The following is a 56,900-nucleotide window of genomic DNA, read 5'->3' as shown; positions in this document are numbered from 1 at the left end:
GCAGCGCCATCCAGCAGAATCTCGCGCTCGTCTTCGACACGTTTCCGGTGCTGAAGGAGCGACGTAGTCAGCTCGCTGGCACCATGTCCGGCGGGCAGCAGCAGATGCTGGCGATTGCGCGCGCGCTGATGTCGTCGCCGCGGCTGCTCTTGATCGACGAGCCGTCTGTCGGGCTGTCGCCGCTGTTGGTATCGCAGACCATTGCCAAGATCGGCGAGCTCAAGCAGCGTGTTGGGTTGACGGTGCTGATGGCGGAGCAGAATTTCAACCAGGCGATCCGGATCGCCGACCGCGGCTACATCATCGTCCACGGCGAGATCGCGGTAGCTGCGCAGTCGGTCGATGAATTGAAGGCCAACGATATCGTCAAGCGGCTCTATCTCGGCGGCGTTGCGTGACGCCGCCGCGCCATAGCCATACGATTATTGTGCGCGATTATTGTGCGCCCCTGAGCGTGCAGGCGGTCGAGCAGGTCGTCATGACGCCACGCTCGCAGGCGATGCATACCGCGACGCACTGCTTTTTGTCCTTGGGATTGTACTGGCTGTAAAGCTTGCGTGCGCAATTGTCGATCGAGCCCGTCACGTCAGCATTGCTGCTGCTCTCGGGCGTGCACGACGCCAGTGCCGCTGCCGACAGCACGATGGCAATGATGCTGCGCATGTTGCTCGCTCCACCGAGGGAGCCGTCGCTCAAACAGCTTGGCGACGGCCGAGGCCCTCGCAGAAATCATCCCCTCAGGATGGCGCGATTGAGTTAAGCGAATGTTACGAGGCGCTGGTTCCGTGCCCACTTCTACCCGCCGCATGTGACTGCACACGGCGATGTGCAGCGCAGCAAAGGGAGCCGCTGAGCGGCTTGCACCTTCATGCGGCTGCTCTCGTCGGGCCCGCTACTTCTTCAGGTTCATGAACGGTTCGAACGCCTCCTTGCCCGAACCGAAACGCTCGTAGATAGACGCGGATTTGCTCATCAGCTCGTAGGCCTGGTCCTGGTCCGCGCCGGCGCCATCTTTCTGGAAAGTCGACACGAATAGGATCGCCGTCAGGTAGTTTCCGAAAGCAGCCTGCTCCGCGGCGAACAGATTCTTGAGGCGCGCATCGCGGGAAAAGAACTCGGACAGCGTCTTCTTGATGCCGTCGTCCTGCGCCGACAGCGATTGCAGAGACCACATCGCCGTCCCCAATGTCATGACCCGAAGGAATTTCGACTTGTCCGCTTTGCAATCGTATTTGGCGCAGGCGACCTTGCTCGTGACACTGTCGCGTCCTTTCGGCGCGAGACCGGGACCGAATTTGCTCATCATGAATCCGACGCGCAAGCCGTCACTGGCCATGCCGTCGTCGGCGCTGGAATAATTGTCGAGAATTCGCCGGATATGCGCCGTGTTGCCGGATGCCATATAAGCGCCGATCAGCAAGTCATTGTCGGCCGGCGTGGAGGACGGTGTTACGGCGTCCAGCGGCGGCATCCGCGCCGCCCGCAGTCTGTCCGACAGGCCGGAAAGACTGTTGGCGGCGGCAAACTTCTGCGCCTCGTCGGGCAGGCCCGCCCTGTAGAGGCTGATGATATCGACCGACTTCACGTAATCCGAGGACTCGGCCTTGAGAAGGCGTTCGCGCTCCTGCGGAGAACTCCTGAACAGTTCGCCGAGGAAGCCGATGATGGTGTTGGGATCGGCCCGCCCGCTTGTGGCCGTTTGCCGGAGCTGCGCCAGCGTGTCGTCGATACAGACCGGCGATTTGCTGCGGTAGTAGCTCGCCATGCATCCGTCGCCGGCCGCGAAAGCGACGCCGGGGCTTAGCGATGAGATCATCAGGGCGATCGCTGCGCCTGCGTTTTTCAGCCGCGTGGAGCGAGCTGCAATTGAATTTCGGCTCATGGTCACCGGCGCGGCTGTAAGAGCATCACGTTTTGGTTGTGCACTCTATCAGCCGCACCTCGAGTTCGACAATGGCCGTCGTATCGCCTCGCCGGCCTTTACCGTGCCGGCGCGGTTACCGCACCAGCACGTTCCTGAACTGCCAGGGATCCGAGGCGTCGATGTCTTCCGGGAACAGCCCCGGCCGGTCCGACAGCGGTGTCCAATCGGTGTAGTAGCCCTTTACCGGGCCGAGATAGGGCATCTGGATTTCGAGGCAGCGGCGGAAGTCCATTTCGTCGGCCTCGACGATCCCAGCGGTGGGATTCTCCAGCGCCCACACCATACCGGCCAGCACGGCGGATGACACCTGCATGCCGGTCGCGTTCTGGTAAGGCGCGACGAGGCGGGTCTCCTCGATCGAGAGTTGCGAGCCGTACCAATAGGCGTTCTTGCTGTGGCCGTAGAGGAGCACGCCGAGCTCGTCGATGCCATCGACGACCTCGTGCTCGTCCAGAATGTGCCAGCTCGGCTGCATCTTGCCGGTCGCGCCGAAAATCTCGTGCAGCGACAGCACGGCGTCGTTGGCTGGATGGTACGCGTAGTGGCAGGTCGGGCGATAGATCACCTCGCTGCCATCGCGTAGCGTGAAATAGTCCGCAATCGAGATCGACTCGTTGTGGGTGACGAGGAAGCCGTATTGCGGCCCCGGCGTCGGGCACCATGAGCGCACGCGGGTGTTGGCGCCCGGCTGCAGCAGATAGATCGCCGCACCGCAGCCTTCGGTGTGCCGGCGGCCGTTCTCCGGTATCCATTTCTCATGGGTGCCCCAGCCGAGCTCGGCCGGCTGCATGCCTTCGGACACGAACCCTTCCACCGACCAGGTGTTGACGAACACGTTCATCGGCTTCGGATTCCTGGAGCGCTGGGTGTCGCGCTCGGCGATGTGGATGCCTTTGACGCCGAGCTTCTGCGCGAGCTGACCCCAACCCTCGCGGCTCTTCGGCTCGTTGAAGGGCGTGTTGGTATCTCGAGCGATATCGAGCAGCGCCTGCTTGACGAACCAGGATACCATGCCGGGATTGGCACCGCAGGTGGAGACGGCGGTGGTGCCGCCCGGGCTCTTGTGCTTGGCGGCGAGCAAGGTCTCGCGCAGGGCGTAGTTGGAGCGCTTTTCGGGACCGATGTTCTTGTCGAAATAGAAACCGGCCCAGGGCTCCACCACGGTATCGATGTAGAGCGCGCCGATCTCCCGGCACATGGTCATGATGTCGACCGAGGAGGTGTCGACGGAGAGGTTGACGCAGAATCCCTGGCCGCCGCCTTCGGTGAGCAGCGGGATCAGGAATTCGCGATAATTGTCGCGGGTCACGGCTTGCTTGATGAAGCGCACGCCGTGTTTCTTGGCGAGCTCGCCATCCTCATGCGGATCGATGATGACGAAGCGCGACTTGTCATAGTCGAAATGGCGCTCGATCAAGGGCAGCGTGCCCTTGCCGATCGAACCGAAGCCGATCATCACGATGGGGCCAGTGACTTTCGCGTGAATTTTTGCGAGTGCGTTCATCAGTCGGTCTCCGGAAACAGAAATTCGTGGGAATGGAGGGATCAGGCGGTGCGGCGCTTGGCGGTCACTTCGATTTCGATCTTCATCTCGGGCTTATAGAGCCCGGCGACGACGAGCAGGGTTGTGGCCGGACGGATCTCGCCAAAAACTTCGCCGCAGACCGCAAAGAAGGCGTCCGCCTCGGCAATGTCGGTGATGTAGTAGGTGGCGCGGACGATGTCGGCCATCGCAAATCCGCCCTCCTTGAGCGCCGCCTCGATATTGCCAAAGCAGTTGCGGGCCTGACTCGTGATATCGGCCGGAATCACCATGGTCGTGTAGTCGTAGCCAGTGGTGCCGGCGACAAAGGCGAAATCGCCGTCGATGACGGCGCGGCTGTAGCCGGCGGTCTTCTCGAACGGCGAGCCGGTGGAAATCAGGCGGCGGGGCATCGGAACCTCGGTCTTGGGAACGATCCTGGGGGAATAATCCGGCGGCGGGATGGGCGCGGTTTAAGGGCTTTTCCCCGGCGCGCGCAACCCCTGGCGACGTCACCGGGAATGCCGGGTGAGGTCGGAGGCCGGCGGCGCGCCGGCGGTCCAGCGACGCACGAGAATGTCCCTGACGATCATGACCGAGATCATGACCAGGAGGACGGTCGTGACGGCGCTGCGCCAGCGCGGGCGCACGGGGAGGCTCGCCGGCATGGCCTTAGGCCACGCGCGGCAGGAGCAAGGCCTTCGCCTTCCTGGCCCGCACCGCCTTTGTTTTCGGCAAACGTGCGCCGGTCGGAACGATCATGCCCCAGGCGCCGTCAAGCGCGTTTTCGCAAAGCTCGAGGCCGAGCAGGCGGTCGCGCTCGAAGGCACCCGGCAGCGACAGCTCGCCGGTCTTCGCGGCCGAGAAGCCGAAGCGGGCGTAGTACGGCGCATCGCCGAGCAGGAGTACCGCGCGATGGCCACGCGCCTTCGCCGCCGCGAGCGCGTGGTCCATCAGCGCAGCCCCGACCCCGAGCTGCCGGGAGGAAGCCTCCACCGCCAGCGGGCCGAGCATGAGCGCCGGGATGCCCCCGGCGCTGACGTGCCACAACCGCAACGTACCGACCAGCCGGCCCTTGCTCACAGCCGAAAGGCTGAGGCCTTCGGCGGGCGCGCGTCCGTCGCGCAGGCGCTGGCAGGTGCGCATATGGCGGTTGTCGCCAAAGCAGGCATCCAGCAGCGCTTCGCGCGCGATGACGTCCGAGGCCCGCTCCGCACGGATCGCGAACGGAGCGGCTTTCGGGATGAGGGCAGTGGTGGTTTTCCGCAAAGCAGCCATGGCACGTCAGTCCCCGCTCGCAACGGCGATCAAGCCGCGCAAAGCGTTGTCATTGATTGGCAATGTCAGGGGAGGGAGCCGGCGCACCGGCTCCCGACTAATCGGACCTCGAAGCGAGGCAGCTCAGATGTGGTAGGTCCTGAGCGGCGGGATGCCGTTGAACGCCACCGACGAGTAGGTCGACGTGTACGCCCCGGTGCCTTCGATCAGCAGCTTGTCGCCGATCTCGAGCGTCACCGGAAGCGGATACGGCATCTTCTCGTACAGCACGTCAGCGCTATCGCAGGTGGGTCCCGCGAGCACGCACGGCGTCATCTCCGCGCCGTCATGCGGCGTGCGGATGGCGTAGCGGATCGACTCGTCCATCGTCTCGGCCAGACCGCCGAACTTGCCGATGTCGAGATACACCCAGCGCACCTCGTCCTCGTCGCTCTTCCTGGAGATCAGGACGACTTCGGTCTCGATCACGCCGGCGTTGCCGACCATGCCGCGACCCGGCTCGATGATGGTCTCCGGGATCTGGTTGCCGAAGTGCTTGCGCAGCGCACGGAAGATCGACCGGCCGTACTGCACGACCGGAGGAACGTCCTTGAGGTACTTCGTCGGGAAGCCGCCGCCCATGTTGACCATGGACAGGTTGATCCCGCGCTCCGCGCAGTCCCGGAACACCGTCGAGGCCATCGCGAGCGCGCGGTCCCACGCCTTCACCTTGCGCTGCTGCGAGCCGACATGGAACGAGATGCCGACCGGCTCCAGCCCCAAGCGCTTGGCGAGGTCGAGCACCTCGACCGCCATCTCCGGGTCGCAGCCGAACTTGCGCGACAGCGGCCACTCGGCACCTGCGCAGTCATAAAGAATGCGGCAGAACACCTTTGCGCCGGGAGCGGCACGCGCGATCTTCTCGACTTCGGCGGCGCAGTCGACCGCGAACAGGCGAATGCCGAGCGCGAAGGCGCGCGCGATGTCGCGCTCCTTCTTGATCGTGTTGCCATAGGAGATGCGGTCCGGCGTCGCACCGGCAGCCATCGCCATTTCGATTTCGGCGACGGTCGCGGTGTCGAAGCAGGAGCCCATGGAGGCCAGCAGCGACAGCACTTCGGGCGCAGGATTGGCCTTCACCGCGTAGAACACGCGGCTGTCGGGCAGCGCCTTGGCAAAGGTCTGGTAGTTGTCGCGCACGACTTCGAGGTCGACGACGAGGCACGGCTCGGTGTCCTGGCCCTCGCTGCGGCGGTTACGCAGGAATTCCTGAATACGTTCGGTCATAGCACCCTCCAAACGGCCCAGCGACGGGTCCCGTTCAAATTTGATCTCGGACGTGAGTGCTTTGGCGTTGTCGCACGATGGAGACGCGACGAAGCCTCGAACTCAAGAACCGAATTGTGCTGCCGTGGATTGGTTGGGAATTTTCCCGCCCGCACACCTGGCAATGAAGGACAAGCCTTTTCAGTAGCCCGCGCCGGCGGTGGAATGCCGGTAGAGACCAAAAAAGCCCGATCCGTCGTTGCTTTAAGTCGCGTCCCCCGTTGAGAGCGGGGTGCGCCGGTTCGCCTCCGGCTGCCAGTCACGGTTGCAAAGGATGGAGAGACCTTCAACGGCATCTCTTGAGAGAGATGCTGGCCACTCGAGCAGGAGCGACCCTCGGTTCTTCATCCCTTGGCGGCTGTCCGGCCTCTTGTCCGGATACCTACCGACTGACACACGACCACAGGCACGTGCGAAATTGGGCAAGGCTGGAAATAAGACTTTTGATTCTGGTTCGCAAGAATTTTTTTAGGCTGGGGACAAATTTCCCCGACGTGTGCTTACGAAAGCGTTCGCAGCGCGCACGGCTCACGACAAACATGAATGGAAGTTAAGATTTTCTTGGGCAGGCGATGAACGCTTTAGCGCCTGTGCCGCAGCGCTTTCTTGAACGCGCGTCAGGCGCGCTTGAAGAACGGCTCGATGCGCTGCGCGGTGCGGATGAACGCCACCATGATCAGCACGCCGATGCCGAACAGCACCGCCTGGAGAATGTGCGCGCTGGTGTCGTCGAGGCCGAACAGGATCGCGAGCGCCCAGCCGCCGGCAAACGCCGCGCCGAACACTTCCGCGCCGATCAGGATCGCCGCCGAGATGACGGTGATGACGCTCTGCCAGGCGATCGTGCGGGAGGAGGTGGAGGCGGGCTGTGGGCTCATGAAAAAGGTCCTGTTCAAGGGGCGCAATCTCTCCGAAAAGGCCCCATCTATCAAGCGCAAAAGGCCCAAAAATGCCGCATCGCGTGCTATAGATTGCCGCATCTTCTGGAGCGTTTTCGAGCGAAATCGGTAGCGGTTTCAGCCCAAGAAAACGAGGCAAAAACGGGAATTGTGATGTCAGAAACCCTGCAGACGGCGGCCCGTTCGGAAGCTGGCGAAAACCCGCTGCTCCGGCCGTGGCAGACGCCGTTCGAGACACCGCCCTTCAGCGAGATCCAGCCGGAACATTTCCTGCCCGCCTTCGAGCAGGCCTTTGCCGATCACGCCGCCGAGATCGCGGCGATCACCCATGATCCCTCAGTGCCGGACTTCGCCAACACCATCACGGCGCTGGAGCGCTCCGGCAAGCTGCTCGCGAAGGTCTCTGCCGTGTTCTACGACTTGGTCTCGGCGCACTCCAATCCGGCGATTCTCGAGATCGACAAGGAAGTCTCCTTGCGGATGGCGCGGCACTGGAACCCGATCATGATGAACGCGGTGCTGTTCGGCCGCATCGCGCTGCTGCACGAGAACCGCGCCACGCTCGGCCTGACCAGCGAGCAGATGCGGCTCCTGGAGCGCACCTACACCAATTTCTACCGCGCCGGCGCCGGCCTCGACGAGACTGCCAAGAAGCGCCGTGCCGAGATCAACGAGCGGCTGGCCCAGCTCGGCACCGCGTTCAGCCACCATCTGCTCGGCGACGAGCAGGACTGGTTCATGGAGCTCGGCGAGGATGACCGCGACGGCCTTCCGGAGGCCTTTATCGCTGCGGCCAAGGCCGCCGCTGAAGAGCGCGGCATGGCGGGCAAGGCGATCGTGACACTGTCGCGCTCCTCGGTCGAGCCGTTCCTGAAGAGCTCCTCCCGCCGCGACCTGCGCGAGAAAGTCTTCAAGGCCTTCACCGCGCGGGGCGACAATGGCAACGCCAACGACAACAACGCCACCATCGTCGAGATCCTCGCGCTGCGCGAGGAGGCCGCCAGGATCATGGGCTTTCCGACCTACGCCGCCTACCGGCTGGAGGATTCCATGGCCAAGACGCCGGAGGCGGTGCGCAGCCTCCTGGAGCGGGTCTGGAAGCCGGCCCGGGAGCGGGCGCTCGCCGACCGCGACGCCCTGCAGGCGCTGATCGCGGAGGAGGGCGGCAACTTCGCGCTGGCGCCGTGGGATTGGCGCTACTACGCCGAAAAGCTGCGGCAGCGGCGGGCCGATTTCGACGATGCAGCTATAAAGCCCTATCTGGTGCTCGACCACATGATCGAGGCCGCCTTCGACTGCGCCACCCGCCTGTTCGGGATCACCTTCTCGGAGCGCAAGGACATCCCGGTCTGGCATCCGGATGTCCGGGTCTGGGAGGTCAAGGACGCCGCTGGCAAGCACAAGGCGCTGTTCTATGGCGATTACTTCGCCAGGCCCTCAAAGCGCTCCGGCGCCTGGATGACCTCGCTGCGCGACCAGCAGAAGCTCGACGTCGAGGTCGCGCCGCTGATCATCAATGTTTGCAACTTCGCCAAGGGCGCCGACGGCCAGCCGTCGCTGCTGTCGCCGGACGACGCGCGCACCCTGTTCCACGAGTTCGGCCACGGCCTGCACGGCATGCTGTCGAATGTGACTTATCCCTCGCTGTCGGGGACATCCGTGTTCACCGACTTTGTCGAGTTGCCCTCACAGCTCTACGAGCACTGGCAGGAGCAGCCGCAGGTGCTGCGGCAGTTCGCCAAGCACTACCAGACCGGCGAGCCGCTGCCGGACGACCTGCTGCAGCGCTTCCTCGCCGCGCGAAAATTCAACCAGGGCTTTGCCACCGTGGAGTTCGTCTCCTCGGCGCTGATCGATCTCGAATTCCATACCCAGCCGGCCGCCGCCAGCCGCGACGTGGCTGCGTTCGAAAAGGCGGAGCTGGAGAAGATCGGCATGCCCGCCGAAATCGCGCTGCGGCACCGGCCGACCCAATTCGGCCACATCTTCTCCGGCGATCATTACGCATCGGGCTACTACAGTTACATGTGGTCGGAAGTGATGGACGCCGACGCCTTCGGCGCATTCGAGGAGGCCGGCGACATCTTCGATCCCGCGGTGGCAAAACGCCTGCACGACGACATCTATTCGTCGGGCGGCTCGCGCGACCCCGAGGACGCCTATGTCGCCTTCCGCGGTCGCGAGCCGGAGGCCGACGCGCTGTTGCGCCGTCGCGGCCTGCTCGAAGCAACACCGGCGGCCTGATTAGCTGGCGCTGCTTCAACGAGTCGTCGCTGCGACGCAAGGACCTAACCCCTGATGTTCGTTGTGAAGGAAAAGCCTTTGCCACACTGCAAAAATGAGACAGCACAGCATATGGGTCCCCGCTTTCGCGGGCGCGTGTTGCGGGCACTGTTCGTATTGTTCGGCTTGATCGTCGCGTTGTCGCTCGGCACGGCCGCGGCCGAGGCCCACCCCCATGTCTGGATCACCGCCAGGAGCGAGGTGGTCTACGCGCCTGACGGCGCGATGACGGGTGTGCGCCACGCCTGGACGTTCGATGACATGTTCTCGACATACGCACTGCAGGGTGTCGCGACCAAGACCAAGGGCGTCTACACCCGTGAGGAACTGGCGCCGCTGGCACAGACCAATGTCGAGTCGCTGAAGGACTTCGCCTATTTCACCTTCGCCAAAGCCGACGGCAAGAAGGCGAAATTCAACGAGCCGGTCGACTATTACCTCGAATACAAGGACAGCGCGCTGACGCTGCATTTCGTGCTGCCGCTGAAGGCGCCGGCGACATCGAAGCAGTTGGCGCTGGAAGTATTCGATCCCTCTTACTTCATCGACTTCAAGTTCGACGACAAGGACCCGATCAAGCTGATCGGTGCGCCCGCCGCCTGCCAGATGCAATTCCAGCGGCCGAACGACGAGACCGCCAACACCCAGCGCCTGAACGAGCAGAATTTCATGAACGGCGACAATTCCAACTATGGCGTGATGTTCGCCAACAAGATCATGGTGAACTGCCCGTGAGGCGGATGCTCCCCCCAAGCTTCGCGCGAGGTATCGCAATCACGGCCGCGGTGATCGCGGCCGTTGTGGTTTTCGATGCTGCCTTGCATGCGCTGATGGCGCAGAATCCGTTCGGCGGTCCGCGGCCCGCCGCCGAGCCGCAGGTCAGCGGCGTGATCGGATGGATTTTGGCCAAGCAATCCGAATTCTACCGCGAAATGTCCGCCACAATCCGCGCGGCGAAATCGGATGGCAGCGCGGTCTGGACGCTGCTCGGAATCTCCTTTGCTTACGGCATTTTTCATGCCGCCGGCCCCGGCCACGGCAAGGCGGTGATCTCGTCCTATCTTGTCGCCAACGAGGAGACCGCACGGCGCGGCATCGTGCTGTCGTTCGCCTCGGCGTTCTTGCAGGCGCTGGTGGCGGTGGCGATCGTGGCCGTGTTCGCCTGGCTGCTGTCTTCCACTGCCAAGACGATGTGCAGCGCGGAGAAGGCGATCGAGATCGTCAGCTACGCCCTGATCGCGGCCTTGGGCGCCCGGCTGGTCTGGACCAAGGGTGGCGGTTTTATGCGCGCGTTGCAGGCGAAGCCGGCGGTAGCGATGGCGGCGGCCACGGCTCATCATCACGATCATGATCACGGCCATGCGCATCACCATCGTCATGACCCTGGCTCTCACCACGACCATGGACATGACCATGATCACGGCCATGGCCATGTTCATGACGAGCATTGCGGGCACTCGCATGGGCCGACGCCGGATCAGCTCGCCGGCCCCGGCGGCTGGCGGCGCGGTTTGGGGACGATCTTTGCCGTGGGCATGCGGCCCTGCTCGGGTGCCATTCTGGTTCTGGTATTCTCGCTGGCGCAGGGCCTGTTCCTGGCCGGCATCGCCGCGACTTTTGTGATGGGGCTCGGTACCGCGATCACGGTCGCAACCATTGCAGTGATTGCCGTATCGGCGAAAGGTCTGGCAAAACGGCTGAGCGCCGGGCGCGAGGGCGGCGGTGCGCTGATCATGCGCGGCATCGAGTTCGGCGCCGCCGGTCTGGTGCTGTTGTTCGGCCTCGGCTTGTTGTTCGGCTACCTCGCCGCCGAACGCGCGACGTGTTTGTGAGCGTAGCCCGGATGGAGCCAACGGGTCGCGCGAACGCGCGCCCGATGACAGGCTCCGCGCAATCCGGGGCCGTAGAGCGCGCGGGCCAATCATTCCCGGATTGCGCTACGCTCCATCCGGGCTACGGAAAATCGAACACCCCAAAGGTATAGCCGGGAATCCCCATGTCACGCGAGCAATTCTGGTTCTTCCACCCGTTCCGGGTGCGCTATTCCGAAATCGACGGCCAGGGCGTCGTCTTCAACGCGCATTACCTGACCTACTTCGACACCACCATCACCGAATATTTTCGCGCGCTCGGCTATGACCAATATGCCGACGCCAAGAAATCCGGCGTCGATTTCCACGTCGTCAAATCCGTCATCGAATACAAGGCGCCGGTCCGGTTCGACTGGGAGCTCGATGTCGGCGCCCGCGTCGCGCGAATCGGCAATTCGAGCCTGACCTTCGAGCTCGCGATTTTCCTCAAAGGCGGCAGTGACGCACTCGTGACCGGCGAGATCGTCTGGGTCAACACTGATCAGAAAACCCATCGCCCGGCCCCGATATCAAAGGAGATTCGCAACCTGATCGCGACGCGGGAGCGGCATCTGGGCTGAGCCGAGTCGTATCGACAATTGTAGGGCGGGCAAAGGCGCGATAGCGCCGTGCCCACCGTCTATCACCGAGCACGGTGGGCACGCTGTCGCTTTGCCCTCCCTACAGCTCCGCCAACTGATTTGCCGCGCTCGCAAGCGAAAATTCAATGCGCGGCTGCGGCCAATTGGCACGACGGGCAAATCACTTCTGATTTTCCGAAATCGTGTCAAGCCCGGCAATCAAAAATATTTCGCTTAACTTGTAGCGCAAATCATCTGCATAACTCCGCCCGTCTCACGGCAGATGAGGGGCGCTCGCGATCGTCACGAACGTGCGGTGAGATGCGGTGGACGCTGAATGCGCAAGACGTACGCGCAGGAAGCGTACGGCGAAGTCGTGTGGTCCTGGCGCCGCGGTGCTGGCGTTAAGTCCTTTGGAAGCGAAGCTTCTCGGGGGCGACGGTGGCAAAGAGCCGTTCTCCGGGGAGAGCTCGAAGTAAGCCGTAAAGCCATTGCGCAGGGCAGGCCGGGATGCTCCCGCTGTACCTGTATGCTCGTGTGCGCGTTCTTAGTGCGCAAATTGCACACGAGACCGCGGGTGCGGCGCGCACCCGGTCTTCCCTGCGCCCTCTGATTGGAGAGGGCGGGAAGTCAGTAGCAAAGCTCGGGCGCAATACGCCGCGAGATCGCGAAGCTGTATACACCGTCATTACGAGGAGCGAAGCGACGAAGCAATCCATAGATCCGTTATGCTGCGCAATGGATTGCTTCGCTTCGCTCGCAATGACGTAGTTGGGCCGCGGTGTCCTGACTGCAGCACCCTGAAGTCGAGAAGAGAATGACGGCCAACCCCACCCTAAACCGGCAAGTACCCCTTGATCGCCGGCAAAAAGAAAATCGCGATGTTGATCGCAAACCCCAGGCTCCAGAGAATCGAGCGCAGCGTTGGGCGGTTGCCGAGATAGGTGAAGACGTAGGCGATCCGCACGATCAGGAAGAGAATCGCGAGTTCGTCGATCAGGCGCTGCGGCCCGAGCCGAAATTCCGCCAGCAGCACGGCGACTGCAAAGAACGGAAAGGCCTCGATGCCGTTTTGATGCGCGCCGAGTGCGCGGGCGCGGATCGGGTCCTGGTAGAAGGCGGGATCGCGCGGCTTGGCATTGTCAAAACGGCCGTAGGCGGCCCATTTGACCGATGCGATCGTCAGCAAGTACAGCAGCACCGTTCCGAAAACGCACCATTCGGCGATCGTCATGGTTCCTCCCCGCGCACGCGCGCCCAGCCGCCATTTGGAAAGCGTAGCGAACCGGCGGTTATCTTGACAAGGATCGTGCAACGCGCGAAGCCATCGAAATCATGACCGTGGTCGCCCCCCTTGGCAACGCGACGCCTGTGCCGGCAGCCCAGCCGCAACGGATCGGCGTGCTGCTGGTCAATCTCGGTACGCCCGACACCGCTGATGCCCAGGGGGTGCGGGTCTATCTGAAGGAATTCCTCTCCGACCCCCGCGTGATCGAGGATCAGGGCCTCGTCTGGAAATTGATCCTCAACGGCATCATCCTGCGGGTGCGTCCGGCCAGAAAGGCGCGCGATTACCAGAAGATCTGGAACACCGAGAGAGGCGAATCCCCGCTCAAGACCATCACACGGTCGCAGGCCGAAAAGCTCGCGGCGGCGATCGCCGATCGCGAGCATGTCGTGGTCGACTGGGCGATGCGCTATGGCAACCCATCGATCCGCTCGCGCATCGATGTGCTGGCTGCGCAGGGCTGTGATCGCTTGCTGGTGGTGCCGCTCTATCCGCAATATTCCGCGGCGACCTCGGCAACCGTCTGCGACGAGGTGTTTCGCGCGCTCGCCGATATGCGCGCGCAGCCGACGCTGCGGGTGAGCCCGCCTTACTATGACGATCCCGGTTACATCGAAGCGCTCGCCGTCTCGATGTCAGCGCATCTGGCCAGCTTGTCGTTCCAGCCCGAACTGATCGTGGCGTCGTTTCATGGCATGCCGCAGAAATATGTCGACAAGGGCGATCCCTATTACGCCCAGTGCGTCGCAACGACGGAAAGCTTGCGCAAGCGGTTGGGCCTTGATGCCGCCAAGCTGGTCCTGACATTTCAATCGCGCTTCGGCAGCGACGAGTGGCTGCAGCCCTACACCGATAAGACCATCGAAAAATTGGCGAAAGATGGCGTGAAACGCATTGTGGTGGTGACGCCGGGCTTCTCCGCCGATTGCCTGGAGACGCTGGAGGAGATCGCGCAGGAAAACGCCGAGATTTTCAAGCATAATGGCGGCGAACAGTTTTCAGCGATTCCCTGCCTGAACGACAGCGAGCCCGGCATGGACGTCATCCGCCAACTCGTTTTGCGCGAGCTTCAAGGCTGGATTTAGCCACCTCAACAACCAACGCGCTGTTCGGAGCCAAGAACATCTGGTGGCCCGCAAACCGTTCCCTAGCTATATAGCCATAACTGAGAACAGTCGGCTGAACCGGCGCCGCGCCGTTGCAGACAGAATGACAGATCGCGCCGGGCAACGCACTTGCCGGCTTTGGAGGGACTTTATGAGTGGCTTCGACATTTTCGCGATTGCCTTTGTTCTACTTGTCATTGCCACATTGTTCGCGGGCGTCAAAACGGTGCCGCAGGGCTATGACTGGACAATCGAGCGGTTCGGTAAATACACGCGCACGCTGTCGCCGGGATTAAACCTCATCATTCCCTATTTCGACCGCGTCGGCCGCAAGATGAACATGATGGAGCAGGTGATCAATATTCCCGAGCAGGAGGTGATCACCAAGGACAACGCCACCGTGACGGTGGACGGGGTCGCGTTCTTCCAGGTGTTCGACGCCGCGAAAGCGAGCTACGAGGTCGCCAATCTCGAGCAGGCCATCATCGTTTTGACCATGACCAACATCCGCTCGGTGATGGGCTCGATGGACCTCGACCAGGTGCTGTCGCACCGCGACGAGATCAACGAGCGCCTGCTGCGCGTGGTCGATGCGGCCGTCTCGCCATGGGGGCTCAAGGTCAACCGCATCGAGATCAAGGACATCGTGCCGCCGGCCGACCTGGTCGAGGCGATGGGCCGGCAGATGAAGGCCGAGCGCGTCAAGCGCGCCGACATTCTGCAGGCCGAGGGCCAGCGCCAGTCGGAAATTCTCCGTGCCGAGGGCGCCAAACAGGGCCAGATTTTGCAGGCCGAAGGCCGCCGCGAAGCCGCATTCCGCGACGCCGAAGCGCGCGAGCGCCTAGCTGAAGCCGAAGCCAAGGCGACACAGATGGTCTCCGAATCGATCGCCAAGGGCGATGTCGCAGCGCTGAACTATTTTATCGCCGACAAGTACATCAAGGCATTCGGACAGTTCGCGGATTCGCCGAACCAGAAGATCCTGATGATTCCGCTGGAAGCAACTTCCGTGCTGTCCTCGCTCGCCGGCATCGGCGAGATCGCCAAGGCGACGTTTGGCGAGAGCGCTGCTTCCGCTGCGGCCGCGGCACGGCGAACATCATCGGTTCCGAACGCCGGCCCAACCCCGCCGCCGGTCGCGCCGCAGCGGTGAGAGCTTGATCTGGAAGATTGATTAGAGGTTCGTGTCATGACCGAGATGTTTTCGATGTTAGGCACCTGGAATTGGCTGATCTTCGGCTTCGTCCTGATGGCGCTCGAATTGCTTGCGCCGGGTGTCTTCATGTTCTGGCTTGGGCTCGCGGCGTTACTGGTCGGGCTCGTGTCGTTTGCGATCAGCCCGTCCTGGCAGACGCAACTCCTGATGTTTGCGGTGTTCGCGGTTGCCGCGGTCCCTGCGTGGCGGCACTTTGCGCGCAGCGAGGGAAGCCGCAGCCTGAGCAATCCGTTTCTCAACAACCGGACCAAGGCGCTGATCGGCCGGGAATTCACGCTGGAAAAGCCGATCGTCGACGGCACCGGCACCGTGCGGATCGACGATACGATCTGGCGCGTCGCCGGCCCCGACGCTCCGGCCGGCAGCCGCGTCAGGGTCGTACAGGTCGATGGCGCCAGCCTGACGGTGGCGGCGGCTTAGTTCGCGGCGAACGGCGCGTTGTTTCGTGGCGCGGCCGGCTTCGCATGAGCACTCTCTTGCATCTTGCTACAAATAATGTAGCGTGGCGCTACGCTATTCGTAGCACAGGAGTTGGCCATGTCACAGACCGCACCGCGCATTGCGCCGCTTGAGCCGCCTTATGCACCTGACATTGCCGAGCAGTTCGACCGCATCATGCGCGGCGCGCCGCCGCTGCTGCTGTTTCGCGTCATGGCGGGCAACGCGCGGGCCTGGGAGAAATTCCGCGCCGGCAGCCTGCTGGATCGCGGGCCGCTCAGTTTGCGGGAGCGCGAGATCGTCATCGACCGCACCTGCGCGCGAACGGGCTGCGAGTACGAATGGGGGGTGCATGTCACGACGTTCGCGGAAACCGCGCATCTGACGGAAGAGCAGGTCCGCGCCACTGTGCTCGGCGCCGCCACCGACGCATGCTGGTCGCCGGCAGAGCAGGCCCTGATCGCTGCGGTCGATGCGCTGCACGAGCGCGCCACACTTGAGGACGCCGAATTCGCGGCGCTGTCGGCGCATTACGACGATGCGAAAATATTCGAGATCATCCTGCTGTGCGGATTCTATCGCACCGTGTCGTATCTCGCGAACGGACTGGCGCTGCCGCTGGAGGAGAGCGCGGTGCGGTTTCCGAAGGCCTAACCCCGTCATTGCGAGCCAACAGGTCTCGCGAATGCGCGCCCGATGACAGGCTCCGCGAAGCAATCCATGTCGCCGCATAACGGATAGGTGGATTGCTTCGTCGCTGCGCTCCTCACAATGACGTGGAGAGCTTGGGCGCCAGCCTACGCCACGCCCGCGCGCAGGAAATCGTGCAGGTGCACGATGCCGATCGGCTTGCTGGCGTCGGTCACGATCAGCGTCGTGATCTTCGAGGAGTTGAGAATCTCCAGCGCCTCGCCGGCCAGCACGTCGCGGTCGATCGTCTTCGGATTCCTCGTCATCACCTCGTCGACGGTGGCCGACATGAGCTGCGGCCCCATGTGCCGGCGCAAATCGCCGTCGGTGACGATGCCGACGATGTGGCCGCGTGCATCGACGATGCCGACGCAGCCAAAGCCCTTGGACGTCATCTCGACCAGCGCCTCCGACATGCTGGTGCCGAGCGGCTTCAGCGGCACCGCGTCGCCGGTATGCATGAGGTCGCGGGTGTACTTCAACAGTGCGCCGAGCTTGCCGCCGGGATGCAGCACGCTGAAATCGACCGAGGTAAAGCCGCGGCCTTCCAATAGCGCGATCGCCAGCGCGTCGCCGAGCGCCAGCATCATCAGGGAAGAGGTGGTCGGCGCCAGATTGTGCGGGCAGGCCTCGCGCGCCTTCGGCAGCGTCAGCGCGACGTCGGAGGCCTTGGCCAGGGACGATTCGCGCTCCGCCGTCATGGCGATCACGGGAATGCGGAAGCGCTTGGCATAGGTGATCAGATTCTTCATCTCCGGCTGCTCGCCGGACCACGATAGCGCCAGGATCACGTCATCGGCGGTGATCATGCCGAGGTCGCCATGGCTCGCTTCGGCGGCATGTACAAAAAACGCCGGCGTGCCGGTGGAGGCGAATGTCGCGGCGACCTTGCGGCCGATATGGCCGGACTTGCCCAGACCAGTGACGATCAGCCGCCCGTTGGCGTTGCGGATGAGATCGGCAGCGGCGGCAAACGGTGCACGTAGATCGGACTGCAACGCCGCCGCGATCGCGGCGATCCCGCTGCCCTCGGCGTCGAGCGTGCGCAGCGCCGATTGGACGGCGGCATCAGCGGGATCGGAGCCGGAGGATTGTACCATCAGCGGATTCGGATTGGCCATGTCGGTCCCAGGGAGGAGGGGCTTCGCGCCCCGAACCCCTGCATAGCATGGGCCGTCCGGCGAAGCGACGCGGAGCTGCCGCCCTCAACGGCTCATTAACCATAATTGTTTTAACTCCATTAACGACGTGTTCCGCGAGCGCTCGGCGCGCGTCTATCAAGTATCTGTTTTTGTTGGGGTATATTTCATCGTGAGGGCGGGGCCAGCAGCCGGCCGGAACAGCCGCGCGCGCATCTTTCGCGCAGCCTTGCCGTGCCTTGCGCTGCTCGCCCTGACCGGAACCGCGGCGCAAGCGCAAATCCTCACGCCGGACCTGTTCAGCTCAAGGCGCACCAGCCAGATGACGCCGCCGGATTCGCCGCTGCGCCGGACGGCGGCAGAGGTGAACGATCCCCTCAATAATCCGAAGCTGCAGGAGGGCGACAAGCCCGCGCCGTCGCGGATCGGGCAAATCCCGAAATACGGCCTGCCGGCCGCGAGCGGCGCAGCCGACATCGGCTACGACTCGCTCAACCGCAAGCGCAAGAGACCGAAATATTATCCGGGGCAGGCGAAGCCGAAGCCGCCGGTCGGCCCCGGTAGTCCGCCGCCGCCGATTGCATCGAACACGCGGCTGCGGCTGTCGATTGCCCCATCGGAGTCGGCGCATAAAACCCCGATCCCGCCGGCGATGGCGGGAGCGGTGGTGGGACAGCCGCCGCGCAAGCGTCTCAGGATCGATGACGATCCGTTCGGCGCGGTCAGCGATTACGCCGGCAGCTTCCTGATCAAATCCGCGGTCGAATTCTCGGGCGGCTACGATACCAATCCCGGCCGGCTCGCCCCAGCGCAAGGCAAGCCGTTCTACGTGATCGCGCCGGAATTTTTGGCGATCTCCGATTGGGAGCGCCACGCGCTGGTGGCCGATCTCCGCGGCTCCTTCACCGGCTACGGCAGCAATCTCACGCCGAACGCGGACGGCACGCCACTGTCGGCGCCGCTCGACGTCGACCGGCCCAACTTCATCGGCCATGTCGACGGCCGGCTCGATGTCAGCCGCGACACAAGGCTGACCGCGCAAGGCCGGTTGTTCGTCTCGACCGACAATCCCGGCAGCCCGAACGTGCAGGCCGGCCTTGCCAGATATCCGATCTACACCACGGTCGGCACGACTATCGGCATTGACCAGAGCTTCAACCGGCTGCAGGTTTCCGCCGGTGCCACCGTCGATCGCACCGACTATACCAACTCAAAACTCACCGACGGCACGTCGACCACCAACGACGATCGGAACTTCAGCCAGTACGGCGGCGTCGGCCGCGTCAGCTACGATTTGAAGCCGGGCATAAAGCCGTTCGTGGAAGTGCAGGGCGACAGCCGCGTGCATGACGTCAGGCTAGACCGTGCCGGATTTGCGCGCGATTCCTCGGGCGGCTACGCCAAGGGCGGCACCAGCTTCGAATTCTCGCGGCTGTTGACCGGCGAAATCGCCGTCGGCTACGCCGCGCGCGACTATGTCGATCCGAGGCTCGATCGCCTGGAAGGCCTGCTCGTCTCGTCCTCGCTGGTCTGGACCGCAACGCCGCTGACGACGGCAAAATTCTATTCCGACACCACGATCACGGAGACCACGCTGCCGGGCACGTCGGGCGTGCTGACGCATGTATACACCGTCGAAGTCGACCACGACTTCCGCCGCTGGCTGACCGCGATCGGCAAGTTCACCTGGGGCTCGCTCGATTACCAGGGCAATCCCAGGCGCGACAAGATTTACATTCTGTCGGGCGAAGCCATCTACAAGATGAGCCGCAACGTCTGGCTCCGCGGCACGCTTCGGCGCGACTGGCTGGATTCGAATTTGCCGGGGAATAGCACGGCATCGACGGTGGTGATGCTGGGGGTGAGGCTGCAGCACTGAGGCGTCTGGATCTCCGCATGCGTTCCCCGGATGCTGCGCAGCACGAAGTGATGCGCTGCTGATCCGGGGTCCATGCAGGTGGCGCGACAGGTCCCGGCTCTGCGGAGCAGCGTTTCACGCTGCACCGCGTCCGGGACACGACATCATCGCCAACGTGATTACGTGTAGGGTTAGGACAAAGCCGCTTACTTCGGCAGCGTCGTCGATCCCATCAGATACTGATCGATCGCGCGCGCACAGAGGCGCCCTTCGCGGATCGCCCAGACCACCAGCGATTGGCCGCGGCGCATGTCGCCCGCCGAGAACACGTTGGGCAGCGAGGTCTGGTAGTCCTGTGTGTTGGCGCGGACGTTGCCGCGCTGGTCGAGGTCGACGCCGAGCGTCTTCAGCAAGCCTTCGTGCACGGGGTGCACGAAGCCCATGGCGAGCAGCACGAGCTGCGCTTCGAGCTCGAATTCGGTACCCGGGATCGGCTTGAACTTGTCGTCGACTTTCACGCTGTGCAGCTTCTGCACCTTGCCGTCGATGCCCGAAAACTTCTGCGTCAGCACCGCGTATTCGCGGATAGCCCCTTCGGCCTGGCTCGACGAGGTCCGCATTTTCAACGGCCAGTTCGGCCAGGTCACGCCCTTGTTCTCGTGCTCAGGCGGCGCCGGCATGATTTCAAGCTGAGTCACGGACTTTGCGCCCTGCCGAAGCGAGGTGCCGATGCAGTCCGAGCCGGTGTCACCGCCGCCGATCACGACGACATGCTTGCCACCGGCGAGAATTTCCTTCACGTCGCCGAGCGGCTCGGAGGAGACGCGGCGGTTCTGCTGCGGCAGGAAATCCATCGCGAAATGGATGCCGTCGAGGTCGCGGCCGGGGATCGGCAGATCGCGGCCGGCTTCAGCGCCGCCGGTCAGCGCCACGGCGTCATACTGGTTGAGCAGTTCGCGCGGATCGATCGCGCCTTGCGAGGTGCCGCCGATATGGACGCCGTAATGGAACGTCACGCCCTCAGCCTCCATCTGCGCCACGCGGCGGTCGATGATGTGCTTTTCCATCTTGAAGTCGGGAATGCCGTAACGAAGCAATCCGCCCGCCTTGGCGAACTTCTCATAGAGGTGGACGTCATGGCCGGCGCGCGCGAGCTGCTGCGCGCACGCCATCCCAGCCGGGCCCGACCCGACAACGGCAATCTTCTTGCCGGTCTTAACCGTGGGGATTTCCGGCTTGACCCAGCCATTCTCAAATGCGCGGTCCGCTATGGCGCATTCGATGGTCTTGATGGTGACTGGGTTGTCGTCGATGTTGAGCGTGCAGGACGCCTCGCACGGCGCCGGACAAATGCGGCCGGTGAACTCAGGGAAATTGTTGGTGGAGTGCAGGTTGCGCGAGGCTTCTTCCCAGTTGCCCTGATAGACGAGGTCATTGAAATCGGGGATCTGGTTATTGACCGGGCAGCCCGGCGTACCCGGCGCCACCGAGCCGGTGCCGTGGCAATACGGAATGCCGCAATTCATGCAGCGCGCGGCCTGGTCGCGCGTGTCTTTCTCGCTCAGTGGAATGACGAATTCGCGAAAATGCTGCAACCGCTCGGCGACCGGCGCATACTTGCGTTCGTTCCGATCTATCTCGAGGAAACCTGTGATCTTGCCCATTAAACCTGATGCCCCTGCATCTCTCGTTCGCATCTATCTATTTGTGTCACCCTCCGTCATTGCGAGGAGCGTCATCGACGAAGCAATCCAAGGTTCGGCTTGTGGTGCTATGGATTGCTTCGCTGCGCTCGCAATGACGGGCTCGTGTAGCTAAGCCCCGATTGCGATTTTCGGCTCGGCGTCGGCGTTCGCCTTCAATTCCTTCAGTGCGCGGCGGTATTCCACCGGCATCACCTTGCGGAATTTCGGTAGCCAGGCCTTCCAGTTCGCGAGGATCTCGGCGGCCCGTTTCGAGCCGGTCAGCTTGGCATGGCGCGTGATCAGTACGTGCAGCCGCTCGACGTCGGAGTCGAGCAGGTTCTGGAACACGTCGACCCGGCCATGCGCCTCGAGATCGCCGGAGTGGTGGTAGGTGCTGGCGTTGATCATCTCTTCCGAGAGCACCGGTTCCAGCTCGACCATCGACATATTGCAGAGCTTTGCGAAGTCGCCGGCCTCGTCCAGCACATAGGCGATGCCGCCGGACATGCCGGCCGCGAAGTTGCGGCCCGTCTTGCCCAGCACCACGACGATGCCGCCGGTCATGTATTCGCAGCAATGGTCGCCGGCGCCTTCGACGACCGCAATAGCGCCGGAGTTACGCACCGCAAAGCGTTCGCCGGCGATGCCGCGGAAGTAGCATTCGCCTTCGATCGCGCCGTACATCACCGTATTGCCGACGATGATGGATTCTTCCGGCACGATGCCGGAATTCCGCGGCGGCTTGACGATGATGCGGCCGCCCGACAGGCCCTTGCCGACATAGTCGTTGCCTTCGCCTTCGAGATCGAAAGTAACGCCCTTGGCAAGCCACGCGCCGAACGCCTGGCCGGCAGTGCCCTTCAAGCTGACGTGAATGGTGTCATGCGGCAATCCGGCGTGGCCGTAGATCTTCGCAACGGCCCCGGACAACATCGCGCCGGCGGAACGGTCGGTGTTGTTGATCTCTTCCTCGATTTTCACCGGTGCGCCGCGGTCGAGCGCGGCCTGCGCCTTCTCGATGAGGCGGCGATCGAGCACCTTCTCCAGATGATGGTTCTGGGCTTCGGCATGATAGATCTTCTGGCCGGGCAGCTCCTTCTGCCGCACGAACAGTTTTGAGAAATCGAGCCCCTTGGCCTTCCAGTGCGCCACCAGCGTCGACTGGTCAAGCATCTGGGTCTGACCGACCATCTCGTCGAACTTCCTGTAGCCGAGCTGTGCCATGATCTCGCGCACTTCTTCGGCGACGAAGAAGAAGTAGTTGATGACGTGCTCGGGCTGGCCGGTGAAGCGCTTGCGCAGCACCGGGTCCTGGGTCGCGACGCCGACCGGGCAGGTGTTGAGATGGCACTTGCGCATCATGATGCAGCCGGCCGCGATCAGCGGCGCGGTGGCGAAGCCGAATTCGTCCGCGCCCAAGAGCGCGCCGATCACAACGTCGCGCCCGGTACGGAAGCCGCCATCGACCTGGACCACGATGCGGCTGCGTAGCCGCTCGCGCACCAGCGTCTGGTGGGTTTCGGCAAGCCCGATTTCCCAAGGGCTGCCGGCGTGCTTGATCGAGGTGAGGGGGGAGGCGCCGGTGCCGCCCTCGAAGCCTGCGATGGTAACGTGGTCAGCGCGCGCTTTCGCTACGCCCGCGGCCACGGTGCCGACGCCGATTTCGGAGACCAGCTTGACCGAGACCTGACCGTCCGGATTGACGTTCTTGAGGTCGTAGATGAGCTGCGCCAGATCTTCGATCGAATAGATGTCGTGATGCGGCGGCGGCGAGATCAGGCCGACGCCGGGCGTCGAGTGCCGCACTCGCGCAATCGTCGCGTCGACCTTGTGGCCGGGCAATTGTCCGCCTTCGCCGGGCTTGGCGCCCTGCGCCATCTTGATCTGCATCATGTCGGAGTTGACGAGATACTCCGTCGTCACGCCGAACCGGCCGGAAGCGACCTGCTTGATTGCCGAGCGCATCGAATCGCCGTTCGGCATCGGCTTGAAGCGATCGGCCTCTTCGCCGCCCTCGCCGGTGTTGGACTTGCCGCCGATCCGGTTCATCGCGATCGCGAGCGTGGTGTGCGCCTCGCGCGAGATCGAGCCGAAGCTCATTGCGCCGGTCGCAAAACGCTTGACGATTTCGAAGGCCGGCTCGACTTGGTCGAGTTTCACCGGCTTGCGCTTCTCGTCCTCGGCGGTCTTGATCCGGAACAGGCCGCGCAGCGTTAATAGCCGCTCCGACTGCTCGTTGAGGATTTTTGCGAACGCCCGATAGCGCTCCTGCGAGTTGCCGCGCACGGCATGCTGTAGCGTTGAAACCGACTCGGCCGTCCAGGCATGGTCTTCGCCGCGGGTACGGTAGGCGTATTCGCCGCCGACATCGAGCGCGGTCTTGTAAACCTGCGCGTCGCCGAACGCGTCCGTATGGCGCCGCACCGTTTCCTCGGCGATTTCGACCAGGCCCACGCCCTCGATGCGGGTGTGGGTGCCGGCAAAATACTTGGCGACGAAATCGGCCTTCAGCCCGACGGCATCAAAGATCTGCGCGCCGCAATAGGACTGGTAGGTCGAGATGCCCATCTTGGACATCACCTTCAACAGGCCCTTGCCGATCGACTTGATGTAGCGCTTGACGATCTCATGGTCGTCAAGCGCGCCGGGTAGGCGATCCTTCATCGCGATGATGGTTTCGAACGCGAGATACGGATTGATCGCCTCGGCGCCGTAGCCGGCCAGGCACGCGAAATGATGCACCTCGCGCGGCTCGCCGGACTCGACGACGATGCCGACCGAGGTGCGCAAGCCGGTGCGGATCAGGTGATGATGCACGGCGGCACAGGCGAGCAGCGAGGGGATCGGAATCCGGTCCGAGCCCGCCATGCGGTCCGACAGGATGATGATGTTGACGCCTTCGCGCACCGCGCCTTCGGCGCGCGCGCAGAGCTCGTCGAGCACCTGCTCCATTCCCGCTGCGCCGAAGCCGGCATGGAAGGTGGTGTCGAGCGTGCGCGATTTGAAATGGGTATCAGCGACATCGGAGATCGAGCGGATCTTTTCCAGATCCGCATCGGTCAGGATCGGTTGCCGCACCTCGAGCCGCTTGGTCGAGGCCATGCCCTGCAGGTCGAACAGATTCGGCCGCGGCCCGATGATCGAGACGAGGCTCATGACGAGCTCCTCGCGGATCGGGTCGATCGGCGGGTTGGTGACCTGCGCGAAGTTCTGCTTGAAATAAGTGAACAGCGGCTTCGGCCGGTCCGACAGCGCCGAGATCGGCGTATCGTTACCCATCGAGCCGGCGGCTTCCTCGCCGGTGGCCGCCATCGGCGTCATCAGGATATTGATGTCTTCCTGCGAATAGCCGAACGCCTGCTGCCGGTCGAGCAGCGGCAGGTTCGAACGCATGCCCTTGACGGGCGCATCGGGCAATTCCTCCAGCACGAGCTGGGTGCGATGCAGCCAGTCGCTGTAGGGATGGCTCCTGGCCAGCGTCGCCTTGATCTCGTCGTCGGGAATGAGACGTCCCTGTTCGAGGTCGACCAAAAGCATCTTGCCCGGCTGCAACCGCCACTTGGTGACGATCTCATCCTCCGGAATCTTCAGCACACCCATTTCGGACGCCATCACGATGCGGTCGTCCCTGGTAACGAGATAGCGCGCGGGACGGAGTCCGTTGCGGTCGAGCGTGGCGCCGATCTGGCGGCCGTCGGTGAACGCGATCGCGGCGGGGCCGTCCCACGGCTCCATCAGGGCTGCGTGATATTCGTAGAAGGCGCGACGCTGCTCATCCATCAGCGGATTGCCGGCCCACGCTTCCGGAATCATCATCATGACAGCGTGCGGTAGCGAGTAGCCGCCCTGCACCAGGAATTCGAGCGCATTATCGAAGCAGGCGGTGTCGCTCTGGCCTTCGTAGGAGATCGGCCAGAGGCGGCTGATGTCCTTGCCGTAGAGCTCCGAGTGAACGGAAGCCTGGCGCGCCGCCATCCAGTTGACGTTGCCGCGCAGCGTGTTGATTTCGCCGTTGTGGGCGATCATCCGGTACGGATGCGCCAGCGACCAGGTCGGGAAGGTGTTGGTCGAGAAGCGCTGATGCACCAGTGCCAGCGCGCTCTCGAAATCCTCTTCGTGCAGATCGGGATAGTACTTGCCGAGCTGGTCGGCGAGGAACATACCTTTGTAGATCACGGTGCGGCACGACAGCGAGACCGGGTAATAGCCGGCCATGCCGCGGTCGCGGCGCTGGTAGATCGCCTGCGAGATCGACTTGCGCAGAATGTAGAGCCTGCGCTCGAACTCCTCCTCGGTTTTTGCCGTGCCGTTGCGGCCGATGAACACCTGCATGTGATAGGGCTCGGTCGGCTTGACGGTTTCGCCGAGCGAAGCGTTGTCGGACGGCACGTCGCGCCAGCCGAGCAGTACGAGGCCTTCTTCCTTGATCTGTTCGGCGATGATGCTCTGGATCACCTTTCGCCACGCCGTCTCCTTCGGCATGAACAGCGCACCGATCGCGTAGTGGCCGGGCTCCGGCAGCTTGAAGCCGAGCTCGGCGGTCTTGCGTGCGAAGAAGGCATGCGGGATCTGCACCAGAATGCCGGCGCCGTCGCCGGCGCGCGGGTCGGCGCCGACAGCGCCGCGGTGCTCGAGGTTGCAGAGAATGCTGAGTGCGTCGGAAACGATCTGACGCGACTTCCGGCCCTTGATGTTGGCGATGAAGCCGACGCCGCAGGAATCCTTCTCCATGCCGAGGTCGTAAAGGCCCTCCGCCGGCGGGCGCCAGTCATGCTCGCGCCGGGAATCCTCAAGCAACGTGTCGGCCGGTTTCGAAGCCGCGGTCGCCGACAGGGTTTCTGTCACGATGTTTTCGCGCTCGAATTCCGACCCGCTCATCTCATTCCTCTCAAAAGGCTAAGGGCCTCACCGCATCGTCGGCGCACCTTGGACGCTTGCGGCACCCACCGGGCCACCGCTCGTCCGCCGCGAGCCGCAATTTCTTAAATTCAGGCTTGGGCGTTCAACGTCCCTGAGGAACGGCCTTGCCTGCACTGCCCTGGAGCTCGTGGCGCCACGGTTTCGTTGCAATCCCTGTGCCGGGACGGCTCCGCAATTGAGACAGTGATACTGTCCTAACTTCGACCATGCCAAATTTTTCTTTATCACACAAGCGCGTGAAAGTCCTCGCTTGCATGCGGATCGGCGCTTGGTGGCCCGGGGGAAAAGCCGCCCGCTGGAGTTTGCGGCAGCGGCGCCCCGATGCGGCCCAAGGACCGCCGGATTTCGCAATGAAATTCGCCCCGGGCCGTCTGGTGAGTGAGCAAAAATGCTCCGGCTACGGTCCGGAGGCTGCGGGGCTTACAGGAGCTTTCGGTGATGAAGTTGTTCACGGGATCTTTGGCGGCGGGACTGGTCCTTCTAGCGGGCGGCGCGCAGGCGCAGGTGCCCGGGCCTTATGAAATCGGGCGCTCACCATACAGGCCGGCATCGGATTTCGACGCTCCCTACGCGGTGGCACCGCAACCGGTTCCCGGGCCGTACTACGAGCCCGGACCGCGCTACGGAGCCGCGCCGCAATATGAATACGGTCCGGGACTGTTGCCGTCGACGGAAGTCTATTCCGTGCTGCGCGATAATGGATTCTTGCCGCTCGGTATCCCGAGGCTGCGCGGCTTCGTTTACACGATTGCGGCGCTCGAGCGCGGCGGCGAGGACGGCCGGCTGGTGATCGACGCACGCAACGGCCGGATTATCCGCTTCGTGCCGTCCCATCGCATGGGCGACAATTTCTACGAGGAGCACAGCGCGCTTCCGGGGGCTCCGCCGCCACAGGCCCACGCTCCGGCCACGCCCGCCAACGTCCAGGCCGCGCCGCGGCCGCAGCGGCCGGCCTCCCACGTGGCGAGCCGGGCGGTGCCGATGCCGAAGGCCAGTCCGGTCGCCGCCAAACCTGCACCGGCGCCGGTCCAGCAGGCTGCAGCGCCTGCACCGAAGCCGACCGAAGTTCAGGCGGCAGCTTCGCCGGCGGTGACGGGTTCGGTCCCGGCCAAGCCCGCCCCGCAGATCGCGCCGACGCAGGAGATGCCGCAGGTGCAGGCGCTGGAGTGAGGCACCTGTAGCCCGGATGGAGCGCAGCGCAATCCGGGATGACATTATCCGCTCGCGAAAGACCCCGGATTGCGCTGCGCTCCATCCGGGCTACCAAAACAAAACGCCCCGGGTGTCCCCGGGCGTTTTCTCATTGCAGTGAGCTATTCGTGCTGTCCGGCAGCGGCCAGGATCAGGTCGGCGACCTTGTCGGGCTGCGAGACCAGCGACAGGTGGCCGGCCTCCAGCTCGACCGTCGTGGCATTCATCCGCTTGGCCAGAAATCGCTCGAGGTCAGGATTGATGGTGTAGTCCTGCTTCGACACGGCATACCAGCTCGGCTTGCTGTGCCAGGCGGCTGCGGTGGTGCGGCCGGCGAAAATGGAAGCCGCGGTCGGCCATTGCACGGCGTACAGAACTTTCGCGGTCTTGGGGTCGACCCCGTTTGCGAAATACTTCAGGAACGCGTCCTCGGACAACGTGGTGAAGCCGTCATGTTCCTGGACGCCAGCCCGCGCCGGGCCGGCTGGAAATTTCTGCGAAAGCGCGACGAAATCCTCGCCGGCATCGGGCGCGCGCGCCGCGATATAGACGAGCCCCGTGACCTTCGGGTCGGTGCCGACTTCACTGATGACGGTTCCGCCCCAGGAATGCGCCACCAGCACTGTCGGGCCATCCTGTTCCGCCAGTGCGCGGCGCGTTGCGGCCACGGAATCTTCCAGCGAGGTCAGCGGATTCTGAACTGCGGTGACGTGAAGTCCCGCTGCCTGCAGCCGCGGAATGACTTTCGACCAGCTCGATCCATCGGCCCACGCGCCGTGCACCAGCACGACATTTTTCACTTTGAGCGGTGCTGCGGCCTGCGCCGGTGCCGCAAGAACCCCGAACGATCCCGCAAACACACTGGCGGCGAGCGCCGCAACGATCCGTAACTTTGTCATCGATCTCTCCTGATTTGATACGTCTGTTGAAGCGCTGGGTGCAAAGGTGAATACGTCGTCGAACTGCAAGCGTTACGCGTCTTGGCCCCGCGGGTGCCGGGGCACGCGGTCAAATAGTCGTTGCAGAAGCGGACATCATTTAAATTCGTTGTTAATGAGCGGAGCCGGATTGCGCGTCTTCGTCATGCGCGCACAAAAAAACGCCCCAGTTTCCCGGGGCGTTTTCGCGTTCAGCCAATACCGGCTGAACCTACCGTGTTACGCGGCGACCGAAGCGTCGACCACCTGCGGGGCCTGCGCGCCCGAATTGATCGGAATGCTGCGCGGCTTTTTGGCCTCGGGGATCTCGCGGACGAGGTCGACGTGGAGCAGGCCGTTCTCGAGCGAGGCGTTCTTCACCTGCACGAAATCGGCAAGCTGGAAGACACGTTCGAAGGCGCGTGCGGCGATACCGCGGTACAGCACTTCGGATTTGTCTTTGCCGTTCTCGTTGGCGGTCTTCTCGCCCTTGATCGTCAGCGTGTTTTCCTTCGCGACGATCGAAAGCTCGCCCTGCGAGAAGCCGGAAACCGCAACGCTGATGCGGTAGGCGTTCTCACCGGTGCGCTCGATGTTGTAGGGCGGATAACCGGGGCTGCCGTCGGAGGTCACCTGATCCAGTAGGTTGAAGAAGCGGTCGAAGCCGACGGTGGAACGATAAAACGGGGTGAGATCGTAGGTACGCATAGTGTAGTCCTCCATTGAGCGACTGTTGCAATTAACCCGCCCGCCATCGGGCCGGGCTTTGGTCCTGTGCAGCCTCAGGGTTGGGAGCCTTTGCTTCCGGTTCCGAAACACTGGTAGCGGCCTGCACGGAGATGATATGGGAGGGATGAAAAGGCGTTCAAGAGGGCCCAAAATGGCCGTTTTTGATGCTTCCCGACTTGATTTCCAGCCCCTCCTTACTAGCCGGTCCCCTCATGACGCTTGTCTCGATCCCTGCCAATCCGGTTCCGGAGGACGTCGTCTCGGGCACCATCAAGACGCCCGACGGCGCGGAATTGCGGTTCGCGCGTTGGGCCCCGCCGGCGGGCCGCAAGGGCACGGTCTGCGTCTTCACCGGGCGCAGCGAGCAGATTGAAAAATATTTCGAGACGGTGCGCGATTTGCGCGATCGCGGTTTTGCGGTGGCGATGATCGACTGGCGCGGCCAGGGGCATTCCTCGCGCCGCCTGCGCGACCCGCGCAAGGGCTATGTCCGCGACTTCTCCGATTTCGAGGTCGATGTCGAAACGTTCGTGCAGCAGGTGGTGCTGCCGGATTGTCCGCCGCCCTATTTCGCGCTGGCGCATTCGATGGGCGGCGCGGTCATGCTGCGGGTGGCGCATGCGGGGAAACGCTGGTTCGACCGCATGGTGCTGTCGGCGCCGATGATCGACCTGCCGGGGCGCACGACGTCATTTCCGACGCGGGCGCTGCTTCGGATCATGCGGCTGATGGGGCAGGGCGGCCGCTACGTGCCCGGCGGCGGCGATGCGCTGACTGGAACGGAATCCTTCATCAACAATCCCTTCACCAGCGATCCCGTGCGCTATGCCCGCAATGCCGCGATCCTGGAAGAAGATCCGACGCTCGGCATCGGCTCGCCGACGGTGGCCTGGGCCGATACCGCGTTCAGGGCAATGCATACCTTTCGCGGCGTGAACTACCCGTCCGAGATCCGCCAACCGATCCTGATGCTGGCCGCCAGCAACGACACCATTGTTTCCACCGCCGCGATCGAGGAATTCGCCTATCACCTGCGCGCCGGCTCGCATCTGGTCATCGCCGGCTCCAAGCACGAGATCCTGCAGGAGCAGGACCGCTATCGCTCGCAATTCTGGGCGGCGTTCGATGCGTTCGTCCCGGGGACGCCGCTGTTCAAGTGACTCGTCATTGCCGGGCTTGCCGTCTCCGCTAAAGCTTCGCCTGCCTCACGCTGTGGTGCCCGGCGAAGCTCTCGGCGTAGCCGGGACCCGGCAATCCATCCTGCTTCGAATGAATCGTGTTGTCCGCTGGCGCGGACGATGGCTACGCGGGTCAAGCCCGCGTATGACAACTGTGTTCGTGGTTAGGCCGCCGGCTTCGGCAACCGTGCCGTGATCCGCTCGGGCAAGCGCCGCTGGACGAACAGTATCCTGACCTCGGCGACGCTAAGGTAGCGCGCTTCGCCTTCGCCCTTGCCGAGGATTTTCAGCAGGACCGGCCATTCGCCCTTCATCAGGATCGGGAAGTACCAGCGCGCCGCATCGTTGCGCTTGATATTGTCTGCCATGAAGGCCTCGATTTCTTTCGCTGTCAGCCCGATCTCGATGCCTCCAGCGGGATCTTTGCAGTCCTTGCCGAAGCTGGCGAGCCGTTCGATTTGGTCTTCATGGACGTTTGCTTCGGCGTCGAGGATGCGTGAACCGCCGCCATGCTTGTCGAGCGGCCCGTCGCGCAGCTCGTCGAGCACGGCACCAGACCTTGCGCTCTTGAAAACGCGCAGCGGTCGGAGGCCGTTGGCAATGATGGCGATCATCGAGGCTTTCAGCCGCACCTTCTTTTGGGCAGAACCGGTTTCGCCGCTTGCCAATCCGATCATTTCGGAGAGTTGCGAGAGCGGCACGACATGGCCGCCGACATAGCCATTGGCGACCAATGCGCGCAGAAACGGGCAGGGATTGTTGGGCGAAACGGGAATCTGTCCAATGGGGCTATCTGACATGGCTTCAATCTCAAAGGCGCAAAGTATGGAAACGGTCCGCCTTCAATGCGATGCGGATGACGATCTTGAAAAAGAAAATTGGCGGCACGCTACTTCAGGGTGTACGCAAGTTTTGGCGGAATTCGACGCCGTGTCAATCGACCAGCTTACACACGCTCAGGAATCTGCGGCGAGCTTTGGCGAGGATTCGACGAGCATCAATTTGCTGAAAGGGATGCCGGCCTTCAAAAGTCCGTCGCGGAAATGAGCGATGTCGGCCGGGACCTTCCAGTTAAAATTCCGCAAAAATCGCTCTACGGTCAGCGTCGGATAGTTGCCGAGCAGGACCTCAGTAGCGTCGGCTGCTTCGGCGGTTCGTCCCAACTGGGCAAGCGCAGCCACCCGTATCGCGAGCGCCTGCAGATGATTGGGATTTGCGTATAGAGCCTCGCGGGCCCATGACAGCGAGGCGTCGTATTGACCGAGAAGATAGTGGCTGAATGCGTTGAACGCCGCAAACTGGTATCGGGGGTCGCTGTTACCGCGCTGTGCTGCCATCGTAAACAATTCGACGGCGGCCCGGTGTTCGCCGATGTAGAGATGACACGCGCCGAGCACGCCACGGGCGCCCATGTCGTAGGGGTTGAGCCCGACCGCCCGCTTGGCGGCATCCATCGCTGCCTCGTAGTGCCCTTCCAGTGCATGCAGATAGGCGAGAATCTGAAACGCAAAGGACGAACGAGGATCGAGCCGGACGCTGCTCTCCGCAAGACTCATCGCGGTATCCCACACTTCGCGCGTGCCCTTGATCCACCCGAAATGGATGGCCTGGGTCTGGATGGTGGCGAGATAGGCACGCGCGATCGATAGCGTCGGATCGAGCGCGATGGCTTCCTTGAACAACCCGATCGCGATCTCGAAATCCGTCTTGGTCTGCAGGTAGTAGTGCGACAGCCCCTTCAGGAATCGATCCCAGGCCGTGATGTCGTTCGACGAGGAGCGGGGCGGGGCGGACGCCTCCGCCCGGTAGATCTCGGCCGCGATCGCCGCCGACAGGCTGGTGGTGAGCTCGTCCTGCATCGCGAACAGGTCGCCCATATCGCGGTCGAATCGGCCGGTCCACAATTGCTCGCCGGTTTCAGGGGCGATCAACTCGGCCGTGACGCGGATCTTGTTGGCGGCGCGGCGCACCGAGCCCTGAATCAGGTAGGTGGCGTCGATCTCGCGCGCGATCAGGCGCGTGCTCACGTTCTTGCTCTTGAACGAGAACGTCGAGTTCCGGCTCAGCACCCGATAGAACGACTGCAGCGAAAGCGCGTGGATCAGGTCCTCGGTCAGCCCGTCAGAAAAATACTCGTCAGCGCTCTCGCTCAAATTCGCGAATGGGAGCACGCCCACGATCGCGGTGCGATACTGGGCAGGCAGATTCGTGGCCGATGTCTCGGACGCGGCTTTACGGGCCGGGCCGCTATCGACACCCCCAGGCTGCCAGGTCCAGACATGGATCGGCTCCTCGATATTCTTGAACCGGTAGGGACCGGCATCGACGAATGTGACGCTGAGGCGTTTGCCGGCCTCATGACAGGCCTTGCCCGAAACCGCCACGCCGCCGGGAGCGGCAACCGATTCGAGGCGGACCGCGATGTTGACGTCGTCGCCGAACACCTCGTCCTCGTCGGCCATCACGTCACCCATGTGGATGCCCATGCGAAACTGCATGGCGCGATCGGCGGGCAGGTGCTCGTTGCGCTCCGCCATCACCATCTGCATCGCGACCGCGGCCTCGATGGCGCCGACGATAGAGGGAAATTCCAGCAGGAAGCCGTCGCCGGTATTCTTCACCAGGCGGCCGCCGTGATTGAGGATGATCGGATAGATCGCGCTTCGATGGGCCTTGAACGTGGCGTGCGTCCCCGCCTCGTCGGCCCCCATCATTCGGGAATAGCCGGCGACGTCAGCGCAGACGATGGCTGCCAGGCGTCTTTCCATATCCCCACTATATCCCCAACGGCACCGGAATGGGCAGGATAACCACTACGCGGTCGGCCAACCAATTCCAATGTTTATAAAAATTTGCGCAATCTGGTGGAAGCCTGATTTGCTCATGATAGTACTGCAATCCCTCAAGGATTGGCATGCGCGCAATTGGGCCGAGGGGGCGCCCAAGAGGAACCGTCAAACGATGATAGAGACGCTCGGCATTCACCAACTCTGGCTCTTCATCCTCTCAGGACTGCTGCTCAATATCACCCCGGGGCCGGACACGGCCTATATTATCGGCCGCAGCATCCAGTTCGGATGGCGCGGCGGCGCGGCGGCGGCGACCGGGATCAGCGCCGGCTGCCTCGTTCACGTGCTCGGTGCCGCCATCGGCCTCTCGGCGCTGTTGATGGCGTCATCCGCGGCCTTTGCGGTCCTGAAATGGGTCGGGGCCGCCTATCTGCTGTTTACGGGTGTCCAGATGCTGCTGTCGCGTTCGCGCCCGCTGGCGGAGACGGCCGTGGCAGGCAACGAGACCTCGCTTGCCCGCGTGTTCTGGCAGGGCGCCCTGACCAATGTGCTCAATCCGAAGGTGGCGCTGTTTTTTCTGGCGTTCCTGCCGCAATTCGTGGCGGCGGAGTCTGCCCACAAGACGCTGGCCTTCCTGGTGCTCGGCCTGATCTTCATCACCAGCGGCACGTTGTGGTGCTTTTGCATCGCCGCCTTCGCAGCCCGGGCCGCGGGCCGGATCCGGCAATCGGCCGGCGCGGTAGCCTGGATCAACCGGGCGCTCGGCGGGCTGTTCGTCTATCTCGGCATCCGCGTGGCGATGCTGGAGGCGCGCTGATGCTTCAGCCGTGGATTGTCACGAAGGCGCTGCCGGCAAGGTAGAGGCCGAGCAAGATCATGGCGATCAGGAACCAGCGGCGGAACACGTCCGGCTGCATGCGATTCCGCACCGCTTGTCCGATGAACATGCCGGCAAAGGACGCCACCATCGCGACTGCGCCGGGCAGCGCGGTTGCCGCCGTTAGCAGGCCCGCGGTGGTGAGATTGAAGGCGAGCGCCACCGTGGCGACGGTAAAGAACACGCCGAGCGCCTGCACCAGCTCGTCCTTCTCCATGCCGATCGCCTGCAGATAAGGCATCGACGGAATCACTTGAACGCCGGTCGCGGCCGACACCACGCCGGTGATCAGGCCTACGATGCCGCCGATCCATTTCTCGTCGCGGCGCGCAACCTTGAAGTGGAGCTTGCTGAGGCCGAGGATCGCGTAGATCACCAGCAATGTGCCGAGAACGACGGTGCCATAGGGCGCATAAGGGCCGGTCAATAGCCCCGCGTTCAGCCAGATACCGGCGACGGTACCGGCCATCAGCGGCCACAGCCGCCGCATGATGTCGCGCAAATACGGGCCGCCGAAGGTTTGCCAGATATTGGTGACGATCGCCGGCACGATCACGATCGCAATCGCCTGCGCCGGCGGCATTGTCACCGCAAGCAGGCCCATCGATACCGTCGGCAGGCCGAGCCCGATCACGCCCTTGATGAAGCCGGCCAGCAGGAAGGCCGCGGCGATGAGAACGAGCAGGGAATCGACCATGGGTCGGACCTTGACCCATTGGCGCATCGGGCACAATCTGGAGATTACGGAGACAGCCTTCGGATTGGCCGAAGGCTAGCAGCTCCCTCCGTCATTACGAGGAGCGAAGCGACGAAGCAATCCATCTATCCGTATGCCGCGCGATGGATTGCTTCGCTCCGCTCGCAATGACGGCTTGGCTGCAGGTCGCCCCTGCCAGGAACCCCGATGCGTTTTGATCTGGTCGATCTTCAGCTCTTTGTCGCCGTGGCCGAGACGCGTAGCATCACCAATGGCGCGCAACGGGTCCATCTCGCGCTGGCGTCGGCGAGCGAGCGGATCAAGGGCCTGGAAGAGGCGCTTGGCGTTTCGCTGCTCGCGCGCGGCCGCCGCGGCGTCGAATTGACGCCGGCCGGCGAAAGCCTGCTCGACCATGCCAGAATAGTGCTTCACAACATCGACACCATGCGCGGCGATCTCGCCGACTTTGCCCGCGGCATGAAGGCCACCGTCCGCTTCCTCGCCAATACGTCGGGGCTTTCGGAATATCTGCCGAAGACGTTGGCGGCCTTTCTGGCTGCACATCCTCACATTTCGATCGATGTCGAGGAACGCGAAAGCAGCGACATTGCCCGCGCTATCGTCATCGGTGCCGCCGATCTCGGGCTTGCGGCTGAACACGCGCTTGCAGACAACATCGAGCGGATGCCGTTCAGCGAAGATCGATTGGTGCTGGTTGCCGCACGGAACGACGAATTGGCTAATCGGCGGCAGGTTGATTTCGCCGAAGTTGTGAAGCGCGATTTCGTCGGCCTGATCAGCTCGATCGCGCTGCACGCCCATATCAGCGGACACGCCGCGCGTCTCGGGGCGCGGCTGCGCTTTCGTGCGCGGCTGAACAGTTTCGATGCGATTGGCCAGATGGTCGCCGCCGGCATCGGGATTGGCGTGATGCCTGAAGTCGCGGCAAAGCGATGCGCGCGATCGATGAAGATCAATGTCATCAGGATCAGGGACTCCTGGGCCAATCGGCGGCTCGTGATCTGCGCCCGGAGCTTTCGGGCGCTGCCCAAGCCCGCGCAGCAATTGGCCGAGCACCTCCGCAAATCTGCGCCACGTTGAACATGTGAGGGAGCGCGAATGCTGAAGGTCTGGGAAGGCCCGGCGTTACTTGCCGATGGCGAGGCCGGCAGCCTTGATGACGCGCGCCCACTTTTGGGCCTCGGTTCCGATGTAGTCGCGAAAATGCCCCGGCGTGTTGCCGGCGACCGTCAGGCCTTGATCTGCAAGCTTCTGCTTCACCTGCGGATCATTCATCGCCTCGTTGGCGACGCGGTTCACGGTGGCGACAATCGCCCCGGGCACTCCGGCCGGCGCGATCATGCCGTACCAGTTTTCGATCAGGAGATCCGGCATGCCGACCTCCGCAGTGGTCGGCACCTCAGGTGAGGTGGGCGCACGGTTCGGAGCGCCAAGCGCAATCGGGCGCAGGCTGCCTGACTTGATGTGCGGCAATAATACCGGCAGATCGAGGAACGTCATCTGCACCTGCTGGCCGAGCAGATCGTTGATGGCGGGCGCAGCGCCCCGGTAGGGCACGTGCACGATGTCGATTCCGGCCGTCTGCTTGAGCAGTTCACCGGCAAGGTGTGGCATGCCGCCGACACCGGCGGAAGCAAAATTGAGTTTCCCGGGCTGTGCCTTGGCGAGCGCGATCAGCTCCTTCATATCGCTGGCGGGCACGTTGCTGGCGACGACCAGCATCTCCGGCACTGTCGTCACCAGCGTGACCGGCGTGAAGTCCTTTGCCACGTCGTAGGGCACCTTTTCCATCGCCGGGTTGATGACCAGCGCGCTCGCGCTCACGATTCCGATGGTGTAGCCGTCGGGGGCTGCTTTTGCGATCGCATCGGTGCCGAGCACGCCGGCCTGGCCGCCGCGATTGTCGATCACGACCGGCTGCTTTGTGATTTCTGACATGCGCTGGCCGACCAGCCGCGCAATGATGTCGTTGGGGCCGCCGGCCGGGAACGGCACGATCAGCTTGATCGGTTTGCTCGGAAAATCCTGCGCTGCCGCGACGGCTGGAAGCAGCACGGACAATCCGGTGAGAAGCACGCGAAGAGCCTTCAAGAAAGCCTCCGGTCACTTGTCATGGCCGGGCCTGCACGAAGCGCGATCTCGCCAGATGTCCCGGTTATTCAGTCTTTACACAGCCACAAGCAGGGATGCGGCTGTCCGCGCCGTGATGCTCACTTCGTCGTCACGACTCCCGCGTCCTTGATCACCTTCGCCCACTTCTTGGATTCGCTGTCGATGAAGCCGCGGAAATGCTCCGGCGTGTTGCCGACCAGCGTCGCGCCCTGGGCCGCGAGCTTTTCCTTTACGGTCGGATCGGCCATCGCTTCGGTCGTGATCTTGTGCAAGGCCGCGACGACTGCCGGCGGGGTGGCCGCGGGCGCCACCATGCCGTACCAGTTCTCGATGATCAGGCCGGGCATCCCGGCTTCCGCAGTGGTCGGCACCTCCATCGCAGTCGGCGCCCGCTGGGGCGCGCCAACCGCGATCGGCCGCAAGCTGCCTGCCTTGATCTGCGGCAACAGCACCGGCAGGTCGAGGAACGTCATCTGCACCTGCTGGCCGAGCAGGTCGTTCACCGCTGGCGCCGCGCCGCGGTACGGCACGTGGACGATGTCGATGTTGGCCGTCAGCTTGAACAATTCGCCCGCCAGATGCAGTAGGCTGCCGGGACCGGAAGAGGCGAAATTCAATTTCCCCGGCTGCGCCTTGGCGAGCGCGATCAGTTCTTTCATGTCCTTGGCGGGGACGTTGGTCGCAACCACCAGCATCTCGGGCACGGTGGCAACCAGCGTTACCGGCGCGAAATCCTTCAGCGTATCGTAGGCGACCTTTTCCAGACTCGGGCTGATGGCAAGCGCGCCCGCGCTCGAAATCGCGATGGTGTAACCGTCGGGCGCGGCCTTTGCGACCGCGTCGGTGCCGAGCACGCCGCCCTGGCCGCCGCGGTTGTCGATCAGCACCGGCTGCTTTGTAATCTCGGACATGCGCTGGCCGATCACGCGCGCGATAATGTCGTTGGGGCCGCCGGCTGGGAATGGAACGATCAGCTTGATCGGCTTTGCGGGAAAGTCCTGCGCCGAGGCTGGCGCTGGCAACAATAGCAGCACCAATCCAGCAAGCAGCTTGCTCGGCAGTCTCATGAATGCTCCCCGATGGCGCATCTGTTGTGCGCGTTGGCGGGCATCGTACGCGATAAACTGTTCTATGCAAGGTGCCGTCAGTTGCGGCGGAAGCCGAGTCTCGTCAGAGCAGGAGTTCGTCCGTACGTGCGAGCCTGACCGATCGCTGCGTGATCAAGTGGCTCCAGACCCAGTTGTGGTGACGAATGACGCTCGCCGCGTCGAGATGGGGCCGGTCGTTCACAGTATGGCCGTCGGTCACCACCACAACGTCGTAGTGGTTCGAAACGGCCGATCGGACCGTTGCATCGACGCAAAGATCGGTTGCCCACCCCGTGATGAGGATCCGGTCGGGCGCGATTTCCTTCAGGCGCGCCGCGAGATCGGTCCCGACGAAGGGATCGTTCAGGGTCTTGCGAATGACGATGTCGGCAGCCGCGCGATTCAGCTCCGGCAGAAGCGCCCAGCCCGACGTATCAGGCACGAAATCGTCTTCCGCGCCACTGCAATGCTGCACGAAAATCACCAGGCCTGAACGTTCGCGGATGCTGGCGGCGAGCCGGTTGATGCGCTCGATGATGCCGCTCAGATCGTGCTTCGGTTTCCCATTGAGAAGCCCGACCTGCATATCGACAACGATCAATGCGTCCATCGGGGTCCGGGGTCCTGTGCTCCTAGCCGTTCAGCAACTTCAGCGTGGCCTCGTGCACCCGGGCGTCGCCGGCGGCGACGATGCGGCCGCCGCTCTGGGCGGGTCCGCCCTCCCAATTGGTGACGACGCCGCCGGCGCCGGTGACGATCGGGATTAATGCCGCGATGTCATAGGGCTTGAGTTCGGTCTCGACGACGAGGTCGAGATGGCCGGCCGCCAGCATGCAGTAGGAATAGCAGTCGCCGCCATAGCGCGACAGCTTCACCGCATGTTCGACCCGGCCGAAGATATCGCGGTCGGCGGCGTTCATCAGCAGCGGACTGGTCGTGAAGGAGGTGGCCTCGTTCAGCGACCCGCAGCGGCGCACCGTCAGCCTGCGCTCGCCCGATGGCCCGGAATAATGCGCTGAGCCGCTATCGCCGGAAAACCGCTCGCCGATATAGGGCTGGTGCATCATCCCGAACACCGGCGTGCCCTTGTGCAACAGCGCGATCAGGGTGCCCCAGATCGGAAATCCCGCGATGAAGGATTTGGTGCCGTCGATCGGATCGAGCACCCAGACATAGTCGGCATCCTCGCGCTCGTTGCCGAATTCCTCGCCGACGATGCCGTGCTGGGGGAAATTGGCCTTGATCAGGCGGCGCATGACCGCCTCAGCCGCGCGGTCGGCCTCGGTGACCGGATCGAAATCGCTGGCGCTCTTGTTGTCGATCGAAAGTGAGGTCCGGAAGAACGGCAAGATGGTCTCGCCCGAAGCGGTAGCAAGGCGCCCGATAAACGCTGTAAAATCGATAACCGTCACGGCTGTCCTTTACCGCATTGGAAAATGCCGTCTCTTGCCTAGCCCAATCCGGGCTGCCGCGCATCGCCAACGGCACGTTATTCCCATTCGTCTTGTGAACGGACTTTCGAATCGGCTTTCGAAAAGGCTTCGTTTCAGGCGTGGATTTTTGGTTAGCGCGGCCATCACGAAGTCGCGAGTTTTGGCATACCAGCACTGCAGTAAGCACGGAACTCACGCCATCTGAGTTGCAAGTACCTGATATTGTTTAACTAAAAGGCCAGATGCGCCGGTGTTGCCGATTCGTCAGACTGACCTGGTTTGCACCGGAAGAGATCCGAAAACACTTGCCTTTTGTGCAGCGCGGCCGCATATTGCTGCGGTGCGGTAGCGCCTCGCGCTATCGCTGCCCTCCTTGGGCGTTTCCTCCCTAGACTTGGGCCGCTTGTTCATTCAAGCGGCCCTTTTTTCTTTTGAAGCTGTCCGCCATTCCGGGGTGATGCGCAGCATCGAACTATGGTGCGCAATTGCGCATCTGAGAATCTCGAGATTCCGGATCACCGCTGCGCGACGTCCGGAATGACGGCCAGCTCTACTCCGCCGCTGCCTGGAACGGGCCGAGATCGCCGAGCGGCACCTGCGCCAGCGCGTCCGCCAACATCGCGAAATCAGTGACCACCTGGGCAAAGCGCGGGCTGCGCTCCCTGCGCCGCTCATCCATGTAGATCGCGCGGTTGAGTTCGAGCTGCACAGTGTGCAGGCCGCTCGCAGGGTTGCCGTAGTGCTCGGTAATGAAGCCGCCGGCGTAGGGTTTGTTGCGGCCGATCGAATAGCCGAGACCGCTCATGATGTGCTCGACGACATCGGGCAAAAGGCTCGCGCAACTGGTGCCGTAGCGATCGCCGATCACGATATCCGGCCGCCGCGGCTCGTCTCTGGACACGCCGACCGACGGCATCGAGTGGCAATCGACCAGGATCACGGTCCCGAACGCCTGATGGGCCTTGTTGATCAGCCGGCGCAGCGCGCGGTGGTACGGCTTGTAGAGCGCCTCGATCCGCCCCAGCGCATCATCGACGGAAAGCCGCTCGCGATAGATTTCCTGCCCGTCGCCGACCACGCGCGGGATGGTGCCGAGGCCGCCGGCCACCCGCATCGAGCGGGTATTGGCAAAGCTCGGCAGGCGGCCGGTGAACATCCGTGGATCGAGTTCATAGGGCTCGCGATTCACGTCGACATAGGAGCGGGGGAAATTGACCCGCACCGTCGGAAAACCCTGGTCGCTCAGGCCACCGATCAATTCGTCCATGAACGAATCCTCGGACCGGCGCAGCGCGGCGAGGTCGATCCGGGAGGCGTTGAGGAATTCGGACGGATAGACCGACCCGGAATGGGGCGAGTTGAAGATGATCGGCGCCCGCCAGTGCTGCGGCTCCACGATCTCGAAGGGAGGCGACAGTTCGCCATCAAACTGGGTCATCGTCGGGCGCTGTCCCTTGAATGTCCGCATTTCCCTTCGGCCGGTCGCTGATGCGACCGATTCTGCCGGAGGGCAGGGGCTGTAAGGATGCATTGTCCGTAATCGTAATCATTCTGCCAAGCGAAAAAAGCCACCGTTCTCCTGGAAGGTGTTGTAAACGCCTGAAAAGCGCCGCCTTGATCGATCCTGATGCGCGCCGCTACAGAAATAGCGTCGCCCGCTGCCGCCAAGAAGCCGTTACCTTTCACCCGAAATTTACCCTCTGTCGGGCTTAGTGGGCGCAATGATCCTCCAAGCCAGGTTCGACGACTGACCGCCATGCACAAGATCCTCCTCGCCGAAGACGACAACGACATGCGACGTTTCCTGGTCAAGGCGCTGGAAAACGCCGGGTTTCAGGTCTCGCCTCACGACAACGGCATGTCGGCCTATCAGCGCCTGCGTGAGGAGCCGTTCGAGATGCTGCTGACCGATATCGTGATGCCCGAAATGGACGGCATCGAGCTGGCGCGCCGCGCCTCGGAACTCGACCCCGACATCAAGATCATGTTCATCACCGGCTTTGCCGCGGTCGCCCTGAATTCCGATTCGGAGGCACCCAAGAACGCCAAGGTGCTGGCCAAGCCCGTTCACCTCCGCGAACTGGTCAGCGAAGTGAACAAGATGCTGGCGGCCTGATTCGGCGGCTATTTCGTTCGAAAAGGCACCAGAAATTAGTCCCGAGCATCCTTGCCCGGGCGCTTTGGAGCCGATATACGGACCCCACCCAATACGAATAAAGCTGGAGCGGGATGACAGGTCATCCCATTCTGGGGCGCGTAGCTCAGCGGGAGAGCACTACCTTGACATGGTAGGGGTCACAGGTTCGATCCCTGTCGCGCCCACCAGCCTTCGCTTGCTTCGCAAGCTACGGCTAGGCAAGCCACATTCTTCTCTATCGTAGCGAAGCAAGCGAAGGCTGCCTCGCCGAAGCCACTTGGCGAAGGCGGGCTGCGGCCGCGAACTACAGACGGCAGCATCAAGACCTCGTCCACCGCGATTTGATCCCGGCGAACCTCACGCCGGTAACCCCGCCTTGAGCAGGCCGGCCTCATGACGCGCGCGGTCCGCCTCGTGCTTGTAGTGCTGGGTGGCGAGATAGCCGGCCACCGAGAAACCCGGCTCGAGCCTCATGACCTCTGCGGCATGGGCGGAGGCCGCAACGGCGTCGCCCATCTGTGCGAAGATGGCGGCCAAGAAAGCGTGATGGGTGAAGTCGGGCCGCGTGATCCGCGCGAAGGCCTCGGCGGCTTCCGCAAATTTCTCCGCGCAATAATACGCGCGACCGAGGTGGTTCCAGAAGCGCTCGGGGTGGAACGGGTTGAGGCGCATCGCCTTCTTGATCCAGTCGATCCCTTCTTCCGGCCGCCCCAGCCAGGTCAGAAACTCGCCCTGTTGCACCACGACCAGATCGTAGTTGGGATTGAGTGCGAGCGCCCGCTCCTGATGGTAGGCGGCCCTGTCGTGATCGTCGCGCGTCAAGTTAACCGCGGCCAGGATGCGGTGAACGTCGCTGTCATTATCATCGAGCGCCAGCGCGATCTGCAACTCGGCAGCCACGTGCTGGAAGGTGACGTCGCGATCTTCGCACCATCCATAGATCCAGGTTTGGCCCAGCACGCACGCCTTCCAGGCATGGGCGTGCGCATAATTCGGATCGAGCGCGATGGCGCGGTCGAGCAGGGCCTGCGCCTCGGCGTTGGCTTCGCGCTGTGAGCGGTGGTGCAGCACCTTGGCAGCCAGCACGCACTCGTAGGCCGCCATGTTGTCGGTCCGCTTGCGCTTCGCGCGTTCGTGCGTGGCGGCCTCGACGCGGCCGGGAAGGGTGGCCACGATTGCCCCGGTCACTTCGTCCTGAATGGCGAAGATGTCCTCCAGCTTGCGGTCATATCGTTCCGCCCAGACGTGCCGGTCGGTTTGCGCGTCGATCAGCTGCACGGTGACGCGAACGCGATCGCCGACCTTGCGCACGCTACCCTCGAGCACGTATTCGACGTCGAGCTCGCGTGCGACCTCCTGCACCTTTACCGCTTTGCCCTTGTGCACGAAGGTCGAGTTGCGCGAGATGACGAGAAGGTCGCGGAAGCGCGACAACTCGGTGATGATGTCCTCGGTGAGGCCGTCCGCAAAGAATTCCTGTTCGGGATCGCCGCTCATATTGACCAGCGGCAGCACGGCGATCGACGGCTTTCGGGTCGTGGCCGTCGCTGCCGTACCGTCCTTGCCGCTTGCCGCGGCCTCAGCCGCATCCGGTTCTAACCGCACTCGAAAGACGTGGATCGGGCGGGTGATATTCTTGAGGTTCTGATTGCCGAGATCCTCAAAGGCGATGTCGTCGATCCGGTCGCCGACTTGATCGCGCACTGCGCCCGAGACGCAGATCCCGCCCGGCTCCGCGAGCACTTCGAGACGGGCCGCGACGTTGACGCCGTCGCCGAAAATGTCGTTCTCCTCGATAAGGATGTCGCCCAGATTGATACCGATGCGGAACTGGATCCATCGTGCCGGCGATACGTCGGCATTGCGCCGCGCCATCCGGCGCTGGATCTCGGCGGCGCATGACACCGCGTCAACGACGCTGTGGAACTCCACCAGCATGCCGTCGCCGGTGGTCTTGATGATGCGGCCACGGTTCTTGGCAATCGAGGGATCGATCAGCTCGAGCCGATGGGTCTTGAGACGCGCAAGTGTCCCCGCCTCGTCGACCTCCATCAGCCGGCTGTAGCCGACCATGTCGGCGGCAAGGACTGCAGCGAGTCTTCGCTCGGGTCCGGGCGCTTCCATTTTCGCCTCGCTGACGGGCACTCTAGCAGATTTGCCGCGCCGGCCAAGATTGCGCAGCGGGTGCCCCGATCCGACCACGGTCCGGAACGCTAGTTTAGATTGCAGCGACGTGACGCAAAATGTGAAGTTTCACGCCTGATGACGCGGCAGCGCCAGCAGCGCGGTGAGGATCGCAGGCGCATTGAGCACCGCGAACTTCTCGCGCTGGCTCAGAAACCCCGCCGCCTCCTCGAAAGTTTCGGCATCTTCGATTTTTGCGCGCGCGATCGCGAGATGCGGATCGACGTCGCCGCGCTTCCGCGGCCTTTGTCCGGAGAGGTTGTTCAGGTGTGCTTCGAGCAGGCGAGCATCGTCAAGCAATTCGCGCAGCGGGCAGGCGAGCGACGAATGCGGCGCGCTCGCGAGCTCATTGGCGCGCGCCAGCACCGGCGGCGGCGCCGTCTGCTCGGGGGTTTTGAACAATCCGGACCTGCGGTTCGCACCCGACGATGACGACAGCATCGCGATCGGAATGGAAAGCAACAGCCCGAGGATCACCGGCGTCATCCACAGCAGCAACGACAGCGACACGGCATAGGCGCTGATGGCCATGGCGATGCCAATCAATGTCGGCACTGAATAGGTGCTGAGGATGTCACGCTGCGCGACCGCGCCATCGTCCCGGCGCTGAACCTGCCATCCTGCGTCGCGCCCGAACAGGATTCCGCCGACAGCGGACGACTGGAAGACCATCATGACAGGCGCGGTCAAACCGGAAAGGATTGTCTCGGCACCAATGCCGGCAAGCACCAGCGGACCGCCGCCGAACTTCCTGCGCGTGTCGCGATCGGCAAGAAGCACGATGAAAGCCAGCAGCTTCGGCACGATCAGCATTCCCATCGTGCCTGCAAATACCCATGCTGCAAGGACCGGATCCTGCGCCGGCCATTGCGGAAACAACGAGTAGCCTTTAGGAAAATATTCGGGCCGTACGAACTGCGCTTGCAACGAGACCAGGATTCCGAAAACAAGAAAGATCAACCAGAGCGGCGCGGTGAGATATGACCCGATCCCCGTCAGCAGATGAAGCCGCGAGACCCAGTGAAAGCCGCGGGTCGGCAGCAGCGCCAGATGCTGCAGATTGCCCTGGCACCAGCGACGGTCACGCGCGGCAAAATCCGAAAGCGTGGGCGGAGATTCTTCGTAACTGCCGCGGAGCGTCGGCGTCATATGGATGGCCCAGCCGCCGCGCCGCATCAGCGCCGCCTCGATGAAGTCGTGGCTCATGATGTGCCCGCCGAACGGCTTGCGTCCCCGGAGTTCGGGTAGCCCTGCATGTTGCGCAAAGGCGCGGACGCGAATGATGGCGTTGTGGCCCCAGTAATTGCCTTCCGAGCCATGCCACCATGCGATCCCGGCGGCCAGCATCGGACCGTACAAACGGCCTGCGAATTGCTGCCAGCGCGCGAAGAGCGATCTGGCATTGACGATGACCGGTAGCGTCTGAATCAGCGCGGCCTTCGGATGCGTCTCCATCGCGGCAACAAGCCGAACGATGCTGTCGCCGGTCATCAAGCTGTCGGCGTCCAGGATCAGCATGCATTCATACCTGGAGCCGAACCGCCTGACCCACTCCTCGATATTGCCCGACTTGCGCGCGGTGTTCTCAGGGCGGTGGCGATAGAAGATTGCGGCGGTTCTACCGACGTCCTGCCGAAGCTTGAGAAAACATTTTTCCTCGGCGATCCAGATCGCGGTATCTGTGGTGTCGCTCAGCACGAACCAGTCGAACTGCGCGCCGTGTCCGGTCTGGTCAACCGATTCATAGATCGCCTGCAATCGTGCCAGGACACGATGAGGGTCCTCATTATAGGTCGGCAGCAGCATCGCGGTGCGGCTGTGGATCGCGGGCAGGGGCGCGTTGGCGTCGATGCCGAGCTCATCCTTCCTTCTCATCAGCAGCACGAAGAAGCCGCAAAGCGCCGACATGAAGGAGAAGGCGATCCATGCAAACAGCAGCACGAACAGTGCAAGGATGATCGACTCCAGGACCGTGACACCGCCGACCCGGAGCACCCGGTACATCTCATAACAGCCTGACGCGGTCAGGATCGCGGTGCCCGTCAGAACGAAGGCGCGCCGGATCCACATCGGCGCAAAATCGGGCGCCGGTGGCGGATCGAATCGCCGCAAGGCCTGCACTGTCATGTCCGTCGGCGATTCCGGAGGAAGGAAATCGGTCAGCGGGATATCCCGATTCCCGGGCGCGCCGCCGGGTTTCGTCAAGGTGTCCATCGATAAACCCAGACCTCCGATACCGCCTCTTCGTTCTGCACGAGCGATGCGCGGAGTTCGACCGGGGTCTTTTCCTTCAATAACTCGAAGCTCAGTCGCCAGCCGCCCGTCGCCGGGTTTGGCTGGGTAACGATGTTCTGGATCTTCGCCTTCTCGGCCGTCACGACGCCGCGCAAGCTTTTCGGATCGACCGATTTCAGCCGCTCGCCGGTCACGTCGAGCACGAAAATCGTGGCGTTGTCGCCTCTCGCGCCGATGCCGGTTCGGGAAAATCGCGCGAGCGAGCTGGGCTTCGGCGCATCGTGCCCCCAGTGCAAACGATAGGTGTAGGTGTGCTCGCCCTTGGCCGGCAAGGCTGCTTTGGGGCGCCAGAACGATGCGATGTTGTCGTGAATCTCTTCCTTGGTCGGAATTTCGAGCAGCTTCACCTCGCCTTCGCCCCAATCGCCGATCGGCTCCGCCCACAGGCTCGGCCGGCGCTCGAAATTCGATTCCAGGTCCTGATAGGCGAAAAAATCCTTCTGCCGCTGCATCAGGCCGAAGCCGCGCGGATTGAGGTCGGCAAACGAAGAGACCTGAAGATCGCGCGGGTTGTGCAGCGGCCGCCAAAGCTCCTCGCCGCGGCCGTTGAATATCGCAAGTCCGTCTGAATCATGGACCGATGGGCGGAAGTCTTCGACGTCCTTGCGGTCATTCGGCCCAAAGAAGAACATGCTGGTCATCGGTGCGAGGCCGGCTTGTTGCAGTTCGACGCGCGGATAGATCGCCATTTCGACGTCGAACACGGTGGTGTCGCCGGGGCGGATGGTGAAACGGTAGGCCGCGGCGGCGCTCTCGCTGTCGAGCAACGCGTGCACAACGATGGAGTTGGCGCCCGGCGCCGGCTTTTCGATCCAGAACGTCTTGAAGAACGGGAATTCTTCGCCCTTGGCTTCGCCGGTGTTGATGGCGAGCCCCCGCGCCGAAAGGCCGTACAATTGCCCTTTGGCAACGGCGCGGAAATAGCTTGCGCCGAGAAACACGCAAACTTCGTCATAATAGTCGGGCTTGTTGATCGGCGCATGAAGCCGGAACCCGGCAAAGCCGAGATCGACTGCCGGACCAGGCGGCGCCAGATCGCCGAATGAAAACAGGTCGGGCCGGTAGGCGATTGGCGCCGCCTGGCCGCTTTTTACCTCGAAGATATCGACCCGGTTCTTGTAAAAAAATCCGCGATGAAAAAACTGCACCTCGAACGGCAATTTTTCGCCGCGCCACAGCGCGCGGTCCGGCAAGAATCGGATCGCCCGATAACGGTCGTAATTGATATTGGCGAGATTGTCGGGCAACTTCTCGCTTGGCGCCTTGTAGGGTTTGCTTGCGAGGTCGCGCGCCATTTGCCGTACGATGGATCGATCGAACGGCACAGGCTGGGCACGGGCGACGGACAAAAGCCCGGACGCGATGCCGGTTGCCAACGGTAACGTAGAAGCTGCGAGGAAATCCCTGCGATTCACGAAACAACCTCGCGGTTACTGACGCCGACCATCGGCAACGCAGCGCATACCGGACGGTTCCCGCGCCGGAATAGAACTGCCGTTTTTTCCCGGGTGCCTAAGATCTGATCACGAGCGCGCTAGCTTCGCAGCGTATGGCTTATCCGCGTGACCACGTCGTCCCACTGGCGTTTTTCGGAGACGGGATAATTGATCAGCACGCAGTTCAGGGTGCCGTTGCCGCGGTTGCAGCGGTTGTACCAGATCCGGTCCTTGCGAATACTGGACACAACAAAGAAATCAGGCGTGATCCGCTTGTAGCTGATGCTGGCAGGCGGCCGCATCTTGGCCAGGAACGTGGCGGGCGAATCGTTCCGGGGATTGGGAACGGACTGCACTGTCAGGTCGGCGCGGCGGTCATCGGTAAAAAAGCGCCGTCCTGTGCCGCCTTCCGGCGGTCCGGCGTCGACGGTGAAGATCGAGACCGGCATGTCGACGCTGGTCCCGGTGCTCGCGATCACATATCGGCGCCACTCGGTGACGCCGGCAAAGGCTAGAGTTGGAACGAAGCTCAAAGCGACGATGGCAGCGCAAAGGTGCGGCACACGCATGGAACGGCCTCCGATCGATTCGATATAATCGAATCGATCGACGTTCGTTCCAGCCGCGATAGCGTCGTTAGCGCGCAGCCTCGCCCGCAATATGTTTACCCGCGATGTAGCCAAACGTCAGCGCGGGGCCGAGCGTGATGCCGGCGCCGGGATAGTTGCCGCCCATGATGCTCGCCATGTCGTTGCCGGCGGCATAGAGGCCCGGGATCGGTTGGCCGTGTTCGTCGAGCGCGCGGGCATACGCGTCGGTCTTGATACCGGCATAGGTGCCGAGATCGCCGATCACCAGCTTGATCGCATAAAACGGTCCGTTGTTGATCGGCGCGACGCAGGGATTCGGCCCGTGCAGCGCATCGCCCTGGTAGCGGTTATAGGCGCGCGATCCCTTGCCGAAGGCGGGATCGCGGCCTTCCGCGGCCGAGGCGTTGAACTCGGCGACCGTTGCCTCGAGCCCTTGTCGATCGATGCCGGTTCTGTCGGCCAGTTCAGCCAGCGTTGCACCGCGCTTGAGGTAACCGGTAGCGAGATGATGACGAAGCGGCATCGGAAACGGAGGCACGCAACCAAGGCCGTATTTTCGCAGCGCGCGGTGATCGCACACAAGGAACGCGGTGATCTCCTCGCCTGGTTTTGCCGCCTTCACCATCGCCTGCACGAAGTCATGATAGGAATTTCCTTCATTGGCAAAGCGCCTGCCGTCGCGCATCACCGCGATGACGCCGGGTTTGGCGCGGTCGATGAAATGCGGCATCACGCCCTTGGAGCCGTCCTTGCGCTCGGTGATGGAGACTGGCACCCAGGCCGCTGCGTTCGGCAACGCATCTTCGATGCGCCCGCCGGCGGTCTCCGCCAGCCGCAATCCGTCGCCGGTGTTGCCGACCGGGCCCGGCGAAAAATGCTCGGCGCCGGTGGGCGCGTGCGGAAACATCATCTTGCGCCTCGCCGCATCGTGCGGAAAGCCGCCGCAGGCGAGCACCACGCCGCGCTTGGCGTTGACGCGGATCAGCTTTCCGTGGCGCTCGACGACCGCGCCGCGCACCGCGCCGTCCTCGACGATCAGTTCGTGAACCGGTGAGGACAGCCACAGCGGAATTTTCAGGTCAAACGCAGATTTCGCCAGCCGCCCGGCCAGCGCATTGCCGTTGGTCAATGTCATGCCGCGGCCGTGGCGCTTCACGTCCATCGCATGCTTCGACAAGCGTTTTGCGACATAGATCGCCGAAGTCAGCGACTTGGTCGCGCGCATGAAATGGACGATCTCCTTGCCCGACCCCAGCATCATGCCGAACACGGTGAGTTCGGGGAGGGGATTGCCGAGATCCTTGATATGCTCGCCCAGCTCGCGGCCATCGAACGGCAGCGTCACCATCGAGCGGCCGCCCTGCGCCCCGCCCGGGGCTTCGGCGTGGTAATCCGGAAAGGTCAGCGGCATGTCGAACTGTACCGCCGTCTTCGTCGTGAAAAAATCGACGGCCTTTGGCCCTTCGCTTAAGAACGCATCGATCCGCGCGGCATCGAAACTGTTGCCGGCTTCGTGGCGCAGGTAGGTTCGCGCTTGGTCCGGGCCTTCCTCGATGCCCCACGCTTTCGCCAGCGAGGTACCGGGAATCCACAGCCAGCCGCCGGAGCGAGCGGTCGTGCCGCCAAAACGCGGCTCCTTCTCGACGATGAGAACGTTGAGCCCGTGATGTCCCGCGGTGACCGCCGCCGACATCCCGGCACAGCCGGAGCCCACCACCAGCGCATCGCATTCGTAAGTCTCTTGTTCGTTGCCCGCCACGCGATCCGCCCTTGCTTGATGTTCTTGGGCGGGCATTTGGATGAGGAAAGATTTATCTGTCAATCGCGGGTCGTTTCCCTCCCTTCTCCCACAAGGGGAGAAGGGAGGGCAGTTCGCCGCGCCGCGCCGTGCATCCAGGGAAGGGCGGCCCCTCAAGTTAAGCGCTTGCCCCGACCGAGCATCGGCGGCACATTTGTCCGCGCGACACCAAGATCGCCGTGACGAATATCCGAGGAACCCTGATGGCGGCCACGCGGATCGACTGCGATATCCATCCCGCCGTGGGCGGCACCCGCACCACGCTCTTGCCCTATCTCGACGATCACTGGAAAGAGCAGGTCGTCAGCCGTGCCATCGACGGCCTCGACCTCAATTCCTATCCGCCCAATATGCCGTTCTCCGGCCGCGCCGACTGGCGGCCGGCCAATGGCAAGCCGGGCAGCGATCTCAAGATGGTGCAGCGCGGCGCGTTCGATCAGCTCGGTTCGAGCCACGCGATCTGCAACGTGGTCTATGGCGCACAGGCGGTGTTCGATCCTTACATGGCGGCCGGCTTCTGCAAGGCGATCAATGACTGGATCGCGGCCGAATGGCTTTCGAAGGATTCGAGGCTGAGCGCCTCGATCGTGTTGCCCTTGCAGGCGCCGGATCTGGCGGTGGAAGAAATCCAGCGCCGCGCCGGCGACAATCGCTTCGTCTCCGTGCTGGTGCTGGCGCAGGGCGAAACGCTGCTCGGACGCCGACACTATTGGCCGGTCTGGCAGGCCGCCGCCAAACATAAACTTCCGGTCGCGATCCACGCCGGCAGCGCCTATCGCACCGCGCCGAGCTCGATCGGCTGGCCGTCCTATCGCTACGAATATTATCTGGCCGAAGCACAGGCATTCCAGGCCCAGGTGCTCAGCCTGATCTATGAAGGCGTTTTCGGAAAGTTCCCCGATCTCAAGGTGGTGCTGATGGAGTCGGGCGTGAGTTGGCTGCCGGCCTTCATGTGGCGCGCCAACAAAACCTGGCGCGGCGTGCGCGTCGAGGTGCCCTGGGTCGAGCGCGAGCCGGCCGCAATCATCCGCGACCATATCCGCGTCACCATGCAGCCGTTCGACGGTCCGCCGGACGCCGCTGGCGTTGCCGATGTCATCGAGCAGATCGGCTCCGACAAGATGTTCCTGTTCGCATCCGACTATCCGCACTGGCAGTTCGACGGCGACGATCCGATGCCGCCGCATCTGCCGGCCAGCATTGTCTCGCGCATGTGCGCGGACAATCCGCTGGAGACTTTTCCGCGGCTGAAGCTCGCTGCTTGAACTTGGATACGCAAGGAGGATCGCATGAGTGATGTCATCGACCGTCCCATCCTCGCCGAGCAAGTCGCCGCCCAAAGCCGGCTGCGCATCATCGATTGCGATGTGCATCCGAGTATTCATGCGCATTCCGATATCGAGCAGTTCATGCCGAAGCGCTGGCAGCAGCATTTGCGGACCTACGGCAGTCATCTGCGCACGCCGTACATCGGCACCACGCCGTATCCGCGCTCCTCGCCACTGATTGCGCGCCGCGACGCCTGGCCGCCGACCGGTGGGCCTCCGGGCTCCGATCTCGATTTCATGCGCAAACAGCACCTCGATCCACTCGATATCGAGTTCGGAATCCTGCAGGTGCTCGATCTCTTCATCTTCTCGCAGCAGAACCTGGAATTCGGCGCCGCGATCCAGCGCGCCATCAACGACTGGCAACTCGCGTTCTGGTCCGACCGCGATCCGCGGCTGAAGGCCTCGATCCTCGCCGGCCAGGACGACACGGAGTTCGCGATCGCCGAGATCGAGCGATGCGCGAAAATCGGCCGCTATGTGCAGATCAACGTTTGCCCGCGCGCCAACGAGCCGCTCGGGCGGCGTCGCTATTGGCCGATCTATGCGCGCGCGCAAGAACTCGGCTTGCCGCTCGGCATCCATGTTGGCGGCTATGGCGGGCACGCGCCGACCGGCGGCGGATGGCCGTCCTATTACGTGGAGGAGCATCAGTCGAACGCGCACACCATGGCGGCGCAGCTCACCAGCCTTGTGCTCGAAGGCGTGCTCGAACGTTTCCCGAACCTGAAGATCGTCTTCATCGAGGGTGGCTTCGGCTGGATTCCGTCTGCCACCTGGCGCATGGACCGGCATTTTGAGGCCTTCCGCAGCGAGGTGCCGCACCTCAAGCGCCGTCCGTCGGAGTATGTGAAGGAGCATTTCTGGTTCACGACGCAGCCGATCGACGAGCCGGACGAAGCGAAACATCTGCGGTCGCTGATCGAATGGGTCGGCGCCGATCGCCTGCTGTTCTCGTCGGATTACCCGCATTGGGATTTCGACGACCCGCGCTACGCGTTCAAGACGCCGCTGACGGAGACCGAACGCCGCAAAATCTTCAACAGCAACGCCCGTGCGCTCTACAAGCTCTGAGTAACGACAGGATCACATGGCGCGTCACATCGTAGCCCGCACCTCAGACATCCCGCCCGGCGGCAACAAGGTGTTCGGCGTCGAGGGGCGCGATATCGTCGTATTCCACGTCAATGGCGAGTTTTTCGCGCTGCTCAATCGCTGCCCGCATGAGGGCGCGCCGCTGGAGAAGGCCGCCTGCGTGGCGCGGCTGACCTCGCCGGAGCCCGGCGTCTACCAGCGCTCTCGCGTCGGCGAGCTCCTGCGCTGTCCGTGGCACGGCTGGGAATTCGACATGCGCAACGGCCAGTCCTGGTTCGATCCGAAACGGGTGAAGGTGCGCTCGTATCCGGTCGCGGTCGAGAGCGGCGAGGAATTGCAGAAGGGGCCATATGTGGCCGAGACGTTTCCGGTTCATGTCGAGGACAGCTACGTCATCATCGAGACGTAGGTTGCCTGCCACGTTTCGCCGGGCATAACTCCCACCACGTCGTCCCGGCCTTGAGCCGGACCCATAGCCACCGCTGCTGGCGATGGACAGAGCTGCGGCCCCGTCGCACCAGAGATCTGACATCGGCGGTTATGGGTCCCGGGTCGCGCTTCGCTTGCCCGGGACGACGGGAGGTGTCAGCCCATCGACCATCGCGCCGACGATGACCGCTATCTCCTTCCGCAACGCCTCGACCGGCACCGCGATCAGCTTCTGCTCGAGGCCGAGCAGCACCATGCCGTGCACGGCAGAGAAAAGACTGCGTGCTGTCACGCCCAATTCGCCCAGCGTTCGTTCTGGAAACAGCGTGGCAAGCGGCTGGTAGATGTGGCGGAACAGATTCATCTGCTCGCTGATGGCCCATTCCGGCACCGGCTTGCCCGGTGCCATGCGGTGCTCGAACAGCGCACGCCACAGTTCGAGATTTTCGGCGGCGAAATCGCAATAGGCGACTGCGATGCGGACCAGCGTCTCGCGAGGCGAGGCGGAGCCATCGGCTTCGGCGGCCGTGAGTGTGGCGTCCAACCGCCCCAGTGTCCGCGATCCGACCCGCAGGATCAATTCGTCCACGTCTTCGACGAGGTTATAGACCGCGCCGTTGGCGATGCTGATGTCCCGAGCCAGATCGCGCGTTTTTAGGCCCGCCAGACCGCCTGCGGCAATCCGTCGCTCCGCCGCTTCGATCAGAGATTCCCGAAGTTTGGCTCGTCTTTCCAGTGCCTTAGACATCTTTCACCAATCTTGAGCGCCGCTCAAAATAATTCTTGAGCAACGCTCACGACGCTGCTACAACCGCTTCATGAGCAATGCTCATAACACAGGGAGCCACCAATGTTCAAAACTGTTTTGACGCTTTTCCGGGGCAGCGTGGCTGTCGCGGGTGAAGAACTGGAAGACCGCGCGGCGCTGCTCATTCTCGATCAGCAGATGCGCGATGCGGCGGCCGCCGTCGAACGTTCCAAGCGCTCGCTGGCGCTGGCAATTGCGGGCGACCAGCAGGAGGGTCGCCGTCTCGACGCCACCAATGCCCGGATCGCCGATCTCGAAGTTCGCGCCACCGCTGCCCTCGATGGCGGCAGGGAGGATCTCGCCCGCGAAGCGGCGCAGGCGATCGCCAATCTCGAGGCCGACCGTGATGCCGCGATGACCGCGCGGACGCTGTTTGCCTCCGAGATCACCCGCATGAAGCGCCAGGTCGCCAGCGCTGAGGCGCGGATTACCGAGCTCGATCGTGGCCGTCGCATCGCCCGCGCGTCGGAGGCGGTTCGCGCGCTGCGCCGGGGCGGTATCGAAGCCGCGCGCCCTTACGAATCCACGCTGCCGGAAGCGGAGAACACGCTGAAGCGCTTGCGCGAACGGCAGATCGAGGCCCAGGCCGCGGCCGACGCCTTGATTGAACTCGATGCGGCCACCGGACCGCAGGCGACCGCCGAGAAGCTGGCTGAACAGGGCTTCGGCCCTCGGCTGAAATCAACCGCGGACGATGTGCTCGCGCGGCTGAACACCAAACGCACGCAAGCTGCCTGACACTGAACTTGATCGATTAAAACTCATATCAACAGGAGAATTATCATGAACCAGAACGTCCAACCCCACAGCGGTGCCTGGGTTACCTTCACCTACGTTTCGTTTGCCGCTTCGGCCTTCATGGTCGCCGTCGGCGTGTTCTTCCTGCCGCTCGATCTCTGGATCAAGGGCTATCTGGCGATGGGCATCGTGATGTTGGTGCAGTCCTGCGTCACCCTGACCAAGACCGTGCGCGACATGCACGAGAGCGGCAAGCTGGTGAACCGCATCGAAGACGCCAAGGCCGAACGGCTGCTGATGGAAGTTTCCAAAGCTGCTTGATTTGCAAGGCCGCGTAACCTGTGACGCGGTGCTGGCGAGGGCGGGCGGCGGGTGCTTCGGCATCCGCCGTTCGCTTTTCCGCTTTCGCCTTCACGCCACCACGCAAAGCAAAATTGAAAGACCCTCCAGAAAACGATGACGGAGGTGGGCGTCCAACTTCGCTGCGAAGAGCACTCGTGTTCGTATTGCTGCGGCCCGTCCTCGGAGTGCGCAATCGTCGGCGCACTTCTCCATGGAGGCGTGCTCATTGCTTTCGCCCAATTATCGCAATTAGAAATCCTCCCTCGGCGTCCATCGTTCGCTGTCATGAATCATTTGATGCCGCCGCTCAATGCACCGTTTACCCTTCCGCAACCTAAAGCTGCTCTGGTCACCGCTCATTAACTGGCGCGGGCGCAAAAACCCGGGACGGACGCGGTAGCGAAACAAGTAGCGAAACGCGCAACCCGCCCGAACGGTCTTCGATCGAAATCCCTCGTCAGCAGGATGGCGCCATGAACCAGAATATCCAGCATCACAGCAACGCCTGGGTTACCTTCACCTATGCCTCGTTCGGCGCGTCGGCCTTCCTGGTCGCTATCGGCGTCTACTTTCTGCCGGTTGATCTCTGGATCAAGGGCTATCTCGCGATGGGTATCGTGATGCTCATTCAGTCCTGCGTCACCCTGACCAAGACAGTGCGTGACGTGCATGAGAGCAGCCGGCTGGTGAATCGCATCGAGGACGCCAAGGCCGAGCGGCTGCTGATGGAAGTTACCAAAGCTGCCTAGTTTTCAGAGCAAGATTTCCAAGGCCGCGTAACCTGTGACGCGGCGCTGGCGAAGGCGGGCGGCGGGTGTTTCAGCATCCGCCGTTTGCCTCCTTCGGAATGTTTGACCGCACGAACACATCGTTTACCCTGCGGCAATCGCAACATGTCGCGCTCATGGCTCCTTAACGGGCCCGGCGCACAAATCCGCCTCCGAGCGGGAAAGCGGCATGGCGTCTGTCTGGAGCGACAATTCGGCAATTCGTCATGTGTTGGGGCAGGTTCGCTCCGCGGCCACCCGTCTGGGCGGCTATGGTCTCTTTTGGCTGAAGGCGCTGCGCCAGCCCACCATCGATCTCACCCTGCGCACCCATTCCGGGTTGATCACGCGGATCGTCGAAGCCCCGGGCCTGTCGCTTTCCGAAGCCGAACTCGACGATCTGGTCTCGCAACTGCGCCTCGTGGCCGCCAAGACCCTGCCGAAGGAGAGCCTCACCTACGGCATCTTCTCCGGTGAGCGCGAGCGGCTATCGCGCGCCATCGTCACGTTGATCTCAGAGGAAGCGACGGGGCGGCCGATTGCGTTCAACGCGCTCTCGGTCATGAAGGTCGAGCTCGACGGCGAGCCGGTGGAGGTCACGCATCTCGGCCTCGTCATGATCGATCCCGATGACCGGGGGCGTGGGCTTTCCTGGGTGCTGTATGGCCTGACGGCGCTCGTTCTGTTTGCCCGGGACGGCCTGCGTCCAAAATGGATCTCGAACGTTACCCAGGTGCCGTCGGTCGTCGGCATGGTCAGCCAGACCTTTTCGGACGTATTTCCGTCACCGAATCCAGATGCACGTCAGAGTTTCGCGCATCTGCAATTGGCGCGCGGCATCATGTCCCGTCACCGCGCCGTGTTCGGCGTGGGTGAGGAAGCCGGCTTCGACGAGGCGCGTTTTGTCATCACCAATGCCTATACCGGCGGATCGGACGCGCTGAAGAAAACGTTCGAAGCGGCTCCCAAACATCGCGACGAACAATATAACGCCTGGTGTGCGCGCGAGCTCGACTACGCCAGGGGCGACGATGTCCTGCAACTCGGCCGCATCGATCTCGCCGGCGCCCGCCGCTACATCCAGCGCGATGTGCCGGCCGGTTCGTTGCCGGCGCTGCTCGCGGCCTCTGCCGTGCTGGCGTTACAGCGGCTGATATTACCGGTGGTTTACTGGTTCGACGACACGCGTCCGTTCGGCAGCTTGCGGCCTTGGCGAGGGAACGGCCGATGACACTAAGTGAAATGACATCTGGCATGATCGCCGATTCCATCGTCAATTTCTGCGGCGCGATCGGGCTTGGCGTCGCCATGGTCACGCTGCACCGGCGCGATCCCAAGGGGCCGTTGACGCGGCGCCTTCTGGTCGCGCTTGGCATTATCGCGTCGTTGTTCCTGCTACGGGGTACGGCGTGGTGGAGCGGCAGCGTGGTACTGAATAACCTCTCGGCAATTCCGGCCGCAATGATCCCGCTCGGCGCATTGCTGGTCACCGAAGGTATCATGCGGCGTCATGCCCCGCGCCCGGCCAAGATCGCGCTTCTGAGCGGTGGCATTGCGCTCGGTCTCGTCGGCGCTGCCGGATTGGAGGCCTTCGCGACGCCTGCCGCCATCCTGCTCGTGCTGTTCCAGCTTGGTGGCTTTGCAATCTGCGCCTGGCTGCTGGCAACCCGCGACCGAGGGATGCTGATGGCGTCCGAGAATCGCATCGTCGGCCGTCTCGCCGTCGGCGCCATCTTGGTCATTCCCTTCATCGTAACCGATTTCAGGGTGCTGTTTCCGGATATTCCGGTCAGGCTCGGGGCATTGGGGGCGCTGCTCGTCGTTACCGCGATATTGATCGCGGAACACGGCGCAGAAACGCAGCGTCAGGCGCTGATGATGACGGCATTGCGGCTGTCGAGTTCGGCGCTGCTCGGTATTGCCGCCGCGTTCGTCGCGC

50 protein-coding genes and 1 tRNA gene (2 of these 51 cut by a window edge) are annotated in these 56,900 nt (G+C 63.1%); 24 read left to right on the top strand and 27 right to left on the bottom strand.

The window, feature by feature from the left end; translation table 11 throughout:
• On the top strand, positions 1-398 hold the 3' portion of the coding sequence (locus tag RX328_RS38805) for an ABC transporter ATP-binding protein (RefSeq protein ID WP_213247022.1). 340 nt of this gene lie to the left of the window's left edge; the window shows 398 of its 738 coding nt (coding positions 341-738); its start codon lies off the left edge, out of view; the stop codon is at positions 396-398.
• Between the two features lie 37 nt (positions 399-435).
• On the opposite strand, the gene RX328_RS38800 is transcribed toward RX328_RS38805, so the two are convergent.
• From RX328_RS38800 to RX328_RS38770, 7 genes are all read right to left on the bottom strand, one after another.
• Positions 436-663: a hypothetical protein gene (locus tag RX328_RS38800; protein ID WP_213247024.1), complete on the bottom strand. Its 228-nt coding sequence runs from the start codon at positions 661-663 to the stop codon at positions 436-438.
• Positions 664-892: 229 nt separating this feature from the next.
• Positions 893-1,816, bottom strand: a complete 924-nt coding sequence (locus tag RX328_RS38795; RefSeq protein WP_213247026.1) for a hypothetical protein — start codon at positions 1,814-1,816, stop codon at positions 893-895.
• Positions 1,817-1,997: 181 nt separating this feature from the next.
• Positions 1,998-3,428 (bottom strand): homospermidine synthase, encoded by a 1,431-nt coding sequence (locus RX328_RS38790; RefSeq protein ID WP_213247027.1) that lies wholly within the window; start codon positions 3,426-3,428, stop codon positions 1,998-2,000.
• A 41-nt stretch (positions 3,429-3,469) separates the two neighbouring features.
• Positions 3,470-3,859: a RidA family protein gene (locus tag RX328_RS38785; protein ID WP_213247028.1), complete on the bottom strand. Its 390-nt coding sequence runs from the start codon at positions 3,857-3,859 to the stop codon at positions 3,470-3,472.
• A 259-nt stretch (positions 3,860-4,118) separates the two neighbouring features.
• Positions 4,119-4,724: a GNAT family N-acetyltransferase gene (locus RX328_RS38780; RefSeq protein WP_213247029.1), complete on the bottom strand. Its 606-nt coding sequence runs from the start codon at positions 4,722-4,724 to the stop codon at positions 4,119-4,121.
• A gap of 123 nt (positions 4,725-4,847) precedes the next feature.
• The gene (locus RX328_RS38775) at positions 4,848-5,990 is read right to left on the bottom strand and encodes a type III PLP-dependent enzyme (protein ID WP_213247030.1); all 1,143 of its coding nucleotides are present in this window, start codon (positions 5,988-5,990) and stop codon (positions 4,848-4,850) included.
• Positions 5,991-6,646: 656 nt separating this feature from the next.
• Positions 6,647-6,907, bottom strand: a complete 261-nt coding sequence (locus RX328_RS38770; RefSeq protein WP_213247031.1) for a hypothetical protein — start codon at positions 6,905-6,907, stop codon at positions 6,647-6,649.
• A gap of 174 nt (positions 6,908-7,081) precedes the next feature.
• On the opposite strand from RX328_RS38770, the gene RX328_RS38765 reads away from it, so the two are divergent.
• From RX328_RS38765 to RX328_RS38750, 4 genes are all read left to right on the top strand, one after another.
• Positions 7,082-9,172, top strand: coding sequence for a M3 family metallopeptidase (locus RX328_RS38765; RefSeq protein ID WP_213247032.1), 2,091 nt, complete (start codon positions 7,082-7,084; stop codon positions 9,170-9,172).
• A gap of 111 nt (positions 9,173-9,283) precedes the next feature.
• A complete protein-coding gene (locus RX328_RS38760; RefSeq protein WP_213247034.1) occupies positions 9,284-9,946 on the top strand; it encodes a DUF1007 family protein in 663 nt (220 codons plus the stop codon).
• Between the two features lie 5 nt (positions 9,947-9,951).
• A complete protein-coding gene (locus tag RX328_RS38755) occupies positions 9,952-11,043 on the top strand; it encodes a nickel/cobalt transporter (protein WP_213247122.1) in 1,092 nt (363 codons plus the stop codon).
• A gap of 164 nt (positions 11,044-11,207) precedes the next feature.
• Positions 11,208-11,642, top strand: a complete 435-nt coding sequence (locus RX328_RS38750) for an acyl-CoA thioesterase (RefSeq protein WP_213247036.1) — start codon at positions 11,208-11,210, stop codon at positions 11,640-11,642.
• An 835-nt stretch (positions 11,643-12,477) separates the two neighbouring features.
• Here RX328_RS38750 and RX328_RS38745 read toward each other — a convergent pair.
• Positions 12,478-12,876 carry an MAPEG family protein gene (locus tag RX328_RS38745; RefSeq protein WP_213247817.1) on the bottom strand — a complete coding sequence of 133 codons (399 nt, stop codon included), beginning with the start codon at positions 12,874-12,876 and terminating at the stop codon, positions 12,478-12,480.
• Positions 12,877-12,977: 101 nt separating this feature from the next.
• Here RX328_RS38745 and hemH point away from each other — a divergent pair, with 101 nt between their 5' ends.
• From hemH to RX328_RS38725, 4 genes are all read left to right on the top strand, one after another.
• Positions 12,978-14,015 carry a ferrochelatase gene (hemH, locus tag RX328_RS38740; protein WP_213247819.1) on the top strand — a complete coding sequence of 346 codons (1,038 nt, stop codon included), beginning with the start codon at positions 12,978-12,980 and terminating at the stop codon, positions 14,013-14,015.
• Positions 14,016-14,187: 172 nt separating this feature from the next.
• Entirely contained in the window at positions 14,188-15,189 is a 1,002-nt protein-coding gene (locus RX328_RS38735; protein WP_213247821.1) for an SPFH domain-containing protein, read from the top strand.
• Positions 15,190-15,225: 36 nt separating this feature from the next.
• Positions 15,226-15,672 (top strand): NfeD family protein, encoded by a 447-nt coding sequence (locus RX328_RS38730; protein ID WP_213247823.1) that lies wholly within the window; start codon positions 15,226-15,228, stop codon positions 15,670-15,672.
• A 117-nt stretch (positions 15,673-15,789) separates the two neighbouring features.
• Entirely contained in the window at positions 15,790-16,344 is a 555-nt protein-coding gene (locus tag RX328_RS38725; RefSeq protein ID WP_213247825.1) for a carboxymuconolactone decarboxylase family protein, read from the top strand.
• A 143-nt stretch (positions 16,345-16,487) separates the two neighbouring features.
• On the opposite strand, the gene RX328_RS38720 is transcribed toward RX328_RS38725, so the two are convergent.
• Complete coding sequence (locus tag RX328_RS38720; RefSeq protein WP_213247827.1) at positions 16,488-17,501, bottom strand: SIS domain-containing protein; 1,014 nt, start codon at positions 17,499-17,501, stop codon at positions 16,488-16,490.
• Between the two features lie 190 nt (positions 17,502-17,691).
• Between RX328_RS38720 and RX328_RS38715 the strand changes: the two genes are divergently transcribed.
• The gene (locus RX328_RS38715; protein ID WP_213247829.1) at positions 17,692-19,398 is read left to right on the top strand and encodes an outer membrane beta-barrel protein; all 1,707 of its coding nucleotides are present in this window, start codon (positions 17,692-17,694) and stop codon (positions 19,396-19,398) included.
• A 185-nt stretch (positions 19,399-19,583) separates the two neighbouring features.
• Here RX328_RS38715 and RX328_RS38710 read toward each other — a convergent pair whose 3' ends face one another.
• Together RX328_RS38710 and gltB are read right to left on the bottom strand one after the other, a co-directional pair.
• Positions 19,584-21,041 (bottom strand): glutamate synthase subunit beta, encoded by a 1,458-nt coding sequence (locus tag RX328_RS38710; RefSeq protein ID WP_213247831.1) that lies wholly within the window; start codon positions 21,039-21,041, stop codon positions 19,584-19,586.
• Positions 21,042-21,191: 150 nt separating this feature from the next.
• Complete coding sequence (gltB, locus tag RX328_RS38705) at positions 21,192-25,940, bottom strand: glutamate synthase large subunit (RefSeq protein WP_213247833.1); 4,749 nt, start codon at positions 25,938-25,940, stop codon at positions 21,192-21,194.
• Positions 25,941-26,420: 480 nt separating this feature from the next.
• Here gltB and RX328_RS38700 point away from each other — a divergent pair, with 480 nt between their 5' ends.
• Entirely contained in the window at positions 26,421-27,152 is a 732-nt protein-coding gene (locus RX328_RS38700; RefSeq protein ID WP_213247835.1) for a hypothetical protein, read from the top strand.
• A 143-nt stretch (positions 27,153-27,295) separates the two neighbouring features.
• Here RX328_RS38700 and RX328_RS38695 read toward each other — a convergent pair whose 3' ends face one another.
• Positions 27,296-28,072 (bottom strand): alpha/beta fold hydrolase, encoded by a 777-nt coding sequence (locus tag RX328_RS38695; RefSeq protein ID WP_213247837.1) that lies wholly within the window; start codon positions 28,070-28,072, stop codon positions 27,296-27,298.
• 258 nt (positions 28,073-28,330) lie between these two features.
• Entirely contained in the window at positions 28,331-28,798 is a 468-nt protein-coding gene (locus RX328_RS38690) for an Hsp20 family protein (protein ID WP_028350462.1), read from the bottom strand.
• A gap of 233 nt (positions 28,799-29,031) precedes the next feature.
• Between RX328_RS38690 and RX328_RS38685 the strand changes: the two genes are divergently transcribed.
• Entirely contained in the window at positions 29,032-29,979 is a 948-nt protein-coding gene (locus RX328_RS38685; RefSeq protein ID WP_213247839.1) for an alpha/beta fold hydrolase, read from the top strand.
• Between the two features lie 182 nt (positions 29,980-30,161).
• On the opposite strand, the gene RX328_RS38680 is transcribed toward RX328_RS38685, so the two are convergent.
• Both RX328_RS38680 and RX328_RS38675 read right to left on the bottom strand, forming a co-directional pair.
• The gene (locus RX328_RS38680) at positions 30,162-30,797 is read right to left on the bottom strand and encodes a hypothetical protein (RefSeq protein WP_213247841.1); all 636 of its coding nucleotides are present in this window, start codon (positions 30,795-30,797) and stop codon (positions 30,162-30,164) included.
• A 156-nt stretch (positions 30,798-30,953) separates the two neighbouring features.
• Positions 30,954-32,765, bottom strand: a complete 1,812-nt coding sequence (locus RX328_RS38675; RefSeq protein WP_213247843.1) for an adenylate/guanylate cyclase domain-containing protein — start codon at positions 32,763-32,765, stop codon at positions 30,954-30,956.
• A gap of 193 nt (positions 32,766-32,958) precedes the next feature.
• Between RX328_RS38675 and RX328_RS38670 the strand changes: the two genes are divergently transcribed.
• The gene (locus RX328_RS38670) at positions 32,959-33,603 is read left to right on the top strand and encodes a LysE family translocator (RefSeq protein WP_213247845.1); all 645 of its coding nucleotides are present in this window, start codon (positions 32,959-32,961) and stop codon (positions 33,601-33,603) included.
• Positions 33,604-33,607: 4 nt separating this feature from the next.
• Here RX328_RS38670 and RX328_RS38665 read toward each other — a convergent pair whose 3' ends face one another.
• Positions 33,608-34,360: a sulfite exporter TauE/SafE family protein gene (locus RX328_RS38665; RefSeq protein ID WP_213247847.1), complete on the bottom strand. Its 753-nt coding sequence runs from the start codon at positions 34,358-34,360 to the stop codon at positions 33,608-33,610.
• A 207-nt stretch (positions 34,361-34,567) separates the two neighbouring features.
• Here RX328_RS38665 and RX328_RS38660 point away from each other — a divergent pair, with 207 nt between their 5' ends.
• Positions 34,568-35,461: a LysR substrate-binding domain-containing protein gene (locus tag RX328_RS38660; RefSeq protein ID WP_213247849.1), complete on the top strand. Its 894-nt coding sequence runs from the start codon at positions 34,568-34,570 to the stop codon at positions 35,459-35,461.
• A 45-nt stretch (positions 35,462-35,506) separates the two neighbouring features.
• Here the strand turns inward: RX328_RS38660 and RX328_RS38655 are convergent, their stop codons facing one another.
• The 5 genes from RX328_RS38655 to RX328_RS38635 form a co-directional block, all read right to left on the bottom strand.
• A complete protein-coding gene (locus tag RX328_RS38655; RefSeq protein WP_213247851.1) occupies positions 35,507-36,472 on the bottom strand; it encodes a Bug family tripartite tricarboxylate transporter substrate binding protein in 966 nt (321 codons plus the stop codon).
• A gap of 119 nt (positions 36,473-36,591) precedes the next feature.
• Positions 36,592-37,560, bottom strand: a complete 969-nt coding sequence (locus RX328_RS38650) for a Bug family tripartite tricarboxylate transporter substrate binding protein (RefSeq protein WP_213247853.1) — start codon at positions 37,558-37,560, stop codon at positions 36,592-36,594.
• Positions 37,561-37,663: 103 nt separating this feature from the next.
• Entirely contained in the window at positions 37,664-38,191 is a 528-nt protein-coding gene (locus RX328_RS38645) for an isochorismatase family protein (RefSeq protein WP_213247855.1), read from the bottom strand.
• A gap of 22 nt (positions 38,192-38,213) precedes the next feature.
• Positions 38,214-38,993, bottom strand: coding sequence for a histidinol-phosphatase (gene hisN, locus RX328_RS38640; protein ID WP_213247857.1), 780 nt, complete (start codon positions 38,991-38,993; stop codon positions 38,214-38,216).
• Between the two features lie 571 nt (positions 38,994-39,564).
• Positions 39,565-40,452: an N-formylglutamate amidohydrolase gene (locus tag RX328_RS38635; protein ID WP_213247859.1), complete on the bottom strand. Its 888-nt coding sequence runs from the start codon at positions 40,450-40,452 to the stop codon at positions 39,565-39,567.
• Positions 40,453-40,770: 318 nt separating this feature from the next.
• On the opposite strand from RX328_RS38635, the gene cpdR reads away from it, so the two are divergent.
• A complete protein-coding gene (gene cpdR, locus RX328_RS38630; RefSeq protein WP_027539837.1) occupies positions 40,771-41,130 on the top strand; it encodes a cell cycle two-component system response regulator CpdR in 360 nt (119 codons plus the stop codon).
• A gap of 134 nt (positions 41,131-41,264) precedes the next feature.
• Positions 41,265-41,339, top strand: a tRNA-Val gene (locus tag RX328_RS38625).
• 169 nt (positions 41,340-41,508) lie between these two features.
• On the opposite strand, the gene RX328_RS38620 is transcribed toward RX328_RS38625, so the two are convergent.
• The 5 genes from RX328_RS38620 to RX328_RS38600 form a co-directional block, all read right to left on the bottom strand.
• Positions 41,509-43,275: an adenylate/guanylate cyclase domain-containing protein gene (locus RX328_RS38620; RefSeq protein ID WP_213247861.1), complete on the bottom strand. Its 1,767-nt coding sequence runs from the start codon at positions 43,273-43,275 to the stop codon at positions 41,509-41,511.
• Positions 43,276-43,404: 129 nt separating this feature from the next.
• Positions 43,405-45,549: a glucans biosynthesis glucosyltransferase MdoH gene (mdoH, locus tag RX328_RS38615; RefSeq protein WP_213247863.1), complete on the bottom strand. Its 2,145-nt coding sequence runs from the start codon at positions 45,547-45,549 to the stop codon at positions 43,405-43,407.
• Entirely contained in the window at positions 45,537-47,045 is a 1,509-nt protein-coding gene (locus RX328_RS38610; RefSeq protein WP_213247865.1) for a glucan biosynthesis protein G, read from the bottom strand. Before RX328_RS38610 ends, mdoH begins: the two co-directional genes overlap by 13 nt.
• A gap of 119 nt (positions 47,046-47,164) precedes the next feature.
• A complete protein-coding gene (locus RX328_RS38605) occupies positions 47,165-47,635 on the bottom strand; it encodes a hypothetical protein (protein ID WP_213247867.1) in 471 nt (156 codons plus the stop codon).
• A 67-nt stretch (positions 47,636-47,702) separates the two neighbouring features.
• On the bottom strand, positions 47,703-49,349 hold the full coding sequence (locus tag RX328_RS38600; RefSeq protein ID WP_410734085.1) for an FAD-dependent oxidoreductase: 1,647 nt from the start codon (positions 49,347-49,349) through the stop codon (positions 47,703-47,705).
• Positions 49,350-49,657: 308 nt separating this feature from the next.
• On the opposite strand from RX328_RS38600, the gene RX328_RS38595 reads away from it, so the two are divergent.
• Genes RX328_RS38595 through RX328_RS38585 form a run of 3 tightly spaced genes read left to right on the top strand, consistent with a single transcriptional unit; the run spans position 49,658 to position 52,286 of the window.
• Positions 49,658-50,719, top strand: a complete 1,062-nt coding sequence (locus tag RX328_RS38595; RefSeq protein ID WP_213247869.1) for an amidohydrolase family protein — start codon at positions 49,658-49,660, stop codon at positions 50,717-50,719.
• A gap of 24 nt (positions 50,720-50,743) precedes the next feature.
• Positions 50,744-51,856, top strand: a complete 1,113-nt coding sequence (locus RX328_RS38590) for an amidohydrolase family protein (protein ID WP_213247871.1) — start codon at positions 50,744-50,746, stop codon at positions 51,854-51,856.
• A 16-nt stretch (positions 51,857-51,872) separates the two neighbouring features.
• The gene (locus RX328_RS38585) at positions 51,873-52,286 is read left to right on the top strand and encodes a Rieske (2Fe-2S) protein (protein WP_213247873.1); all 414 of its coding nucleotides are present in this window, start codon (positions 51,873-51,875) and stop codon (positions 52,284-52,286) included.
• A 129-nt stretch (positions 52,287-52,415) separates the two neighbouring features.
• Here RX328_RS38585 and RX328_RS38580 read toward each other — a convergent pair whose 3' ends face one another.
• Positions 52,416-53,054, bottom strand: coding sequence for a TetR/AcrR family transcriptional regulator (locus tag RX328_RS38580; RefSeq protein WP_213247875.1), 639 nt, complete (start codon positions 53,052-53,054; stop codon positions 52,416-52,418).
• Positions 53,055-53,156: 102 nt separating this feature from the next.
• On the opposite strand from RX328_RS38580, the gene RX328_RS38575 reads away from it, so the two are divergent.
• The 5 genes from RX328_RS38575 to RX328_RS38555 form a co-directional block, all read left to right on the top strand.
• Positions 53,157-53,852, top strand: coding sequence for a PspA/IM30 family protein (locus RX328_RS38575; RefSeq protein WP_213247877.1), 696 nt, complete (start codon positions 53,157-53,159; stop codon positions 53,850-53,852).
• A gap of 45 nt (positions 53,853-53,897) precedes the next feature.
• Positions 53,898-54,173 (top strand): YiaA/YiaB family inner membrane protein, encoded by a 276-nt coding sequence (locus RX328_RS38570; protein ID WP_057841492.1) that lies wholly within the window; start codon positions 53,898-53,900, stop codon positions 54,171-54,173.
• 494 nt (positions 54,174-54,667) lie between these two features.
• Positions 54,668-54,943, top strand: coding sequence for a YiaA/YiaB family inner membrane protein (locus RX328_RS38565; RefSeq protein ID WP_213247879.1), 276 nt, complete (start codon positions 54,668-54,670; stop codon positions 54,941-54,943).
• Between the two features lie 208 nt (positions 54,944-55,151).
• On the top strand, positions 55,152-56,192 hold the full coding sequence (locus RX328_RS38560; protein WP_213247881.1) for a hypothetical protein: 1,041 nt from the start codon (positions 55,152-55,154) through the stop codon (positions 56,190-56,192).
• 11 nt (positions 56,193-56,203) lie between these two features.
• On the top strand, positions 56,204-56,900 hold the 5' portion of the coding sequence (locus RX328_RS38555) for a hypothetical protein (RefSeq protein ID WP_213248331.1). 503 nt of this gene lie beyond the right edge of the window; 697 of the gene's 1,200 nt are visible here — the first part of the coding sequence; it begins with the start codon at positions 56,204-56,206; its stop codon lies beyond the right edge, outside the window.

The organism is Bradyrhizobium sp. sBnM-33, from assembly GCF_032917945.1.
GTDB lineage: Bacteria > Pseudomonadota > Alphaproteobacteria > Rhizobiales > Xanthobacteraceae > Bradyrhizobium.
Note: the sequence above shows the minus strand (reverse complement) of the source record. Positions and strands in the feature narration are given on the sequence as shown.

Bases quoted from the DNA above. Each gene is read 5' to 3' on its own strand.
- RX328_RS38800 (WP_213247024.1), bottom strand. From the start codon at position 663: ATGCGCAGCATCATTGCCATCGTGCTGTCGGCAGCGGCACTGGCGTCG.
- RX328_RS38795 (WP_213247026.1), bottom strand. From the start codon at position 1,816: ATGATCTCATCGCTAAGCCCCGGCGTCGCTTTCGCGGCCGGCGACGGA.
- RX328_RS38790 (WP_213247027.1), bottom strand. From the start codon at position 3,428: ATGAACGCACTCGCAAAAATTCACGCGAAAGTCACTGGCCCCATCGTG.
- RX328_RS38785 (WP_213247028.1), bottom strand. From the start codon at position 3,859: ATGCCCCGCCGCCTGATTTCCACCGGCTCGCCGTTCGAGAAGACCGCC.
- RX328_RS38780 (WP_213247029.1), bottom strand. From the start codon at position 4,724: ATGGCTGCTTTGCGGAAAACCACCACTGCCCTCATCCCGAAAGCCGCT.
- RX328_RS38775 (WP_213247030.1), bottom strand. From the start codon at position 5,990: ATGACCGAACGTATTCAGGAATTCCTGCGTAACCGCCGCAGCGAGGGC.
- RX328_RS38770 (WP_213247031.1), bottom strand. From the start codon at position 6,907: ATGAGCCCACAGCCCGCCTCCACCTCCTCCCGCACGATCGCCTGGCAG.
- RX328_RS38765 (WP_213247032.1), top strand. From the start codon at position 7,082: ATGTCAGAAACCCTGCAGACGGCGGCCCGTTCGGAAGCTGGCGAAAAC.
- RX328_RS38760 (WP_213247034.1), top strand. From the start codon at position 9,284: ATGGGTCCCCGCTTTCGCGGGCGCGTGTTGCGGGCACTGTTCGTATTG.
- RX328_RS38755 (WP_213247122.1), top strand. From the start codon at position 9,952: ATGCTCCCCCCAAGCTTCGCGCGAGGTATCGCAATCACGGCCGCGGTG.
- RX328_RS38750 (WP_213247036.1), top strand. From the start codon at position 11,208: ATGTCACGCGAGCAATTCTGGTTCTTCCACCCGTTCCGGGTGCGCTAT.
- RX328_RS38745 (WP_213247817.1), bottom strand. From the start codon at position 12,876: ATGACGATCGCCGAATGGTGCGTTTTCGGAACGGTGCTGCTGTACTTG.
- hemH (WP_213247819.1), top strand. From the start codon at position 12,978: ATGACCGTGGTCGCCCCCCTTGGCAACGCGACGCCTGTGCCGGCAGCC.
- RX328_RS38735 (WP_213247821.1), top strand. From the start codon at position 14,188: ATGAGTGGCTTCGACATTTTCGCGATTGCCTTTGTTCTACTTGTCATT.
- RX328_RS38730 (WP_213247823.1), top strand. From the start codon at position 15,226: ATGACCGAGATGTTTTCGATGTTAGGCACCTGGAATTGGCTGATCTTC.
- RX328_RS38725 (WP_213247825.1), top strand. From the start codon at position 15,790: ATGTCACAGACCGCACCGCGCATTGCGCCGCTTGAGCCGCCTTATGCA.
- RX328_RS38720 (WP_213247827.1), bottom strand. From the start codon at position 17,501: ATGGCCAATCCGAATCCGCTGATGGTACAATCCTCCGGCTCCGATCCC.
- RX328_RS38710 (WP_213247831.1), bottom strand. From the start codon at position 21,041: ATGGGCAAGATCACAGGTTTCCTCGAGATAGATCGGAACGAACGCAAG.
- gltB (WP_213247833.1), bottom strand. From the start codon at position 25,940: ATGAGCGGGTCGGAATTCGAGCGCGAAAACATCGTGACAGAAACCCTG.
- RX328_RS38700 (WP_213247835.1), top strand. From the start codon at position 26,421: ATGAAGTTGTTCACGGGATCTTTGGCGGCGGGACTGGTCCTTCTAGCG.
- RX328_RS38695 (WP_213247837.1), bottom strand. From the start codon at position 28,072: ATGACAAAGTTACGGATCGTTGCGGCGCTCGCCGCCAGTGTGTTTGCG.
- RX328_RS38690 (WP_028350462.1), bottom strand. From the start codon at position 28,798: ATGCGTACCTACGATCTCACCCCGTTTTATCGTTCCACCGTCGGCTTC.
- RX328_RS38685 (WP_213247839.1), top strand. From the start codon at position 29,032: ATGACGCTTGTCTCGATCCCTGCCAATCCGGTTCCGGAGGACGTCGTC.
- RX328_RS38680 (WP_213247841.1), bottom strand. From the start codon at position 30,797: ATGTCAGATAGCCCCATTGGACAGATTCCCGTTTCGCCCAACAATCCC.
- RX328_RS38675 (WP_213247843.1), bottom strand. From the start codon at position 32,765: ATGGAAAGACGCCTGGCAGCCATCGTCTGCGCTGACGTCGCCGGCTAT.
- RX328_RS38670 (WP_213247845.1), top strand. From the start codon at position 32,959: ATGATAGAGACGCTCGGCATTCACCAACTCTGGCTCTTCATCCTCTCA.
- RX328_RS38665 (WP_213247847.1), bottom strand. From the start codon at position 34,360: ATGGTCGATTCCCTGCTCGTTCTCATCGCCGCGGCCTTCCTGCTGGCC.
- RX328_RS38660 (WP_213247849.1), top strand. From the start codon at position 34,568: ATGCGTTTTGATCTGGTCGATCTTCAGCTCTTTGTCGCCGTGGCCGAG.
- RX328_RS38650 (WP_213247853.1), bottom strand. From the start codon at position 37,560: ATGAGACTGCCGAGCAAGCTGCTTGCTGGATTGGTGCTGCTATTGTTG.
- RX328_RS38645 (WP_213247855.1), bottom strand. From the start codon at position 38,191: ATGGACGCATTGATCGTTGTCGATATGCAGGTCGGGCTTCTCAATGGG.
- RX328_RS38635 (WP_213247859.1), bottom strand. From the start codon at position 40,452: ATGACCCAGTTTGATGGCGAACTGTCGCCTCCCTTCGAGATCGTGGAG.
- cpdR (WP_027539837.1), top strand. From the start codon at position 40,771: ATGCACAAGATCCTCCTCGCCGAAGACGACAACGACATGCGACGTTTC.
- RX328_RS38620 (WP_213247861.1), bottom strand. From the start codon at position 43,275: ATGGAAGCGCCCGGACCCGAGCGAAGACTCGCTGCAGTCCTTGCCGCC.
- mdoH (WP_213247863.1), bottom strand. From the start codon at position 45,549: ATGGACACCTTGACGAAACCCGGCGGCGCGCCCGGGAATCGGGATATC.
- RX328_RS38605 (WP_213247867.1), bottom strand. From the start codon at position 47,635: ATGCGTGTGCCGCACCTTTGCGCTGCCATCGTCGCTTTGAGCTTCGTT.
- RX328_RS38600 (WP_410734085.1), bottom strand. From the start codon at position 49,349: ATGTCGGCGGCGGTCACCGCGGGACATCACGGGCTCAACGTTCTCATC.
- RX328_RS38595 (WP_213247869.1), top strand. From the start codon at position 49,658: ATGGCGGCCACGCGGATCGACTGCGATATCCATCCCGCCGTGGGCGGC.
- RX328_RS38590 (WP_213247871.1), top strand. From the start codon at position 50,744: ATGAGTGATGTCATCGACCGTCCCATCCTCGCCGAGCAAGTCGCCGCC.
- RX328_RS38585 (WP_213247873.1), top strand. From the start codon at position 51,873: ATGGCGCGTCACATCGTAGCCCGCACCTCAGACATCCCGCCCGGCGGC.
- RX328_RS38580 (WP_213247875.1), bottom strand. From the start codon at position 53,054: ATGTCTAAGGCACTGGAAAGACGAGCCAAACTTCGGGAATCTCTGATC.
- RX328_RS38575 (WP_213247877.1), top strand. From the start codon at position 53,157: ATGTTCAAAACTGTTTTGACGCTTTTCCGGGGCAGCGTGGCTGTCGCG.
- RX328_RS38570 (WP_057841492.1), top strand. From the start codon at position 53,898: ATGAACCAGAACGTCCAACCCCACAGCGGTGCCTGGGTTACCTTCACC.
- RX328_RS38565 (WP_213247879.1), top strand. From the start codon at position 54,668: ATGAACCAGAATATCCAGCATCACAGCAACGCCTGGGTTACCTTCACC.
- RX328_RS38560 (WP_213247881.1), top strand. From the start codon at position 55,152: ATGGCGTCTGTCTGGAGCGACAATTCGGCAATTCGTCATGTGTTGGGG.